We start from the raw sequence: 52,476 nt of genomic DNA, 5'->3' as shown, positions 1-52,476 counted from the left end.
TAAAGCGAACCAATAAACCAGCCACCGTCGGACAGTTGAACGCATACGACCGGAGAATTGTTCACCTGGCATTGAAGGCGGACGGCGAAATCAGGACCCACAGTCTGGGTGATGGATATTATCGCAAACTGAAAATTTTTCCCAAGCAGCGCAATCGGAAGGCGAAAGGCAATTAGACCGGTCACCTTGTTGACATGTTCGCGGCCGGAACCGCATCATTTGTCAATTGCGTGCTTTAAGTTTTCAGAACCGGTTCACGCACAATGAATATGGCGTCATCCACCATAGCTGCCATCGCAACCCCCCTGGGTAGCGGTGGCATAGGCATCGTCCGCGTGACCGGCGAGGCGGCGGCGGACATTCTCGCGACCGTATTCCAGCATAAAGGCAAAAGGTCTGACGAGTCGGCACAGCTTCGAACCGCAGGCTTTGTTTCACACCGGATGTATTTCGGCAACATTATCGATCCACGGGACAGCAGCTTCATTGATGAGGTGCTGGTTGTCCTCATGAAAGCCCCGCATTCCTACACCACTGAAGATGTGGTTGAAATTCAAACCCATGCCGGGTATGTCGTTTTAAAAAGGGTTCTGGCGCTTGTCCTTGCTCAGGGAGCTCGACTGGCCGAGCCGGGAGAGTTTACCAGAAGAGCCTTTTTAAATGGTAGAATCGACCTGACTCAGGCTGAAGCGGTAGCCGATGTCATTAACGCCAAGACTGGCATGTCGCTGGCGATTGCCGGAGGGCAATTAAAGGGCATGCTGGGTAAGGAAATTGGAATCGTCAGAGACCACCTGCTGATGCGGCTGGCTGAGATTGAAGCCGACATAGACTTTGCAGAAGACGTCGACGAGCCGTTGGATCCCGATCGCATGGCGGAAGAGATAAAAATCGGTGCACTGCAGCCGTTGGAGCGGTTGATCATGGGGTATGAGAATCGGCGGTTTTTCAGAGACGGTCTGAAAATGGCGATTGTCGGGAGGCCCAATGTCGGAAAATCGAGCCTTCTAAACCGCATGATCAGGAGGGAGCGGGCCATCGTAACCGAAATTCCCGGGACGACGCGGGATTCCATTGAGGAGATGATCGACATCGATGGGTTGCCGGTTATGATCATCGACACGGCCGGGCTGCATGAAACATCCCAGGCCATCGAGAGATTAGGCATAGAGAGGACATTGGCCGCCCTGGAAGAAGCGGACCTCGTTTTATTTGTGATCGATTTAAGCCAGGGGGTTACCAAAGCGGATAGGGATATATACGGAAAAATTGGCGACAAGAGATGCATTCTCGTGCAGAACAAGAATGATTTAAAGGAAGACACTCCCCTTCCGAATGGATGGCGGGGCATCCATAACGTCAGTGTGTCGGCCCTCGAGGGAACGAACATTGACAAATTGAGACGCGCTATTTATGACATCGGTGTCAGCGATGCCGGAACCTGGAAAGAAGCGTCGCTGGTTCCCAATCTAAGACAGGCCGACGCATTGAAAAAATGTTGTCGCTTTGCAAAGAGCGCACAGAAAACCATCGCTAAGGGGGGGGAAATGGATTTTGCCGCTCTCGACCTGAAGGCGTCCATCGAACGATTGGATGAAATTTTGGGGTTGAACTGCAAAGAAGACATGCTGGATACTATTTTCAGCCGCTTCTGTGTTGGAAAATAATGTTTCACGTGAAACAATTTGAGGGAATAGACCATGAGTATTGATTTTAATCCGTATTTCAAAGAGTATGAAGCGCTGCTGGACCTTGCCGACAAGACATTTGAAAAAATTCGAGAACAGTATCCGGATTTGGTTAAATGCAGGTTGGGATGCGCAGACTGTTGTTACGCCCTGTTTGACTTACCCTTGATAGAAGCCCTGTATGTAAATTATCACTTCAACGATACCTTTAAGGGTGGGGACAAAAACGCCTATCTGGAATCTGTTAACCGGATCGATCGGAAAATCCACCAACTTAAAAGGAAGGTGGTCAAGGATTTAGAGGGGGGTAAAACCGAAGAGGAGATCTTGAACGAATTGTCTGGCGTCAGGGTACGGTGTCCACTGCTGAATGCTCAAGACCGCTGTGATCTCTATGCGTTTCGTCCCATAACCTGCCGCCTTTACGGGATTCCGACATCCATCGGCGGCAAGGGGCGCACCTGCGGACTCAGTGGTTTCAAGGCAGGGGAACCGTATCAAACGGTAAATATCGATGTAATTCAACAAAAGCTGTTGCGGTTGTCGGAGCGCTTGGCCCGTGACATCGGCTCAAAATACGTCCGTTTGGGCGAGTTGTTGGTGCCACTCTCCATGGCGCTGCTGACTGACTACGACGAAACCTATCTTGGGGTTGCCGGTGACGAGCAGGCTGTCCCATCTTCGCAGGCGGAGTAGGGGGCGGCCGTGACGATGCTTTCCAAACAAGATGAAAACCGCAAAAAAGCGATTTTCGATGCCATGTCCCCCCGCAATCAGAAGGCGATTCTGAAAAGGGGGTACGAGAGATGGGATCCCTTTCAGGAACCAAAAGATCCCATCGATATCCGCCGGGATAGGAGTAAACGGACCACCCAGACGCTGGTAAGGGAGTTTTTACAGACCAGAAGTCAGGACGAGTACAGCCCCGCTTACGGTCGGGGGGTTTTAGAGATTTGTCTTGGCATCGTCAACGATGAAGATCGTTTTCGGGGGATGTACGAGTTTTCATGCTGGTACCGCGAGCTGTTGATTCGAGAAGGTCACGAAGAGTAACCGCAGCGCCGTAAGCGCCAGTAACGATTACGGCGCTGCGCTTACGGCGTGCGGCTTCGCCGCTATTTTCATCTATTTCGGGCACCTCTTTAACGCTATATTGTTGTTTAAGTCCTTTTATACTACTATATATTGTATATTCTAAATGGTAGGGGCGAAACCGCGTTTGATAACAATTGCCCGTGCAATTGTTATTCGCAGACCCGTTCCTCGAGCGTCGGGTGTTGCACGGTACAGGTGGATTCCGGATGCCATTGGCACTGGGCGCTGACCTCTATTCCCTCCTGGATAGTGGACACCGGGCGATCCGAAGAAACCACAACGACAATCAGGCTGCGGTGTTCGGCCGTGAACCGAAGGGCGGAGTTGAACCGGGCGCCCCTGGCGCGGTCTTCACTGGGAATGCTGCGCCCATCCAGCAGGCAGGCGAAGGCGTGCAGTTTCATATCCCGGCAGATGTGCAAGGCGCCGTCGACCTTGGCCAACGACTTGGCCAACTCGAGATAGTTCAACTGCCGCAGGTCGATGGGTTCCTTCAGCTTTTGTCCGGAAATGGTCACCGGTTTCTCATTCAAGTCCAGAACGAGGGTGCAGCCGAATTTATCACTTTCGGCATGGTGCGCGAGGGCACAGACGATTTTGAAAAGAAAACTGCTGTCTTCCGGATCCAGGTCGGATTCCAGGAGCATCTCCTCGACCTGGACGAGCTTGGCTCGATGGGTGGTGGAGCGATAACTGCCGTCTGAAAAACTGCACACCGTGTCCCCATTTAGGCGTATAAACCCATGGCGGCCGTTGAACTCGGCGTTGATGCAGAAGTCGTTGATATAGTCTTCCGATATGCCGATAATGGTTTGCCCCTGGGAAACAAGCTTGCGGGTGGAATTTTCAACGGCCAGCAGCAGTTTGCGCACGTGCTTGAAATTACTCAGGTTGGGTTGCTCCATTTCGGGGAAACTGGCGACAAAACGAATGTCGGTCAAGGCCTTTTTTTCGACGAAGGCCAACTCACCCCGTGGCCAGGCACCCTCTTCGCGGGTATTTCCGATGCCCAGGATCGTGTCCAGAATGGGGTAAACCCTTAACTGGGTATCCCATCCAAGACTGACGTTCATTTCATCAACGATGAAATCACGTACGGCATGGGTGGCATATTCACGCAGAAAGCTACCGGAAATGCCCGTGTAAAGCTGCTCATCGTTGGCCACGTCATGGGAAAACCGCCAGGCGGCATGCTCGAGCCACCGTTCGGTCGGGCCGACGGCGCACATGTCGGGGTGGTGTTCGGAGAACCACATCTGATAAAATACCGAACTGGACCGTCCGCCGTAGGAGATTAGACCGGCTAGCTGGATATTTTTTTCCGGTATCATGTGGAAGGAACCGTTTTTTAGGAAAGCCCCGGAGGGGGTTCGCTGCCAGGCACGACTGTCGATGTACAGCTCTTTGAACCGGGGCTCATGTCCCTGAAGCAGGTTTTGGGGATCGTAAATATGCAGTGCTTCCTCCGGTTCTATGGCATAGATCACTGCCGTCCGACTGGGGCCGGAGAAGTGGGAAAGACCCTCCCGCAGACCATCGCTCAGGTCTGCCAGGCAATTGCAGATGAAGATCGACGGGTTCATGTCTGCCACCATACCATCTTTTGCATACACATCAAAAATCCAACGAGCCGACAAAGTCCAGAATGACGTCGGCCGTTGCCACGGGCTTTTCCAGGGGAACAAAATGTCCGTTTTCCCTGAAACAGTGAAAGTGCGCGTGGGGTACCTGCCGTCGCAATCGTTTGACGGCGTTCTTACGAAAGGTGTTCGAGCGTCCTCCGTAAACAACCAGAGTGGGTTGCCGTATTTTTGGAATGAAGTGCCAAAGGTTGTGGGGATAAACGGAAAAACAGCGGGATTCCCATGCCGGAGTACAGCTGAGCCGGAGAGAGCCGTGACCATTTCCCCGGGTTCCGTCTTCAAGATAACCGTCGAAGCATTCAGGGTCCCATGTGCGGAACATGGATTTCTTCCGGTAAACGGAGCGGATCGTCTGCATATCAGGCCACTCCGCCTGGCGCTTGGCGGCGCGGCTGGCGATGGGTATATGCCGGATCAGCCCGGTTTTTTTTAAGAAATAAATATACCATGTGAACGCCAACGGCAGAATGGTGGGGTCGACGAGCACCAAGGCCTTGACGAGGTCGGGCCTCTTGCATGCCAAAAGGAGGCTGGAAACCGCACCGCGGGAGTGCCCCATGGCCACGAAGGGGGCTTTCCAGGATTCTAGAAACGGTTCAAGGTCACCTGCAAAAACGTTCCACCCCTTCAACCGGGCCGGGTCGGCCGGTGCGTCGGTTTTTCCGTGGCCCCGATCGTCCAGGCCGATCATATGCAACTTCCCGGTCAGGCACCGGGCCAAGGGCGTGTAAGCCGCTGCGCAAAGGCCGGTTGCATGTGAAAAATGTGCGTATTGCGAATTTCCCCCCCAGTCGATGAAGTGAAACCTTCCGCTGCGTCCTTCGAACTGACCGTCTTTCTTCACGACGCCTCCAGCCACTTGTTAAACGCCAGAGTGAAGTGTTTGTCCCAGTCGGATGAAACCCTTAACCGGATGAATTTTTGGAAAAGGAAATCGTGGTACTGAAGGAGTTGCTCGAGGAGGTACGCCTGTTCCAGAACAGCCCCTTCGGTATCTTCAAGTGTGTCCACCGGGCCTTTTTGGGGCATTTTCAGGTTGGTGATGGAAAGGCTATCGCCTTTCAGGGTGAAATGCCATTCCAGTTCGTTGAATTTGAAAACCAGATTGATTTCGGTGACGAGTGCGCCGCTTTTCAAAAATAGCAGGGCGGCGTCTAAATCGGGATCGTCGCCTTTAATCGTGATGCTTTGGGGTTTGTCACTGGTAAAATTTTCGAGGACGATGCGGTTGCCGAGATGTACCTCCCCCCCTTCGCCTGACGTTAGCGCTCCTTTCTGCAGATTTCCCGGATCGTTTTCTATGGCGAACCAGAGCCAGGTCAAGTATTCATACCCTAAAAATTTGTAGCGGTTGTAGGCGGTGGCGATGTCCAGCATGCGTTACTCCGTCAGTCGTTTGGGGGTGAGCTTGGTGAATGCGTCATATTCATTTCCGGAAAGCCCCCCGTGGAACTCAACCATGGTATATGGGAAAAGTCGAATCAGCTTCAGGTGAAAAGAGCTCAAAAAAAGGGTTTCCAGTTCTTCGCAGGGATTTTTCAGGTTGGTGAAGAACCAGAGGCTTTTGCCTTCATGGTCCCAGAGCAGGTTGTATATGTTCGGGGTAGCCGGAATCCGCAATGCCAAAAGGTTGATAACGTGTTCCTTGAGCATCTTTTTTTCATTCCTGGACAAAAATTCACGCCCGGTGGCCTTCAGCTTTTTAGACAGTTCGATGGCGAAATATTTCTGAACGACTTTAGCCGGAATCGTTTTTTTGTCGATACGCAGGGAAAAGATGAAATAGGAACCGATGGAGAAATTGGAGCCCTCGAAGCCGGGAACAAACGGGTCGCTGAAAGCGGTCCAGCCAATGATCCTTTCTGCCGCGTCGTCATCGATGTTGGATATGGCGTTTCCGGTGAGCCCTCTGCAGATATTGTCCATCACCGGGTCGTCGAGCTTGCCTTCGACTCGGTAGCGGGTCAGGGATGTCGTCGGTGACAAAAACCCCATAGCTGTATCCTTCCTCAGGTGGAGATAACCATCTGAATTGATTATAATAGAAAAATATTAAAGGAATTACTTATAGCTTTTTAGGACGGTGCTTACAAGGGAAAAGTACGGATTTCATGAAAGGCCGCGGTCTGAATGATGGGCCGCATTACCGGAGCCATCCGCGAAGCGGTGCTTATGGTAATCCGGTGATAAAAGCCTGATCTTAAGCCGGGAAGAGGACGATTGCCTGGGCACTATTGGCTGAATCCGGTGCCCACGACATAGGCCTCGTATTGTGTCGGGCCCTCCTGGTAGATATCGAGCATGGCTTCCAGCCGGGTCCGTTCGGCATTGCCTTTCCATCGGATCCAGTCATCTATGGTCTGCCAGGTCCCGATAACCAGCATGATGTTCGGGTTTTCCGGCAGCATAAGGGTCAGACCGGAAATGTAGCCGGGTTGCCGCATGGCGGCTGAGCGCAGATCGTTTAGAAGGTTGACGATTTCCTGGGTGTGACCGTCCTTGAATTGCCTCTTGATCAATACTTTCGCAAGCATCTTTACCCCCTTCCCTTATAGCGTTTGGTGGAATAACGTTTGGAAATATGAGCTGCCGTGGGTAATCGATATTGATCGACAATATCCGCGGCAGGCGCTTCCAAACGCTATAAAAATAGCGATAAGATTCAAGCCTTATACTTGTTAACAATCAGCTCGATTGGGTGAAGGTATGAAAGGATTATACCATGAAGCTCCACAAAATGCCAGCACAGATGGCCGATCCGATGACGCCCGATGAATTGCAGGCCATGGCGTGCATCAAGAGGTAATTCCCCGGATCCTCATGCTGTCCCACCAGGTGAACCTCCCGTGCCGATCCGGGAACGGCGGACACACCGGCAGCCCCCAAAAGGGGGTTGATCTTGCTTTTGGAAAACAGGTTCAGGATTTTGGCGAAAAGAACCCCGGAAGCGGTCGCAATGCTGAAAGCAATCGCCCCCAAAGCGAAAATTCCCACCGACTTGGGGGTCAGAAACACATCGGCCTGGGTGCTGGCGCCAACGGTGAAACCGAGGAATATGGTGGCGGTGTCTATGATGGCCGAGCTCGCGGTTTTGGCCAGCCGGTCAACCACCCCCGAAACGCGCAAGATGTTGCCGAAAAAGAAAGTCCCCAGCAACGGTATGGAAGCGGGTGCCAGAAAGCAGCACAGGATCACGCCGATAACGGGAAAAATAAGCAGTTCTTTTCTGGAAACCGTGCGTTCATCTTCAGGCATTCGAATGAGGCGTTCCTTTTTGGTGGTCAACAGCCGCATGATCGGTGGTTGAATAATGGGAATGAGGGCCATGTAGGAGTATGCGGCAATGGCGATGGGGCCGATCAGGTGTGGCGCCAGCTTGGCGGTAAGAAATATGGAAGTGGGGCCGTCGGCACCGCCGATGATGGCAATGGATGCGGCCTCCTTGGGCATGAATCCCAGCGCCAGGGCGCTGAGCAGCGTGAAATAAATGCCCATCTGGGCTGCGGCGCCCAGCAGCATCAATTTCGGCCTCAGCAGCAGCGAGGAAAAGTCGGTCATGGCTCCCAGGCCCAGAAAGACGATAGACGGATAGATACCGGTGGTCACACCGAAATAGAGATAGTGAAGCACGGAGTTGGGTTCATAGATGCCCAATCCGAATCCCTTGAAAAAGGGGACATTGCCCACAATGATCCCGAAGCCGATGGGCAAAAGCAGCAACGGCTCATACTCTTTCGCGATGGCCAGGTACAGGAAGACGCAGGCAACGCAGAGCATGATAACATGACGGTAGTCGGCAAGATAGTACCCGGTATTTGAAAGAAATTGAATTAAAAGTTCCATGGCAGATACACTTTCGTTAATTTATCAAATGTTAACGGATGATTCTATCCACGCTTGTTTCTATGTGAACAGCGAAGCGTTCCTTGTTCAGCCCTTCCAGGTGAACAGGCCTTCGCCGGCCGGTATCAAAAGGCCCTTTTCTTTGAGCGAGCGAATGGTCAGGTGCGGATGGGGAAAATCGCACTCTCTGAAAACGGCGAACAGGTCCTGCAGGGTGAAGGTTTTTCCCAGTTTGGCGGTTTCTGTGTAATAACAGGCCACGCTTGACTCCAGATTGGAAAGATCGTGTTCTGCCGTGAGCGCCGGTTTGGACGATGCTGACGGGATGGCAAGGCTCGCGTCAGGAGAGTCCTGTTTCCGTTTTTCCATCAGGTCGACGACGATGTGAAGTTTCGAGATGACAAAAGACAACACCGCCAGTCCGCACATGACAATGAGCGCACCGGCGAGCGCCATGGCCCATCCGTTGTAGGCGTTGATTGCTTCTATACCGTACACGCTGCACCTCCTGAAACACCGGAAATCGATTTTAGTAAACTTAAAGAAGAACATATATAGAGGAGAAAGTCAATAAAAACAATCTTAAAGACGGGGTCAATCCAGATGTTGACTTGATGGACCGGACTGTCGTATTAATTCATTTTACGTCTGCCGGAACAGTGGGTTGCGGCGATACGTGCGTCAAGCAATATATTGAATTGGAGTGCGTTCTTTAGCGTTTGTTTACTTGGGAATGAAAGGGGAGATAAAATATGAGAACATTGTTGAAGGTGTTGGCTGCGTCCCTGTGTGTTCTGATGGTTTCCGGCTTTGCCTCGGCCGAGGAAAAAACGATGAAAGCCGGCTTCATCTATGTCGGGCCGGTGGGTGACTACGGTTTCTCGCATGCGCACGACCTGGGCAGAAAATATGCGGAATCCAAGCTTCCCTGGCTGAAAACGGTTTTCATCGAATCGGTGAGCGAGACCGATTCGGCGCGAATTATCGACCGGCTGATCCAGGAGCAGAAATGCGACGTGGTTTTTACCACCAGCTTCGGCTACATGGACGAAACGATCAAGGCCGGCCTGAAATACCCGGACAAGCACTTCATGCACTGCTCAGGATTCAAGCAGTCAAAGAACGTAGGCACCTATTTCGCCGACCTCTACCAGATGTACTATCTGAACGGAATCATGGCCGGCGCCCTGACCAAGAGCGATAAAATCGGATATGTGGGAGCCTTCCCGATCCCGGAGCTGGTGCGCCACATCGATGCCTTTGCCCTGGGAATCAAAGTGGCCAACCCGAATGCCAAACTGAACGTCCGCTGGATCTATGCCTGGTACGGGCCGGACAAGGCCAAGGAGGCCGCCGAAGCATTGATTGCCGAGGGATGCGATGCCCTGGCGTTTACCGAAGACACGCCGGCGGTCATCGAAGTCGGCCAGGAGCACTCTGAAAAAGGCCAGCAGATTTATACCTTCAGTCATTACAGTCCCATGCAGTCCTACGGCGTCGACTCCGTGGTGTCCGGCCAGTTGGTGGACTGGGGCGTCATGTACGTCAAGATCCTGCAGGACTTGCATGACGGGACCTGGACCAGCGATGACATGTGGTGGCTGGCGGCCGAGGGTGCGGCAATCCTGGGGGGCAGCTTCGACAACAGCATCAATCCGAAGTTTGTCGGCGACCTCAAGGCCGCCAAAATAAAAACCGCGGATTTCGGTGAGATTTCGGCCTACGATCTGGTGATGAAACGCTACGCGCAGATGAAAAAGGGTCCGGATGTTTTCGATCCGTTCAGCGGCCCCATCTATGACAACACCGGGGTGCTGAAGATTAAAAAGGGAACCAGGGCCTCCAAGAGTGATCTGCTGAGCATGATGTACTATGTGGACAACATCGTGGGCAGTATTCCCAAATAATATATTTTCATGTCCGATCATGAAGGATCATGGTGAAATGGAGCGGGGAATCGGCAGGTCTGGTTCCCCGTTCCTGCTGGCAACAGTTAAAATGTATGATTAAAATCGAAAAACTCGAGATGGCGGGCATCTCCAAGTCGTTTCATGGGATTCCCGCCAACCGCGATATCGACCTTACGGTTTCATCCGGGGAAATTCTGGGGCTTCTGGGGGAAAACGGCGCCGGGAAAACCACCCTGATGAATATCCTGTATGGCCTGTATCAGCCGGATTCCGGCGAAATCATCATCAACGGCAGGGCTGTGCGCATATCCTCACCCTTGGAGTCCATCAGCCTGGGCATCGGCATGGTCCACCAGCATTTCATGCTGGTGGACAATCATACGGTGGCGGAAAACATCGCCCTGGGGTATAAAAAAACACCTTTTCTGTTTCCGCAGAAAAAGATCGAGACTGACATCGTCGCTTTCTCCAGAAAGTTCAACCTGGAAATCGATCCCCTCAAAAAGATCTGGCAGCTTTCAGCGGGGGAGCAGCAACGCGTAGAGATTATCAAGGCCCTGTTCAACGGCGCCGATTTGCTGATACTGGATGAACCCACGTCCGTCCTGACGCCCCAGGAAGCCAGGGATTTGTTCCGGGTGCTGAGGGACATGAAAAAGGCCGGACATCTCATTATCCTGATCAGCCACAAGTTGGATGAAATCATGGCTCTCTGCGATCGGGTGACGGTGCTGCAGAAGGGACGCATCGTGGGCCATGCCCATACGGCGGCGATGGACAAAAAAACGCTGGCCAGGATGATGGTGGGCCGGGACGTGATCTTCGATATCCAAAGGGAAAAAATGCCACCCAGCGACCGTGTGTTGCAGGTCACGGGCCTGACCGTAAACAGCGACAAGGGCTATCCGGCGGTAAAGGAAGTCTCTTTTGACATTTATAAAAACGAAATATTCGGCATCGCCGGTGTTTCCGGCAACGGTCAGCGGGAACTGGTGGAAGCGATAACCGGCCTGAGGCAGGTGGCTGCGGGGAAAATAAGCGTCAATGATCGCGACATAACCAACCGGTCCCCCCGTAAGATTTATGACAGCGGTGTTTCCCATGTGCCGGAAGAGCGGATTAAGTTCGGTATCGCACCGGGTCTTTATGTGTATGAAAACGCTATCCTCAAGCAGCACCATTTGAGAAAATATTCGAAGAATTCGCTGCTGGCATACGGGAACATCAAGTCTCATGCTAAAAAACTGGTGGACGCCTTCCAGGTCCTGGCGCCCTCCATCAATGTTCAGACCAAGGATTTGTCGGGCGGCAATATTCAAAAGCTTATTCTGGGTCGTGAGATCAGCCATGACCCGGTTCTCCTGGTGGCCTCCCACCCGACCTACGGCCTGGACGTGGGGGCAACGGAATACCTGCGCAAGCAGCTTTTAAAACAGCGCATGGCCGGCGGGGCGGTGCTGCTGGTTTCGGAAGATCTGGAGGAGATTTTCGAACTGTGCGATCGGATAGCCGTTCTTTTTCAGGGGGAATTTATGGGCATTTTGAAAAGCGATGATCCGCGCACGGCGGATATCGGGTTGATGATGGCCGGATCCCTGCGTTTGCCTGCGGCCGGTGTGGCCGGATGACCGTGGGGTGCCGTGCCTCGTGCCATGGGGAAAAAGTGAATGATACCCTCAATTAACATAACCGACAGAGAAAAAATTACAACGGCCGACAAGGTTTGGGCGCTCGCTTTTTCGATCGTGGCCGGTCTGTTCTTTATTGGGCTTATATTTCTCGCCTTTGGCGTGAACCCTGTTTTTGCCATAGCAAAAATTTTCACCGGTTCCTTCGGCAGCATGTACGGCATCAAGGAAACCGTCACCAAGGCCATTCCGCTGATCCTGATCGGCGTCGGGCTGGCGATCGCCTTCAGAGCCAAGTTCTGGAACATCGGTGCGGAGAGCCAGCTTTTGATGGGGGCCATTTTCGGTACCTGGGTAGGGCTCAACTGGGGCCCGCACCTCCCTGCACCGGTAATCGTTCCCCTGATGTTTTTCGCCGGGTTCGTGGGCGGCGCTTTTTGGGGGTTGATTCCGGCTTTTTTAAAGATAAAGTTTGCCATCAACGAGGTCATTTCGACCCTGATGATGAATTACATCTGCGCCGAGTTTCTGACGTTCTTGATTGTGGGCCCCTGGAAGGGAAAAACCAAGTTCGGCTTTCCCTACACCGACGACCTGCCGGCATCGGCCACCCTGGGGTTGATTCCCGGGTCGCGGATCCACTATGCGACGCTTATTCTGGCACTGCTGACCGTGGCCGTTCTGGGCATGGTCATCTACAAGACCCGTTTCGGATATGAAGTCCGGGTGATCGGCGAAAACCCCGAGGCAGCCCGCTATGCGGGAATCGATTTCTTTAAGACAACACTGATCATCATGGCCATAAGTGGCGGCGTTGCGGGGTTTGCCGGTGTGGGGGAGGTCGCGGGGCTTCACCACTATCTCAGCTATCCGGACTCGATTTCATCCGGCTATGGCTTCACGGCCATCATTGTTGCCTGGCTGGCCAAACTCAATCCCTTTTTCGTCATCATCGCGAGCATATTCTTTGCCGGTATTCTTGTGGGGGGGGATGCCATTCAGATTTCCCTGGGGCTTCCCGCGGCGACGGTGGAAATTTTCAACGGGACCCTCCTCGTGTTTCTGATCATGGGGGATTATTTTTTGAAACATAAAGTCAGGTTCGTTGCTGAACCGCGAACGGGCCATCAGACAACGAAGCCGCTGAAAACAGGTTGAGCGTATGGAAGATATGATCGTTTCAGTTGTCCGGCGGACCTTGATTGCCGGTACGCCCCTCTTGCTGGGCACCATCGGTGAGGTAATCTGCGAACGCTCCGGCATTCTCAATCTCGGTGTTGAAGGGGTGATGTCGACCGGGGCGGTAGCCGCCTTCATGGTGACTTTTTACACGCACAATCCATGGCTCGGACTGATGGCCGCCATTCTGGCGGGCATGGTGATATCGGTCATCCACGCGTTTGCATCCGTGAGCCTGCAGTCAAACCAGGTGGTTTCCGGCCTGGCGCTGACCATGCTGGGCCTGGGCATCTCGGGACTGGCCGGGAAGCCCTTCGTGGGAAAACCCCTCAGCGTAAAAATGCACGACTATGCCATTCCGTATCTGTCCGACATTCCTTATTTGGGAGAGATCTTTTTCGACCAGAGCCCGTTTTTCTACATGGCGCTGGTGCTGGCCCCGGCCGCCTGGTTCATGCTTGACTACACGGACCTGGGCATCAAGATCCGTTCCGCCGGTGAAAACCCGCAGGCCACGGAGGCCCAGGGCGTCAACGTCTCTTTGATCCGCTACGGGAGCATCATAGCCGGCGGTGCTTTTTCCGGCATGGCCGGGGCGAATTTGTCCATATCATACAGCGGGTCGTGGATCGAGGGGATGACGGCCGGAAGGGGGTGGATCGTCATCGCCCTGACGATCTTCGCCCTGTGGAACCCCATGCGCGCCCTGGTGGGCGCGTTTTTGTTCGGGGGCATATTTGTGTTGCAGTATCTGCTGCAGCCGCTGGGCATTTCACCCAACTTTCTGGCCATGCTGCCCTATATCGGCACACTGCTGGTCCTCTTGGTGATTGGTCTTAAGGACAGCCGGAAGCTGAATGCGCCGGCCATGCTGGGTGAACCCTACCGGCGCGGTGAACGCTAGCGCAAAATCCCCATGGGAATGTTGCGCTATATTTTTTTCAGGATGACTTCCATCCGCACATCTTTTGCCGGCAAGAACCAGACTTGCAGCGTTCAGCAGCCCGTCTGTTCCCAAAAACAGACGGCTTTCAGCCTGCCTTCCACAATGACAATTCTTGAAATTTCATTCGGTCGAAGCCGTTGCTTCGACCCGGCAATGGTGTACTCGGGATCGTTGGGCAGCTTAACCACCACACGGTCACCCTCGGTTGTGATTTGGGGTAGTATGGTAGGGATGCTGCGCGAAGCGGCATAGCCAAGCAGGTCGCCCAGGGAGGAAAACACGGACATCTCTTCTATGGTTTTAATGGTTGGCGGCATGAGAAGCACCTCTCCGGCCGTTTGTTTGTTCAGCGCTTCTTTGGGGGTGAGCCACATGGTTTCCGTCATTTCCAGGGCGTCATGCGCGGGTGCCTGTCCATGAGGGATGGGCGCCAGAAAAAACCGGGTGTCGAACCGTTTGGGTTCGGCCTCGGGCGTGACCCAGTGCGCAAACGGCATGAGCCGATCCAGCCAGAAGACCAATTTTTCCTCTTTGGCGAGATCTTCCAGTGACATCTTTTGCTGATGTATCATCGCGCGGTATTCGGCAAATTGTCTGCTGACCGCTGCATCCTTGAAATCGATGTCCCGTCCCGATGTCCGGCCACCCATGAGCACGCCGGACTCTTCAAATGTCTCCCGTATGGCGGCAAAAAAAAGACCGAGGGCTTTTTCGCCGGAAAGATTCTTTTCGCGCAGCCGCCGTTTGGCGATGTCGGCGGTGATCCCGTTGGCGTAAAGGGCCAGAGAGGGGTTGCAGTCCAGTTCATCCAACTGTCCGCCGGGGTAGACAAACGCTTTGCCCATGAAGCGCTGTTTGGCATGGCGGCGCATGAGGAGCAGCTCGAAAGGGGGTGCTGTGGGCCGCATGCGCAGCAAGACCAGGGTTGAGGCGTCCCGGGTCGGTGCCGGGGGGGCACCAGGTTGAGATTCGGCATTCATTGGTTGTCATCCATTCCCGTCATCAATCCTTGAATACCAGTTTGCCGCCGATGAAGCCGGCAATGCCGGCGGCGGTCACGGTTATCAGACCGATGAAAACGAACAGGTTTCTTCCTGTGGATGTGGCGGTGAGAACGTCGGGTGAGGCGATCCGCCACAGGACCAGGATAAGGGTTCCGGCTGCGACAACGGCGGCGCAGGCGATTTTAAGCTTGAACTGACCGGTCATGATGCCCTTGTAGCGGTGCCGCCACTCGACGAAGCCGGAAAAGATGACCACGGGGATGGTGAGTACGACCATGATAAGGTTGCAGAAAGCCGCCGTATCCAACGACTTCGATCCGGTGACCATTGCCAAGAGCAAAAAAAGGAAGGTGATGGGCAGAACGCCGTTGGGAATGTGGGTGGAGATCGGATGGGCATGGTGCTTGAGCATCTGCCCGATCAGAAGCTGGTAGGGCTCTCCGAACCGTCCTACGGGTGGATTTTCCGGGTCTGACTTTGCTGGCTCTTCGGGCGGTGTCTCCGGGGGCGGATCGGGGGTTTCTGCGGCGGCGGCATCAGCCGTTTCCTCCGCCGTCTCCACGACTTCTTCGAACAGGCTTTTGTCCGCACCGCAGACCGGACACTTGTCCGGCGGTTCGTCGCCCTTATGAATATATCCGCAAACCGTGCATCGCCACTTTTTCATACCTCACACCTCCTGTTGAACATCAGCGTTTAACCAAAAATCATAGCAAAAATGAGTTCGCCTACTGTATGCAAAAATGATCAATTTTTCAACTCACTTTATGTGGCGCAAAAACGCCCGCAGGATCTCTTCCCAATGTGCATTCGGTGCCGGCAGTTCGTGCCCCATGCCCTTTATGACGAAGAGTCTGGCGCCCGGTATGGCAGCGGCGGTGTCTTTTCCGCCCTGCAAGGGAACCAGGGGGTCTTCGTCGCCGTGGATGACCAGTGTGGGAACATCGACCGCGGCAAGCTCCCTGGTGCGGTCCTTCTGGGACCAGACCGCCATCAACTGGCGTGCGGTTCCCTGGGGACAAAAGGACCGGTCGTAGGCCCTCGCCGCCATCTTGCTATGAAAGGCTTGGTCAAAGGGCAACCCGGAGCCCGCAAGGGCACGGTAGGTGTTGATGACGTGTTCGATATTGGCATCGCGTCGGGTGGGATTGGGCTTGATCAGAACCTCCATGGCTCTGGGTTCCGGGGGCGGCAGTGCCGGGTCACCGGTGGCGCTGTAGATGGAGGTCAGGCTGAGCAGGCGCGTGGTATACTTTATGGCGAAGGTTTGGGCAATCATCCCCCCCATGGACATGCCGCACACGTGGGCCTTTTCAATGCCGAGGGCGTCCAGCAATCCGGCCGCATCTTCGGCCATCTCCTCGAGGGTGTAGGGAGGGGCTACCGGTTGCCCGATGAAACGTTTTTGAGCCGCTTCAACCAGGTTGGGTACACCGGCAGTATCAAATTTTGTGGAGAGCCCGGCATCCCGGTTGTCAAACCGGATGACGAAGTATCCCCTGTCGGCGATGCTCCGGCAAAACCATTCCTCCCATTCCACTAGCTGACCGCTCAGCCCGTTGATCAAGAGGACGGCTGGATGGTCTGCTTTCCCGAATGTTTCATACTCGATGTCGATATTGTTGGCTTTGACGGTGGTCATGGCATACCCTTTTCAAAAAATGGTTCCAAAGGTTTTGTTAGCAGCATTTGTTCATTTTCAATATCAAGATTAAGTGTTGATTGACAAGCAAAAGGACTTTGGCTTATGGGAGTCCGGTAATTACGACAATCGCCACAACGGGTTTTTATTTTTTCGTGTCAACGTAGAGGAAAGCGAGCGTTGTTTCGTGTAGACCATGAAAGAAAAATCGGTTGAAAACAAGATACCCATGCTGGCTGTGCTGGTCATGGGGGCCGCCATCATCAGCTTCTCCGGAGTGTGGGTCAAATGGAGTCACGTGCCTTCGACGACGTCGGCTTTTTATCGGGTTTTTTTCGGAGGAATCTTTCTTGTGGCGGCCTCAATATATCGCCGCGAATGGTGCCGGCCCGGGCGAAGGCAACTGTTGCTGATGGTGCTGTGCAGTTTCTTTTTTTCCCTGGACCTGTGGCTTTATCATTACAGCATCAACCGCATCGGTCCGGGGCTTGGAACGATTCTTCCAAATTTTCAGGTTTTTATTTTAACGGCGATCGGCATCGTATTTTTAAAAGAAACAATACCTATTCAATTCATCCTGTCCGTTCCCTTAGCCTTTGCGGGACTTCTGATGGTCGTAGGGGTTGATTGGGACAATTTGAATCAAACGTACAGGCTTGGGATCTTGGCGGGACTGGCGGCTGCGGTTTGCTATTCCGGCTTTCTCCTGTCTCTGCGCAGGCTCCAGGCCGAACAGAGCGGCATTTCTTTTTTTTATGTTTTAACGCTGGTTTCGCTCATATCGACCGTGTTTTTAGGCAGTCAGGTGTATGTATCGTCGGAGAGCTTCAGAATACCCGGTTTAATGAGCCTGGCTTCATTGATCGCACTGGGGCTTTTCAGTCAATTCCTGGGTTGGATTTTTATTGCCAATACCCTGCCAAAAATACGGGCATCCCTTTCCGGGCTGGTTCTTCTGCTTCAGCCGGCCCTCGCTTTTGTCTGGGATGTATTGATTTTTAGCCGCCCCATGGGGTGGATAAACTGGTGCGGGGTGGGCATCGTCTTGATGGCCATATACCTGGGAACGGTAAGGTCGGTGGAAAACTAAGCTTATCAGCGAATATTGCCTCCACGAGGTCGTGCATCCCTTTTTCCGTTCGCATGAAATCCTCAACGATGCCGGTTGAAAAGCGCCATTCCGGTAAAAATCAGAAACAAACCGATCAGGTGGTAGGGGTGCAGCGCTTCATCCAGCCAGATGAGAGCCATGATGGAGGTGAACACGGGCATCAGGTTGATAAACAACCCGGCCCGGTTGGCACCGATGAGCTCCACGCCCCTGTTCCAGCAGAAATAGGCTACCAGCGAAGGGAATACGGCAAAGTAGGCGATGCTAAAAAGAAACGCTTTATCGAAGGAAAAGGCGGTGGCTTCAACGCATTCCCACACATAGAGCGGCAATAGTCCTAGAAAACCGATTCCGATAACGAATAAAAGAAAGCTCACGGGATGGACCGGCGGTCTGCTTTTTAAGAATGCGGAATAGAGGGCGTAGACCAGGACCGCCAGCAGCATGAAAAGATCCCCTTCGACAAAAACGAAGTTCACGAGGTTTTCAAGACGGCCGTGCAAAACGACCGTTACGGCCCCGATCATGCTGAAGCAGAGGCCGGTCATTTGCAGGGGCGTTATTTTTTCCTTGAAAGCCGCCAGGGAGATCAGAACGATCATGGCCGGCATGACGGTAAGCATGAGGGCCGCATTGATGGCGGTGGTTGTCTGTACCGCCACATAGAGCAGTGTATTCCACATGCTGATGCCGGTTAATCCGAAAAAGCAAAATATCTTCCAATGGGTTAGAAAGACAGACCAATCCCTGACGACTTGTTTCCAGGCAAAGGGAAGCAGGATGGCAAAGGCGAGGGTCCAGCGCCAGAAGGCCAGGCTCAACGGAGAAACCGTGTCCACAATGTTGCGGGCCACGACCACGTTGCCGGCCCAGCACAGGGGGGCAACGGTCAGAAGAAGGTACGGTGTCCACCGACGCCGTGAACCCGACGATGTATCCATTGGTTGCGCTCGCATAAAACCGGCTACCCCTGGTCCGGAGAGCGGCTGGGTTTCGCCCGCAGCCTGTCGTTGACGATAAAGAGGCCGATGAAAGGCAGGATGTCGGCATAAATCGCTTTTCCCCGAAACGCCAACGAAATTCCCAAAGCAATGGCGGTTGCCGCCGTCAATAGGGCGGAATGCCGTCGAACGGTGCCGCGGTCGCTGAGGGACTCTCCGGTGAAGCCGCTCGGGCTCAAAAACGTGGCGGCCAGCCCGACGCCGAAAATCCAGATGAACATGGGCGCGGGGTTGAAGCGCCAGTAAAGCTTCAGCAGCGGATCCAGCCGCAGAGCGACGGCAATGCCTCCGCTGATGAGAAACAGGTTGACGCCCAGTACGATGCGATTGAGGATGAACCCTTTGTTGCGCATGAGGACGGTAAAAACGACCACGGACGCAATGCCGCCCGTGACAAAGGAGATCTTCCATGGGAGGGCCGCTGCGTCGCCTCCCACCGCCCGAACGAAGGTTATATAAAGGATAAGCGGCACGAATTCCAGGAATTTCAGCTGTTTTTCACCCATAATACCGGTTGCCATGAATTTAAAACGCTTTGTGTCCAAGCGTTGACAGGTACCCTTCCCACTCCATGGGCAGCATCTGTTTTTTTTTATTGTTGCAGTCCTTGCAGCAGGGAACGATATTTCCCTTGGTGCTTCTGCCCCCCCGTGCAATGGGCACGATGTGGTCCATGGTGAGCTCCTTGGGCGGTGTGGCCCTGCCGCAATAGTGGCAGACGCCCTTGTCGCAGCGGCGTTTCCACCACTGGGAAGCCCGCAGTTCTCGCGCCTTGCGGCGTTCCCGGCTGATATCCTTTGCGTCCAGGTCGTAAGCGAATGGTTTCATAGTAATGCAACGAGCGATTGACGGTTTTTTTGTTGCACATGCAGCATATCAGCACCCGGTCCGGATTTCAAACCCCGACCCAAGTTGAGCGCCTGAGATTTATCGGCGGACATGAACATCTATCCAGCGGTCAATTTCTCGTTGCAGGAGTTTGTAGTAAGCGTCAGAGCCGCCCAGGCCTTTGCGCCCGAAGAAATAGTTTATTTCCAGAAACAGGGGTTCAATCAAGCCCCTTGCAAGCGATTTTTCTGAAAAAAGCAGGTCGAATCCGGCCAGATCGATGCCCGTCCTCTGTGAAAAAGCGATGACCGCTTTTTTCCCCGCTTCTTGCAGCAGGGGGGCGCTGTCGGTTTCCAGGACCGCCCCCTTGCTTAAATTGGTGTAAAAGGCGTCGGGATTTCCATGCCTGCGCCAGTAGGTTTTCGTTAGCGTGTCGATCACCACCACTCGCAGGGAGCGTCCTCGTGATGGTATGAATTCCTGCAGGAGAAATCCATACTGGCCTGTTTTTTCATAAGATGCCGCCCTGGACATCATCTGTTGCAGTTCCCGTGCATCTTTTATTAAAAAGACATTGTGCCCCTCTCCACCCCAGTCGAATTTAAATACCAGGGGATACCGTTTTTTTTCGAATTCCCGGTAGCTTGCATAGGTTTCCCTGAAGTCGGCCACAGACCCGAAGGTTTCGGTTTCTGGGTGTATGGCTTCGTATTTTCTGAAAAGAAGGGCCTGACCGATTTTATCCGGATATTCGAACCGTTTGTCATAATTGGGAAAAACGAGAGGGCAGGTGGCCCGGGCCATGCGGTACAACGATTTGCGGCACCCTTGGGGCAGAATAACGGCCCTCGCCGAGCGCATTGCGGTTCGCTCCCTTTCGCCCGGATCCCGCCCGGCACAGAGTATATTTTTATCCCCTTCATATAACGGATGAAAAGAGACAATCATGTTTGTTCCGATCCCGTCTGACGGTTTAACCTGCACGCTGTGCATCTTATACGCGTCAATACACGATAATATCAACCGAATGATTTGGAGAGGTTGTTGACTATTTATATCTAAATATATAGTTTACGTCGAACATTTCAAATTTTAAGAATGATCACAATGAAAATATTTTCAATGGATTCTATTCGTTGGCCGCCTTTACGCGGAACGTTGGCCGAAACGCTGACGTTCTCTGCGTGGTGTGAAGGGTAAGGGAAGATGCGACATAATGAGGAGAACGTCCTGTTTGATCCTTTCAACGACCGTCTATGCCGGGATGTCCGCAATGCGCTCTCCGAGGGGTTTGTGGACGCCCTCAACGCCGGGGATATTCGGCCGGTGAATGATGCCGTCCATCAATTGGCGCCCCAAGAGCTGCCGCCCCACGTGCGGGTATACATCGAAGATCGGGCGGGACGCTATGCCGAGGTTCTTGAGCAGGTTGCCGCAAAAGGGCTTAGCCTGGATGACACGCTGGAGATTGCACGACTGGTATGGAACCGGGCCTTGTTTTTCGAGTTTCACGAATGGCTGGAGCCCGCCTGGAAAACTGCCGTGGGAATGCAGAAAACAATGCTCCAGGCACTCATCCGGTCGGCTGGATTGTTCGTGCTTTTGGAAAGCGGCCGCGAAAGGGGAGCCGCAAGAACACTCCCCAAGGTGGTGGCCAAACTGAACGCATGCCGGAACCATTTGCCCGCTTTCGTGGACGTCGACCGGCTTATCGAAAAAATGACGTCCTTCGACGGGTTGCCGCCGATATTTGATTCGTATGAGCCTGGAGATCCAATCGAAAAAGACGGAGACCAAGCCACTAATGGTGAAAAAAGAGGCAAGGGTTATGCGTGAGGACGGCACCGGCAAAGGGTTGTTCATCACCGATTTCGACGGAACCCTGCTGCGCACGGACGGGACGATTGCCCTGCGGGACCTGAAAGCCCTTGAAGCAATGACCCGTAGCGGCATTAAAACCGCCGTCGCCACCGGGCGTTCCCTGTTTTCCTTTAATTGTTCACCCGGTGCGGATCTGCCGGTGGATTATGTTATTTTTACCACCGGCGCCGGCGTCATTACCCAACCCGCTGGAGATCTGGTGTACAAAATCAACCTTCCGCCGGACGTGGTGGCCCGTGTGCTGGCATTTTTCCGGAAAACCGATTTTGATTTCATGCTGCACCACCCCGTTCCGGACAATCACCGGTTTGGGTATAGGCGCTTCAGCCTGAACAACCGTGATTTCGAAAGCCGCATCGAGCTGTACCGAGCGTTCGGAGAGCCGTTGAATAGCAGCAACGAAAACGGGTTTGGGGAGGCAGCCCAATTTCTTGCCGTTGTGCCTGAACACAAATCGGGGCAAGCCCTAACGAGCGTCAGAAAGGCGTTGCCGGCCTTGAGTGTTGTCCAAACAACATCGCCCCTGGACCATCTTTCCACGTGGATAGAAGTGTTTCATGCGGATGTTTCCAAAAGTAAAACCGCAGCTTGGCTGGCCGGGGAACTGAATGTAGCGCCGGAAAACACCATGGCCGTCGGAAATGATTTCAATGACGGCGATTTGTTGGCGTGGGCGGCCAACAGCTTTGTGGTAAACAATGCACCCGGGGCGCTGAAGGGTCGCTATCAAACCGTGGCCTCCAACAACGACGGCGGGGTCGCGGAGGCGGTCGATAGATGGCTGAACAAATAAAAACCGGTCCATGTTCACCGTAATGGAAGGCCGTATCGAAATTCCCGTGCTGGGAAGCGGCCCCGGAAGGATTTTTGTGGATAAGCCCGCCGGTTTGTCCGTGCACAATGATTCTGGGAAAGATCTTTGCTCCCTGGTAAAGGCGCTGGTCGTCCACGACAGCCGGCTTCGGCGGAGAACCGCATATGAGCCTGATTTCGGCGTTCACCCCGTTCATCGCCTGGACAGGGAAACCAGCGGTGTCGTTTTGTTGTCGGTAACGCGGGACAGGTTCCGATTTTATGCCGAACAGTTCGAAAACCGGGAGGCAAGCAAGGTGTACGCAGCCGTGCTGCACGGGAACCTGGAAGGACCCGGTACGGAAAGTGCATGGAAAACCTGGCGGTGGCCGTTGAGTAAGAGGGCAGGCGGGCGCAGCAACCCTGCCGGCCCTGGAAAACGTCTTCCCTGTGAAACGCGCTACCGGGTTATCGACCGCAGCGAGCACTACACCATGCTGGAAGTGGAGATTCTTTCCGGTCGCACCCATCAGATTAGAAGGCATGCGAAACTTGCCGGCCACCCGGTCGTCGGTGATGCACGCTACGGTTCGACCCGGGCGACACGCTATCTGCAAGAGAACCTGAGATTTGACCGGCTGGCCCTGCACGCGCGTTCCCTGACGCTCCGCATGGAGCCGGGCAAGCAAGCGGAATCCGTCGAGACCAAAAAGGTTCCGGATGTTATGACACGACTGTTTCAAGACGACCGCATCACCGTTGAGCCGGTTGATCCCCGGGCACCTGAAATTGTGCGCATGATCAAGGCGTTGGATGCCTATCAGGCATCGTTGTACCCGCCCGAGAGCAACCACCTCGTGGACGTTGCCAATCTGGCCGGGCCGGACTACCATTTTATCGCCGCTTTTGACCGCAAGCGGCCCTTGGCGATTGCATCGTTTAAAAGGACAGGCCGCGGTTACGTGGAGATCAAACGACTGTATGTTCCCGAAGCGTACCGGGGCCGACACCTGGGCCGGCGGTTGATGCATGTTCTGGAAAAAGCTGCTCTGAGGGAGGGGATTGCCGAAGCCAGGCTTGAAACCGGCATCCACCAGCACGCGGCTATCGCCCTGTATGAGAAGCTGGGTTATGCACGAACCAGCCCCTTTGGTGCCTACAAAGAGGACCCCTTGAGCGTATTCATGAGAAAAAAATTACGGACCTATAATCCAAAATAAGGGGGCTAAAATAAGATTGCTTGATTGCCGGGGCGGCATCATTCCCCGGCAGGGGCTTTCCTTGATATTGGCTATAGGAGCGAATCATTATGACAATCGATCAATTTACCTATGACGTTCGGTGCCGCACCTGCCACAAAAAATTCACGGTAGAGCTTTTCGAAAGCCACGAGAAAAACCTCTTTCTGGTGGACAAAAGGGACTGGTACTGCGACAAGTGCAAAAAGGCGTACTTCAGCAAACAGACGGAAACGCTCTCCAGAACGAACCGGGAAAAGGGTTTTCCCCCGCTGACCGGGACCGAGAAGATGATCTCCTGGGCCGAGAAAATCAGGGCCGAGCTGATCAACAAGGTCGACTACCTGCAGAAGAGCCTGGCCTTTGACAGCGAGGAAGCCAGGGCGATGTCGGACAGGGCGTTTGAAGCCTTCATGGCCGAATGGCAGAAAAAAACAACGGCCAAGTGGTGGATCGACAACCGGCGGATGACGGTGATGGACATCTCCAAACGGGTCAAGGCGCTGAGTGCCCCCCTTGAAGGGCAAGATTGATATGGACATGCAGACCGAAAGAATCAAGGGTATTTTGGGCAACGATTGCAAGCGCAGTAAACGGAACGCGATGCGCTACCTGACGTACTTGAAGAAACAGATCAAGGGGCCCATAACGCTGACCGGTATCGAGGAGTTTGAATGGGAGGTGTCCTACATCTCGTGGGGGTGGGACGACCCGGCGTATCTGGAGATGAAGGAGCTCAAACCCTCTTTTCTAGATCACTTTGAGTTGATTGAGCTGTGCGAGCCGGATTCCGACGGGGATGATATCGTGGCTTTTGTGGAAAGAATGGGCGATGGAAAGCGTTTTCATATATCGCTTTCCAAGCTTGAATGCCTCGAATTTAAAAATGAATGCTACCAGCTGGTGGACGACTATGCCGTTTGGCACCGATATTTTTAACTGTTTTTAAAAAACAACTGTATTTCGCCCGAACATTCCCCGGTGCTTTGCAAATTGCATATGTCGATCGCTGGCGTGAAGCGATCTGTATTCCCAGTTATCGAGCCAGCACTCGATTCGGTAAAGAACACCACACTCATATTTTTCGATGGCCCCCATCCTCTTGAAACCTTTATAAGCAAAGCATTTTCCGGGTTCAAACGTCCAGGCCAGTTTGTCCTTTTCAGCATAGGTAAAGGCGACCCTCATGAATCCCGGGATCATCAACCTGGCCGCTTCACCGGAAAATGATATAAATGCGGTATCATTTTTTCCCGGTTCCTCCCAACCCAGCGCCTTTTTAATGCAACCGTGATGATTGGTTGACGTATTTCATAAGGACCTATATACGGATACCATGAAAAGTTATCAGAAAAAACACCTCAGGGGACTGGCCCACGGCCTGAAGCCTACCGTCTTCGTGGGTCAAAAGGGCGTTGTTCCATCGGTCGTCAAGGCGCTGGATAAAGCCTTGGACCGGCACGAACTGATCAAGGTGAAATTCATCGAGTTCAAGGAGAAAGACCGTAAGGAAGCGATTGTCAAGGTGCTGGAGAGGGAGTCCGGTTCCGAGCTCGTCGGCATGGTCGGACACGTGGCCATTCTTTACCGCATGCAGAAGGATCCCGAGAAAAGGAAAATCGAGGTTCCGGAACGCAAACAGGGAAGAGAGTAGCTGGCCATCGACCCGCGGATTTACGCAACGGACGGCGAAAAAGAGACGCAGCAATCCATATTCACGACGTTCATCCGCCTGTCAAAGGAAGTAGATTTGCCCCTGAACGTCCATTCCCGTTCGGCCGGCAGGAAAGTGGTGGAACTGCTTATGGCCGAGGGGGTCACAAGGGTCCAGCTGCACGCCTTCGACGCCAAGGCGTCTGCTGCCAAGCCGGCGGTGGAAGCTGGTTATTTCTTTTCGATTCCCCCGTCTGTTGTCCGATCCCGCCAGAAGCAGAAACTGGTCAAAGCACTTCCCCTGGAAACATTGTTGTTATGGAAATTAATCGTTTCAATGCATTTGAAGACCAGGTTTCCTACTTTACGGAAAAGACCGGGGTGTACCTACCTAGAATGACCTTTGGGAAAGGGGCTTTTTTCAGGGACCTGGGGACGTGGTCAAACACCTATCGCCGTCAACGTCAAGCGGGCGAGTGTGTACACATACTGCCCGACCCTGTACAGGGGCTTTCTTTTCCCCGGCCCATGGATGTGCTGTCGTCGGCGCTGTCGCTATCCGCAACGAACGTGGAAAAGGGGGCAGTCTATGACCTTCTCGAGCGCTTTGGCCTTCCCGCTGAAAAGGCAACCCAGCCGGTCATCTCCCTGTCCGGCGGGGAGATTTTGCTGCTCAATTTTGCCAAGGCCATGGCCATGCGTCCCTTTGTGAGCGGCCTCGTGGCCTGCAGCCCTATCCACTGGCTGAATGAAGGCCGTTACCACTACTGGCGCAAGCTGGCCGATGCCTTTCATCATGCGGGTCGTTTTGTAAATGTGGCCCTGCTGAAGGGTGAGCCTTTTATCGATGAAAACAACCATCCGGCGGCTGAGGACGAGGGACCGGTACCGGCGATCGATGTGCAACTTGTGCTCGAAGATCCGGTCGTTGTGTTCGAAGAGATCCGTTTCCCTTCCTATCACCCGGCTTCCCGCATAGCCTACAGGCCCGATGTGGGCGGGCAACGCCTCGATCTCGTTTCGCCGGTGCTGATGACCGGTGACAATGGTGTGGGCAAGAGTGTTTTCGGCAAGCTCTTATGCGGCATTATCAAACCGGCGGAGGGTGCCCTGGCGGTTGCCGCTCCCAACAAAAGCGGAGATGCCCGGCTGATTTTTCAGGATGCCATCGACCAGCTGTTCGGCAAGTCCATCGACGGCCACCTCGGCTGGGTCTTCCGGTTCGATGAAAAGGCGCGGCGGCTGGCCCGCGATCTTTACGCGGAAATCGATGGGGCCTTGAGGGCCCATTGGGAGGAAGGACGCGATGGTGCGGCTGCTCCGGCCAGGCGTTGCACGCTGCTCCAGGCGAAGATCAGCCTGATCGCCGAGCGTCTGGCAACGCGGCCGGCCGTGCTGATTCTGGACGAGCCCGGCTGGGGACTTTCGCGTTCGATTGCCCGCCGGTTGGTGGCGGTGGTTTGCCGTGCCGCTGCCAATTTGGACGTCGCGGTGGTGCTGATTTCCCACCATGCCCGCTGGTGGCAGGGAATGGTGCACTCACGCTGTCATCTTTCCCAAGCGGGGAGCGAAACGGTTGTCATGGGTGTGCGGTGATATGAACGGGCAAAAAGAAAATAGCGGCGCGTGGCCATGGTGGCTGAAGCTTGTCTTGCTTCTCCTTCTCGGGCTACCCGGGTTTTCAGGGTGGCCCAACACGCTTTTCATCCGGCAGCTTCAGGCAGCCGGTTGGTTTACCTTTGAGATCGCGCATGTCATGGTCTGGGTTGTTTATGCCTGCTGTGTCTGGCTGGTGGTGCTGGTAAAGGCGGGGCCGCAAAAACTGCTGGCCTACCTGGCGGCAGCCTTTGTCCTGGGCTTGACCGTAGCCATGCTGGGGGCGGTGATGCGCACTATTTTTCCGCTGCTGGCCTCGGGGCAGTCAAAAGAAGCCATCAGCTTCAAATTGATCGGTATTTTTGTCAACGTCATTATTTTTTTGCCGTATTCGGTGCTGCTGATAAACAGTTTTTCCGCAAAAAAACTGATCGACACGGTTGCACTTCGCAGCGGCAGATTCCGGACCGCCGGGCTGCATCTGGCCCTGGCGTTCCGGGTTTTTCAGCACACCGGCGAGGTGGTTTTCAATCTGTTTCAGATTTGGATCGAAGAACATCCCCAAAAGATCCTGCCCAGAAACAGAGGGGCTGAGGATTTCCACTGGTATGCGCCCGGAAAGCTGCTAATATGGGGGTGGAGCTGCATTCATGCCTGGATATTTGCCTGCATCATCCATACCTTCGAGCCGATACCAGCCATGGTGGCGGAGGTGGAGAGAATCGATCGGGCTGGAAATAGCCGCGAAGGCAAAAAGGGCTCAAAGAAGCAAACATCTTAGCAGGGATAACGCCCTGCGACAGCCATGCAGAATATTAATGATATGCCGCCTTGAAAATATCAGGGACGACTTCTATTTCGAATTTCAATCGGAACAGACTTATGACAGTCGGGATAAAGTGTTTTGAGTCTTTGACGCTTCAATTTATTGGTATCAAGGAGGAAGAACGATGAAGGAAAGAACGTGGACCTATGCGACAACCGCAATCGTGGCGGGACTGATAGCGTTAGCGGCCATTGCAACCATGGTTATCCGCATTCCCATTCCGGCGACAACCGGGTATTTCAACATCGGTGACGTGTTTGTCGTCCTGGCCGGTTTGTGGCTGGGGCCGCTGGCCGGTGCGCTGGTCGGTGGGATCGGCCCCACCATCGCCGACGCCATTGGATTCCCCGTATTTATTCCGGCAACCCTGGTGACCAAAGGGTTGGAGGGTTTTCTGGTGGGACTTATCGCGTCCGGGGCCAGGGGCAAAACGCTCACCCTGCGAACGATTGCCGCTTTTGCGGGTGGTTTTACGGTGGTGGTGGGCTATTTTGCGTTCGAAGCCTACATCTATCCCGCCATAGGGAAATCCATGCCGGCATTTGCCGTAACCGATATCGGGGCCGCCATTGTCGAGATCTTTCCCAACGCGGTGCAGGGGGTTATCGGTGCCGTCGGCGGACTGGCTTTGTGGAAGGCGCTCTCAGGCTATAAGCCGGGAAAGAGGTGAGCGTCTGGCGGATGGAAAATAAATTTCTGGAAGCAGCCAGTATATATGCCGCCTTCGATGCGGACACCGCCGCCTGCCGCCGCGAGGCAGCGTGCTCAAAGGGTTGTGCCTTCTGCTGCACGGATGCGGGCAGCATCGACATCACGACCCTGGAAGGGATGATGATCCGCAATGCCGTCAGGAAGATGCCCCGCGCACGGCAGACCCGGGTCAAGAAGGCCCTGGCCCGGGACATGAAGAGACGCGAGGCGGGTAAAACGGGGCCCTGCGCCTTTTTAATGAAAAACAGGGCCTGTATGATATATGCGGACAGGCCGTTCGCCTGCAGACGGGTGTACAGTCTGCACGTCTGCACCCGGGATGCTCCGCCCCGGGTGCACCGCCAGGTCATGGCACGCGGTGCAGAAGCCATTGCCGCTCTGCAGCGGTTGGACGGCAATGGATATTCAGGTCACCTCTCCTACGTCCTGCACATGCTCGAGGCCCCCAAATTTTTCCAGACCTACGCGGCCGGTGACTCGAGGCCCGAAGAGGTCATGGCTTTCGGCAGGTCCCACGGGATCGTCATCAACAAGATGATGTAATTGGGGGAACGTTGGTGCAGAAAGAGCAGCGCCATGAAAACAAACGGTATGACCATTTTTTTTCCAGGCTTTCGACGGCCGAAGCGGTAATGGCGTGATTGAAGCTTTTCGGGTCCGGGTGCGCCAGAACAATCAAAACGGTGAGAGACATAGCGCGGTTTACCTTAATAGCGACGAAGTCGCGTTAGATATAAAATGCGGAGCATTTTTTATCAGCCTTTGAACGTGCTCGGGCCGCAATCGCCGAAAGGGTCGTCGCGTTCACGCACAGCCTGTTTGAAGCCGACCTCGGCGGCGCGCTGCTGAAAGGCGTAGCCCTCCCTGGTGTGACGGGTAATGCCGTCAAACACGGTTCCCAGTATCTGGGTGGTCTGCAGTCCGGCGGCATGCACGGTCTGGTTGACCAACAGCTTCATCATCATAAGCTGGTTGATGGGCATGCGGGCGATGCGTCCGAGCAGGACTTCGAAACGCTCGTCCAGTCTTTCCGGGGGGGCACATTCGATGGCCAGGCCCCATTCGACGGCTTCTTTACCGTTCAGGCAGTCGCCGGTAAACAGCAGGCGCTTGGCCTTTTCGATGCCGATGCGATACGCCCAGATGGACGTGGTGGGCGAGCCCCACACCCGTGCCGGGGGGTAGCCGATCTTGGCATTTTCGGCAATCACCAGAAGATCGCTGCACAGGGCCATGTCGGTTCCGCCGGCGACACAAAACCCCTGGACCTTGCACACCACCGGTTTGTCGGCGTTGAACAGGCTCATGAAACCGCGTACGTTGCGGCTCATCATCTGGTAGTCCGTCATGGGGTCCCAGGTTTCCGACGGGTCATGATTCCGGGACACGATTTCTGGGTCCACGGCCGATCCATGGAGGGCGTTCCCATCGCCGAACTGCGCCTTTCCCATGTCTTCGGCGCTGGCAACCAGGTCGTAGCCGCCGCAGAAACCCTTGCCCTTCCCTGACAGAGCGATCACGTGCACAGAGGGATCCAGGTCGGCCATCTCCACACACCGTTTCAGCTCCACCGGCATATCCAGGGTGATGCCGTTGCCTCTTTCCGGCCGGTTCAGTGTAATCCGGGCGATGGCACCGTCAACTTCATAGGTCATCGTTTTCATTTTATCGTCCCTTAAAGACTGGTTTTCGTTTTTCCATGGCGGCCATGAGGGCTTCCATGCCGTCTTCACAGATCAGGATAGAGGCATTTTTCTGGGCCACGTACTGCAGGCCTGCCGACACGCCATGGTCGCTGGAGAACCGCATGGTGTCCTTGACACCCTGAACGGAGAGGGGGGAGTTGTCGGCGATTTCAGTGGCGATGGCGTCCGCTTTTGCATAAAGGGCGTCGCGGTCTTCACAAAGGTGGGTGACAAAGCCGATGTCGAAGGCCTCCTTCCCGGAGAAGTTTCTGCCGGTAAGAGACAATTCACGCGCCCAGGGGTCTCCCACAATTTTCGGGAGCCGCTGGAGGGTTCCCAGATCGGCCACCAGGGCCAGTTTGGTTTCACGGACGGAAAACAGGGCGTCCTTCGAGGCCAGTCGAATGTCACAGGCGCATGCCAGGTCGACACCTCCGCCGACGCAGTGACTGTGGATGGCGGCAATCACCGGCTTGGTGCAGGTTTCGACGATATTGATGCTGGTTTGACCGTATAGGATCGTTTTTCTGAGCACCTCCCGGTAATCGGCACTTTTTTTCTCGATCAGGCCGGCCAGGTCGGCCAGCTCCATGCCGGCGCAGAAGCTTTTACCCTCTCCCTTGATGACAATGACCCTGACATCGGGATCATCGTCAAATCGATGAAAGGCCTCCATCATTTTCTTCAGCATTTCAAAGCTCATTGCATTGCGCTTTTCGGGACGATTCATGCGTATCCAGGCAACGTGGTTTTTGACTTCGGCAAGCAACGGCTCATTTTTTGTCATGGCATCCTCCTGAGCGTGGGCTGGTGTGATCATGCATTCGGCATGGGGAAAAATCAATGTATACGAATACGGCTATAAAAACAACGCCGCACATTTTTATTTGATTTTCTGCATAAAATCAGGGAAATATTTGGCATGAAAAACATTGTTGTCCGTCCATACCAGAACGAAGATCAGTCTGCGGTGGTCGATTTGTGGAGGCATTGCGGCCTGGTGGTGCCGCACAACGACCCCTTGAGGGACATCGAGAGAAAGAGCCGGGTGAACCCGGAGTGGTTTCTGGTTGGGGTGCTGGACGGGAAAGTGGTGGCGAGCTGTATGGCGGGCTATGAGGGACACCGGGGATGGATCAACTACCTGGCCGTGTCCCCGGCGCATCGGCGCAAAGGCATTGCCACCCGGCTGATGCGACATGTGGAATCGATGTTGGCCGCCGCTGGCTGCCCGAAAATCAATCTTCAGGTCCGTGAGTCCAACCGGGATGTCATCGTTTTTTATAAGCGTCTGGGATATGCAAACGATCGAGTGATTAGTTTGGGAAAAAGGCTGAAGGTCTGAAAGGGGAGAACATGTTAATCGATACAAACGGCATAAAGCTTCATTGCGAACTGACGGGCAAACCGGATGGGCCGGTGGTGGTGTTGGGCCATTCGCTCGCTTCCAGCATGGTGATGTGGGAACCGCAGCTTGCGGTGCTGGAGCCCTTTTTTAGCGTCGTGCGCTACGACATGCGCGGACACGGCGGAAGTGACGTTACAAAAGGGGCCTATTCACTGGAGATGCTTGCCAAGGATGTGGTCGGGCTGTTGGATGCGTTGGACGTGGAAAAGGCCCATTTTGTGGGGCTCTCCATCGGCGGCATGATCGGACAGGCGCTGGGCCTGAATCATGCCGATCGGTTGCTGAGTTTGACCCTGTGCGATACCGCGCCGGTATTGCCGGAAGAAGCCAAGCCGCTGTTTCGCGAGCGTATGGATCTGGCCCGCGAGCAGGGAATGGGCGTGCTGATGGAAGGGACCCTGACGCGCTGGTTTACGGGTCCCTATCTCGAAAAAGCACCCCCGGTGGTGAACCGGATTCGTGAACAGATACAGGCGACACCGGTGGACGGTTTTATCGGCTGCGGTCATGCGATTTTGGATTTGAACTATGTCGATCGCCTTGCAACCATCGATCTTGACACGCTCATCATTGTCGGCGAGGATGATCCCGGTACACCGGTGGCGGCGGCGGAAGCCATCCATGCTGAAATTCGTGGCGCCGAACTGGTGGTTCTGCCTTCCGCGGCCCACCTGTGCAATATCGAACAGGCGGACAGGTTCAACCGGGCCCTGATGGACTTTTTAGACCGCCTGAACCGAGATTAGGGGAAAAATCCTGGCCGAGCCGCGCGGAACCACCTGGTCCGGCCAAGGAAGATCGATAGGGGAACGAAAGCACGATGAAAAATTCCCTGGACAATCAAGCCGCTTATTGGGACGCTGTGGCGAAGGGTAAGACGTTTACCCACCCCCTGTTTGTCGAAAGATTCGACAACCGGCTGGATAAGGCGGCCAGGGTGCTCGACATCGGTTGCGGATATGGCAGAACCTTGAACGCTCTGTACGATTTGGGATACCGGAATCTTCTGGGCCTGGATATTTCCGAAAAGATGGTGCAGCGCGGCAGGAAGGCTTATCCCCATCTGGATCTCAGGGGCTTGACACCCGACGCCTGGTCCACCCTTAAAGGATCCGTGGACATGGTGATTCTGTTTGCGGTTCTGACCTGCATCCCGACCAACAGCGGCCAAATGGCCCTGGTGGACAAAATCGAAGCGGTCCTGAAACCGGGCGGTCTTTTATACGTCAGTGACTACTGGTTGCAATCGGACGCAAGAAATCGCCTTCGATACCGGGCGGCCGCCGACAAATATGGCGTATACGGCGTTTTCGAACTGCCGGAGGGTGCCGTTTTTCGGCATCACGACCGTCCATGGGTCGAATCGCTTTTCGCCCGGTTTGCCGTGCTGGAGAGCGATGACATCGAGGTGACGACGATGAACGGCCATAGCTCCCTGGGATTCCAGTATGTCGGCCGCAAAATGAAAGGAACATGCGATGACAGATAAACCCATCGCCGCCGGTAAAAGCAGTTTTGGCCTGATTGACGCTGAAAAATTGCTCGAGGCGCTTGAGATCGTGCCGGGCATCACTTTTCTGGATGTGGCTTGCGGAGGCGGGGACTACGCGTTATTTTTCGCGAAGCCCATCGGCCCGGACGGCCGTCTGTATGCCTTCGATCTTTGGGAAGAAGGGATAGCGCGTCTCAACAGGGAGATGCGCAACAGGCGGATTGCCACCATCCAGGCCCGGGTAGCCGATGTCAGCCGGCACATGCCGGTCGATGCCGATTCCGTGGACGTGGGCCTCATGGCGACCGTGCTGCATGACCTCGTTGCAGACAACACGGACGACGGTACGCTGAAGGAGGTTGCGCGGGTATTGAAGCCCGGAGGACGGCTGGCCGTCGTCGAATTCAAGAAAATCGATGGGCCGCCGGGGCCGCCCATCGGCATCAGGCTCTCGCCCCGGCAAACGGAGGCCCGCCTGCGGCCCTATGGCTTTACGCTGACGGCTACCCACGATATCGGGGCCTACCATTACGTGACCCTGTTCCGGTTGAACAATTGACAGCGTTGTTTTTCGGTAACATAGTTTTGAAAGCTAAGGGGGCGAATTTTCTTTCTTGAGCTGATGAAGGGCGGGCGGTTGGCATGGGTGGTTCCCACATAGAAAATCGATTCACCATTACGGTGGAAGTCGTTCCACCGGAAGGGCCCGATGCCGGGACGGTTCTCGAGGCCCTGTCCGGCCTTTCCGGGTTGCCCTTCGACGGGTTCAGCGTAGCCACCAACCCGGTGGCAAAACCGCGTATGAGCGCCATGGCATTGTGCGCCCTGATCCAACAGCGCGTTTCGCGACCGGCCATTTTGCACTGCACCACAAGAGACCACAACCGTCTGAGCCTGCAGGGGATGCTCTGGGGCGCCAGGGCTCTGGGGATCGAATCCGTGCTTGCCGCCACGGGAGATTTCGTGGCGCTGGAAGACCGCAGGAACACAAGCACCGTTCGCGATGTGGACGTTTACGGTCTGGTCGAAATGGCCCGGGCCGCGGGGATGAAGACCGGTGTGGTCTTCGACGTCCATCCGGAGGAAAATGGGCTGCAAAGGGCGGTGAGGCATCTGGAGCGCAAGGTTGCGGCCGGTGCTCAGTTTGCCGTGACGCAACCGGTTTACGATCAGGACGGCGCCGATGCTATCGCCACAAGCGTGAAGCACATCGACCTTCCCCTCATCATGGGCATACTGCCTTTGCGCACACCACGCCACGCCCAATTCCTGCACGAGCGTGTTGCCGGTATTGCCGTACCGGAGGAACTGCGCGACCGGATGCAAAAAGCAAAGGATCCGGTTGCCGAGGGCGCGGCCAATGCCAGGCAGATGGTTGCCCTGGCCCGGGAGCGGTTTTCGGGCGTCTGTATCATGCCGCCCTTTGACCATTACGAGGTGCTGTCGGATATCCTGGCAGCGTGAAACCGTCGGAGAATATTTTCAAGGGGGATGGAATCGGGAGGAAATTTCAATGCAAGATCGGATCGAAGCGATAGTAATGGGTTCTTTTGTCGCCGATGCCCTGGCGTTGGGGGCGCACTGGGTTTACAATACCCACGTCATTGACAAAAAGTTCGGCAGGGTCGACGACTATTACGATCCGCTGACATCGCATCACAAGGGAAAAAAGGCCGGCGAGCAGACCCACTATGGCGACCAGATGATGGTGTTGCTGGAATCCGTGGCAGCGGTTTCCGGGTTTGATCTGGCGGATTTTGCCGGGCGCTGGCGCCGCTTGTTCGCATCCTACACCGGGTATGTCGATCGTGCCACCCAGGACACGCTGCAAAACCTGGCCGACGGGAAGGATATCAACAGCTGTGGTTCCGCATCCGACGAGCTGGCCGGCGCCTCCAGAATAGCCCCCCTGTTTCTCTATTATGCGCAGGATATTGAAGCCCTGGTCGGGGCGGCAAAGGCACAGACCGCCTTTACCCACAGCCCTGTCGACGTGATCGCTGCGGCCGAACTCTTCGCCCGCACCACGGCTGCCGTTCTGACAGGAAGGGATCCTCTGCAGGCCGTGGAAACCGTTGTCGAACGTCATTTTAAAGACAGCTCCATCGAAATGCTGGTCAGAAGCGGGCTGGACAGCCGGGAAACAGACACACGCCGGGCGATTGCCGATTTCGGACAGGCCTGCAGCGTCGAGGCGGCCTTGCCGGGTGCCATGCACCTCATCGCCCGTTATGCGAACGACTTTCAAGCGGCTATCGTTGAGAATATCATGGCCGGCGGCGATTCCTCCGCCCGCGGCATGTTGGTGGCCATGGTCCTGGGGGCGTACCAGGGGCTTTCGGCCATTCCCGCTCACTGGCTGAAGGGGTTGGCAGCGAGGCCGCGTGTCGAAGGGATGATGGGAAGCACATGACCTACAATTTCGATCCGGAGCGCTGGTATGACAACGAGCGCGCCTATCTCGACAGCCGTCTAATGTCCGGAGAGATTTCCGAGGATGCCTACGGGGAGGCCCTGGAAAAGCTCGAAAAAAGAATAGAGGAGATGTGGGCGCGTTTGGACGGCAGCTATCGCATCAACCGACATTGAACGCAGGATTAGCGTGGTAATGATATGCCGCTTTGAATGTATCAGGGACGGCCTCTATTACGGAACAGACTTATGGCAATCGGTATAGGTAAGGGCGTAACGTTATGAAACAGAAAAAATTTCGCGCCATGGTCGTGGATGCACCGGATTCACGGAGCTGCAGTCGATCCATTCAGGAAAAGACTGTCGACGAGCTGCCCGAAGGCGATGTGCTTATTCGGGTCCACTATTCATCGCTGAACTACAAAGATGCCTTGTCCGCCACGTGCAACCGGGGGGTCACCCGAAAATATCCGCATACGCCCGGCATCGACGCCGCCGGCGTCGTAGTCGAAAGCGCCGGCGGCACCTTTGCCGCCGGAGAACGGGTGATCGTTACCAGCTATGACCTGGGAATGAATACCCCGGGCGGATTTGGGCAGTACGTGCGCGTTCCCGCGGAATGGGTGGTCCCGCTTCCCGAAGGCCTCAGTCTGCGAAAAAGCATGGCTTATGGGACGGCCGGCTTTACCGCCGGCATGTCCGTGTACGAGGTCACCGGCAGGGTGGGCAGGACGGCGGGCAACATACTGGTTACCGGTGCCAGCGGCGGGGTCGGCAGCCTGGCTGTGGCCATCCTGGCCAAGCTCGGTTATCCCGTGGTTGCCGCCAGCGGAAAACCGGGGAGTGCCGCCTTTCTGACCGCCCTCGGCGCCAGGGAGATCGTTGGGCGCGATGCCGTGTTGGATGCGGGCGGCAAACCCCTGCTGAAAAGTCGGTGGGCAGGGGCCGTCGACACCGTGGGGGGTGACATCCTATCGACCGTGGTGAAATCGATGGATGTCGGCGGGACGGTTGCCTGCTGTGGCAATGTCGCCGGGGCTAATCTTGACCTCACGGTTTTCCCGTTCATTCTGCGGGGGGTGCGCCTGATCGGCATCGATTCACAGAGTTGCCCCATGGCCCACCGGTTGAAGATTTGGGAAAAACTGGCCGGCGAGTGGGGGGTTGACATGGAAGACGACCTTTGCAGGGAGATTTCCCTTGACCAATTGGATGAGAATATTGAACGGATCCTGGCTGGAGAGCAGACAGGACGGGTACTGGTCAATCTCGATCGCTGATGGGCCGGCAAGCGGGAAAATAACATGACGTCAAAAAGAGTTCATTTCACGGGCAGCAGCAACCACAGGCTTGCCGGCTATTTAGACCTGCCGGAAGCATCGGCACCGGTTGCGTACGCGCTCTTTGCCCACTGTTTTACGTGTACGAAAAACCTAAAATCGGCCGCTTATCTTGGCCGGGCGTTAAAACAGGAGGGCGTCGGGGTCATGCGCTTCGATTTTACCGGCCTCGGTGAGAGCGAAGGGGATTTTTCGGAAACCAATTTTTCCTCCAATGTCGAGGACTTGGTGGCCGCCAGCGCATTTATGGCATCCGAATTCCGGGCGCCGGATGTTCTCATCGGACACTCCCTGGGCGGAGCGGCAATGCTGCAGGCGGCCGCCGACATTCCGTCGGCAAAAGTCGTGGCCACCATCGGAACGCCGGCGGATCCGGGGCACGTGATACGGCACTTGAAAGACCGTATGGAAGAGATTCAAGCAAAGGGCGAGGCGGTGGTGGACTTAGGGGGGCGTCCATTCAAGATCAAGAAGCAGTTTCTTGACGATTTGAGCCGCAGCCGCATGGCGGCGGCTATAGAGAACCTGAACCGGGCGCTGATCATTTTTCATGCCCCAATGGATGACACCGTGGGCATCGAGAATGCCGCCATGATTTTTCAGGCGGCCCGCCATCCCAAGACCTTCGTGTCCCTCGACAAGGCCGACCACCTGCTGATGGATGAGCGGGATGTCGGTTATGTGGGAAACGTGATTGCCGCCTGGATTCATCGGTATCTTACCGGAAAGGCAGGCCATGCCGACTAATTCCTGGTCGATGCATACGCTTTCCGCCATGGAAGATGCTGAAGGTGAAAGGGTCCCTGGCGGTGCTCCCGCCATCGTGGATGCCCATGTGCACGTTTTTCCAAAAACCCTTTTCGAAGCCGTGTGGGGATGGTTCGGGGAACATGCCTGGCCCATCCGTTACCAGATGGAGTCCGAGGACCTGATCCAATACCTGTTGTCGCGGGGGGTTGCCCACGTGGTGGCCCTGCAGTATGCGCACAAAGGGGGCATCGCCGTAGAGTTGAACCGCTACATGGCAGGTTTGTGCCGGCGTTTTTCCGGCCAGGTGACCGGGATGGCCACGGTTTTTCCCGGCGAACCGGATAGCGAGGCCGTACTGGTGGAAGCGTTCGACATGGGCTTGTCGGGGGTGAAGCTGCACACGCATGTACAGTGCTTCGACATGGGCAGCAGGGAGCTGTATGCCGTCTGTGATATTTGCGCCCGGGAGGGTAAACCCATGGTGATTCATGCCGGCCGCGAACCGGTAAGCCCGGCCTATAATTGTGACCCCTATCAGTTGTGCAGCGCCGCCAAACTTGAAGCGATATTGAAAACATTTCCGGAGCTGAAAATCTGTGTGCCCCACCTGGGGATGAACGAGTTCGACGCCTATGGCCGGCTGATAGAGACATACGACACGCTGTGGCTGGATACGACCATGGCCCTTGGAGACTTTTTTCCTCTGGACCGGGAGATCCGCCTGGCTGAATTGCGCACGGACCGGATCATGTATGGAACGGATTTTCCCAATATTCCCTATGCCTGGGATCGGGAGTTGAAAAAGCTCATGGCGCATTCACTGGCGCCGGAAGCGCTATCTAAAATCCTGGGGGAAAATGCGTCGGCGTTTTACAATATTGGCTGACCGGCCTTTGTTGACCGCGTGGTTGCCGGCCGTTTCCCTGGCAGTCCCATCGCGCGGTTACGTCGTTTCGTGGGCGTCGTCTACCGTTTTCCATCATTTCAGGCAGGACCCGGAAATAATCCGGGCGGCTCCTGCCCGTAAACCGGAGGTGTTACGTGGACAGGGTAAGAAACATAAAAACGACCTTTAGAAGCAAACCCACCATCGAAGGCGCCGGGGTTCATCTCAAACGGGCCTTTGGTTTCAGCGAAGCGCCGGCGCTGGACCCTTTCCTTTTGTTGGATGATTTCCATTCCGACAACCCTGAGCACTATATCAAGGGGTTTCCCTGGCATCCCCATCGCGGCATCGAGACCATCACCTATGTGCTCCACGGGGATATCGAACATGGTGACAGCATGGGCAACCGGGGTGTTATCGGTTCGGGAGACATCCAGTGGATGACGGCCGGCAGTGGCGTGGTTCATCAGGAAATGCCCCAGGGCAACGCGCGCGGGTTGATGTGGGGGTTTCAGCTATGGGCCAACCTGCCCGCTTCTCAAAAAATGATGGCCCCACGGTACAGGGACATCAAGGCGGCGGACATCCCGGAAGTCAAGCTGGATGGCGGGGTCCGGGTAAAGATCATCTGTGGTGAGGTCAATGACGTCACAGGCCCCGTGCAGGACATCGTCATCGAACCGCAATACCTGGACATTTACATACCGGCCGGGAAGAAATACCGGCATCCGGTCGAACCGGGTCATACGCTGTTTGTGTATGTGATCCAAGGCAGCGCTTTTTTCAGCGGTGACGAAGCGGTGCGCGTTCATGAGGAAACCCTGGTGCTGTTCGACGACGGAGACCATGTGGAGGCGGATGCCGGAGAGGAGGGGCTGCGCTTTATTCTGGTTTCAGGAAAGCCGCTGAAAGAGCCGGTGGCCTGGCGCGGCCCCATTGTCATGAATACCCAGGCGGAACTGGAGACGGCCTTCAGGGAATTCCGGGAAGGCACCTTTATAAAATAAAAATCCCGTAGCGAAGGTATGGCGGGAGGTGCTTGTGTTTATTAAATTTCTGGCAGCCGGTGGGACGATTGACAAGGTGTATTTCGATGCCAAAAGCGATTACCAGGTGGGTCCGCCGAACATTCTCACGGTGTTGGATAGTTTGAACCTGGGCTTCGAGTACGCCGTCCAGTCAGTAATGCGCAAGGACAGTTTGGACCTGACGTCGCAAGACAGAGACATCATCCACGCTGCCGTAGCTCATGAGCCGGCTGATAAGATCGTCATCACCCACGGTACGGACACCATGGTTGCAACCGCACGAAGCCTGGCGGATATAAAAGGCAAGACCGTGGTATTGACGGGCGCCCTGGAGCCGGCCCTGTTTAAAGACAGTGATGCTGTTTTCAATATCGGCTGTGCCATTGCCGCGGTCCAGACCCTTGCACCCGGGATTTACATTGCCATGAACGGCCGGATCTTTCCTCACGACCGGGTCCGCAAAAATGTGCCCCTTTCCCGTTTTGAACCGACTGATCCGGAAAAGGGCGGCGACGGCTGATGCCGCCCCCAACACCGAAAAATTTTCCGCCGCATGGCGACAGTCGCTACGAGCGTGTCTATGAACTGGTAGGCCTGATTCCGGCTGGACAAGTGGCGACCTACGGACAGATTGCCGGCTACATCGATCGCTGTACGCCCAGAATGGTGGGCTTTGCCATGGCCGCCACCCCCGAAGGAAGGGATATCCCCTGGCACAGGGTCATCAACAGCCGGGGCATGATCAGCATCCGCGCCAACGGTGAAAGGGATATGATGCAGCGGCTTCTTCTTGAGGCGGAAGGGGTTCACTTCGATGAACAGGGGCGGGTGGACCTGGATAAGGCCGGGTGGGAGGGCCTATGAACGCGTGTTACGGTGACAATCGGTGGTAGCGACAACGATCGAGAATTTTATCATTCGCGAGGCAGAACCAGACGATGCGGCGCTGATTTTAACCTTTGTCCGTGAGCTGGCGGAATATGAACACCTGTCACACGAAGTGGTGGCCACGGAAGGCTTGCTTAGAGAAAATCTTTTCGGAGAACGGCGCACAGCGGAGGTGCTGATAGGAGAATACGGGGGTGATCCGGTAGCCTTCGCGCTTTTCTTTCATAATTTTTCCACTTTTTTGGGGCGGCCGGGCATCTACCTTGAAGACCTCTTTGTCAAACCCGCCTACCGGGGCAAGGGGCTGGGAAAGTGCCTGCTTGCCTATCTGGGACACCTGGCCATAAAGAGGGGGTGCGGTCGCCTGGAGTGGTGGGTGCTGGACTGGAACACACCGGCCATCGATTTTTACAAGTCGCTGAAGGCGGTACCCATGGACGCGTGGACGGTTTTTCGCATAGCCGGCGAATCCTTGAACGAATTGAGCCGCACGTTCTCATCACCGGAATGATTTCTACCCGCTTCAAGAGACTCGACGGCCCTCGATAATCTGAAAATTGGTTTGCTTTCAGTATACTAGGCCATTTTATCGGCTTTTGTGCTTTCCTGCCTAAACTGCCGCTGGTATTTGAAAACCTTGAAAATATAGGTCTGGGTCTGCCGGAACGGCGGAACACCGCCGTACTTGCGCACATAGCGGCTGCCGGCATTGTAGGCAGCCAGGGCAAGCTTGATGTCGCCATCGAAGCGGTCCAGCAGTTTTCGAAAGTACATAACGCCGCCGTTGATGTTCTCTTCCGGGTCGAAGCTGTCCTCCACGCCCAGCCATTTCGCGGTCACCGGCATCAGCTGCATCAACCCTATCGCGCCGCGTTTCGATACCGCCCTGGGGTTGTATCTGGATTCCGCCATGATAATGGCTTTTATCAGGGCAGGATCCACTTTGTGGGTGGTGGCGGCCTGGTTGATAATCCGTTCAAAGGGCTGCTTCGGTTTGCTTTCCGGCCGCCGGTCGACTGCGACCGTTGGTTTTTTCGATGGGTGCGGAAGGTATGCATCGGCAATCTTGGAACTCATCACCGCGCTGGCCATCGCAAGGCGTCCTTTGTCCAACGGGTAGTTCTGATGAACGGTGACGGCTGCGGGCAGGGCGATGATGCCTGCAACCAGCGCGGGAATAATCACGTGGTGTTGTAAAAAGTTCTTCATATCTTGATCGATCCTTATTTTTGTCACGGTGTCTTTATGAAACCATGCGACACATATCTGCAATTATAATGCCATTGATAGTGGCAACATGAAAAAATCAATTATTATAAAAAGTTGTGGATTTTTCGGTCTGCCGGCACCCTGTTTTATGGGCGTGTAATTGTCGGATAAATTGTTCTTTTTCTGAAAAAAACTACACAATCCCGGCAAATATTGATACATAATAAATAATCAGTGAACATCGGCTGTCAATCAATAGAAGATAGAAGTTAAGGAAAAGCATGCAGGAAAAAAGCTATATCGTGGTAGTTCAATGCGACATCGTCATGGAACGGTGTTCCGGGTTTTTATGTGAACACGCTTTCAATAACCGCACGGGCGGTTTTGCCTCCTACGCGCCGGAAAAGCCGTACCGCACCCTCTACGTGACGTGCGGCGGGTGCTGCGGCCGGGCGGTGCACCGCAAGCTCAGCGATCTTGTTCGAATGTTGAAAAAGGTGGAAAAGGTGTCCAAAAAGGAGATCGTCGTCCACCTGGCTTCATGTATCACCAAGGACAATTACCATGCGTTGCCGTGCCCGCACCTGGACTACCTGAAGTCCCTTATCAGGAACAAGCTGTCTCTCGATCTGGTGGAAGATACCTACATCAGCGAAAATTCGGAAACGTTGCGGCGTAAGGGCACCTACCGGCAATAGGCGGCTTCAGGGCTTTTGGGCAGCCGTGCGTTCGAAGCGGATATTTTTTCGGGTCTATAACCCAAAATAAGGCACGACGATCGCCGAGAAATAATATCGCCCCGGCAGGCAGGCTTTTACCTTGTTATTGGTTATAGGTCCGTATTTTTTTGACAACCAATCTAGTAGCCGAAGCGTCGCAGTGCCTTGGTGTCCCTGCTCCAATTCTTCTGAACCCTGACGAAAAGCTTCAGAAAAACCCTGGTGCCCACCATGCGTTCGATCTCCTTGCGGGCATCTTCTCCGATCTGTTTGAGTTTACTGCCTTTTTTGCCGATCAAAATGCCTTTCTGCGAATTGCGTTCAACGTGGATGGTGGCGTCGATGGCAATCAGGCCCCCCCCTTTTTTTTCGATGAACCGGTCCACGGTCACGGCCACGGCATACGGAATTTCCTGACCGGTCAGGCGGAAGGCTTTTTCCCGAATCAGTTCCGCGGCGATAAACCGTTCCGGCATGTCCGTGAGGGCATCTTCCGGGAACAGCGGCGGGCCGGGAGGCAGTCCCTCTTCCATGGCTGCTGTCAAGGCCTCCACTTGGGTTCCCTGTTTGGCTGATATGGGAATGACCGCTTCGAAAGGGTAGGCTTTCCGCCAGTGGTCTATTTGTGAAAGCAGGGCGCTTTTTTTCAACAGGTCGATTTTGTTGAGGGCCAGTATCACCGTTGTCCGGGTGTTTTTCACAGCCTTGATCAAAATGCCTTCGGACTCGGGATTAGGGGCCGTTGCGTCGGCTACCAGCAGGATCAGGTCCACGTCTTCCAGCACGGACAACGCCACGTCGACGATGCGGACGTTCAGCGGTTGTTTGGCCCGGTGCACACCGGGCGTGTCGAGAAACACGAGCTGGGACTTCTCGCGGTGCAGGATACCCAGAATGCGGTTGCGGGTGGTCTGCGGTTTTTTAGAAGTAATGGAAATTTTTCGACCAAGCAGCCGGTTGAGAAGGGTGGATTTCCCAACGTTGGGTGCGCCCAGTATGGCGACGAATCCTGATTTGAAGTCCTCGTCAGCCATTTTTGTCACCCGCGGCGATTCTTTGAATGGCCTGCCAGACGCTTGCTTTTCCCTGCTTGGTTTTTGCGGAAAACAGGATCAGGTCTTCCGTGCGCCTTCGAACGGTTTGGGCGATCACCCGCCGTTGATTGTTCTGCTGCGCTTTCGAAAGCTTGTCGGCTTTTGTAACAACCAGAAGAGATGCAAGGTGCTCTCTATCCAGCCAGTCGATAAAGTTCAACTCCTCCGTCCCGGGCGTGCGGCGAATATCCATGATCAGAACGACTCCCTTCAGTGAGCTGCGGGTGGACAGATAGGTTTCGATCATGGGCCCCCATTTTTTTTTCACGGCGGCCGGTACCCTGGCATACCCGTATCCCGGCAGATCCACCAAGGAAAGGGCCCCCTCGATCAGAAAAAAATTAATCAACTGCGTGCGGCCCGGCGTGCGGCTGGTTTTTACCAAGTTGCGGCGGTTGACCAGGGCATTGATCAAGGATGATTTTCCCACATTGGACCTTCCGGAGAATGCAATTTCCGGAAATTCCGGCGGCGGGTACTGGGACGGTTTGACGGCGCTGGTGACGAATTCGGCTGATGTGATGTGTGTAAACACGGGTAATATGCGATCTTTCATCACGAAATAACGAACGGTCGAAAACACGAAAAAGAGCATTCATTGCGTGCTTTTTAATTGCACGGCTTCGTGATTCTATTTTTTCTTGTCGATATAGTTTTCCAGACGCCGCATGCCCTCGGCAATGTTTTCCAGAGAATTGGCATAGGAAAAGCGCAGATATCCTTCACCGCAGGATCCAAAATCGATCCCGGGGGCAACGCCGACACGGGCTTTTTCAAGTATCTCGAAAGCGAGGGCGTAGGAGTCGTCGCCTATATGTCGCGCGTTGGCGAAAACATAGAAGGCCCCGGTCGGCTCGACCGTTATGCCGAACCCCAACTCCTTAAGCCGCTGAATCATGAATCGTCGTCGTTTGTCGTAGGTTGCCTGCATGCGCCGGACATCTTGGCCGGCCTCTCTCAAGGCGGCGATACCCGCTTTTTGCACCATGGCGTTGGCGGAAATAAAAAAGTTCTGGTGAATTTTCTGGATCGGGCGAATAAACTCGGGCGGCGCGATCACGTAGCCCAGGCGGAGCCCGGTCATGGCAAAAAGCTTTGAAAACCCATTGAGTACGAACGCCCTGTCGGTATATTCGAGGATGGAATGGGCCTGCCCTTCATATACCAGCCCATGGTAAATTTCGTCGGATACGATATAGGGCCCGAGTGCCGCGATCGCCCGCATGCGTTTTTCCGACAACAAATTGCCCGTTGGGTTGGAAGGCGAATTGATGAATATCGCCTTTGTTCTGGGTGAGATCTTTTTTTCGATCGCTTGCGGCCGATATTGAAAACCGTCCTCTTCGAATACCGGCACCATGACGGGTTCGCCCTGTACGAAGCGAATGAAATTGGGGTAACAGGCGTAGTGCGGATTCGAAAGGATGACCTCGTCGCCGGCTTCCAGCAGGGCGGCGAACAGCATGAAGATCGCCGGTGACGTTCCCGACGTCACCAGAACCTGCTCCGGTTCGACTTTCACCCGGTAGGTCCGGTGGTAATATTCACCGATCGCTTCACGCAGCTCCAGAAGGCCCAGGCTGTGGGTGTAATGGGTAAACCCCTCATCGATGGCGGCGACAGCCGCTTTTTTGACGCAATTCGGGGTGTCGAAATCCGGCTCGCCCACTTCGAGGTGAACGATGTCCTCGCCCCTGCATTCCAGGTCGCAGGCTCTCTCGAGGACATCCATAACAATAAAAGGCTTTATTTGAGCGGCGCGTTTGGCAACCATTTATACGACCTTGTTGAGGGGGTATTCGATGATTCCCTCGGCACCGGCCGTCAGAAGCTCGGGAATGAGGTCCCTGACAACGCTGGTGTTGACCACGGTTTCCACGGAAAACCAGTTGGTTTGATACAATGAGGCGATGGTCGGTGCATTCAAGCTGGGGAGTTGGGAGATCACTTTTTCCAATTTGGCCTCGGGCACATTCATTTTAAGGCCCACCAGTTTCTCCCCCCGCAGCGCCCCCTTGAGCAGCAGGGCGATTTGTTCTATCTTTGCTCTTTTTTCAGGCTGTTTCCAGGCTTCGTGGTTGGCGATAAGCTGGGTGTTGGTCTGCATCAGTTCGTGGATGATGCGCAAGCCGTGAGCCTTGATGGTACTGCCCGTTTCCGTCACTTCGACAATGGCATCGGCGAGACCGGAAACCACCTTGGCCTCCGTAGCCCCCCAGGAAAATTCGACGCTGACGTCAATGCCTTTTTTTTCGAAATACCTGCGAGTATACGCCACCAGTTCCGTGGCGATCTTTTTTCCATGCAGTTCCTCGATGGAATTGATGCCGGACTGATAAGGAACGGCCAGAACCCACCGGGCCGGACGTGCGCTCACTTTTGAGTAAACCAGGTCGCTCACCACATGCACATCGGACCGGTTCTCGGCGATCCAGTCTTTTCCGGTCAGGCCCGCCTCCAGGGTGCCGTTTTCCACGTAGCGGGACATTTCCTGCGCCCGGCATATAGCGCACGAAATGGAGTCGTCGTCGATTTCAGGAAAATAGCTCCGGCCGTTTACGTTGATTTTCCAGCCGGAGCGTTTGAACAGGGCGATGGTCGCACTCTGCAGGCTGCCCTTGGGCACGCCTAGTTTTAACTGGGTTTCCATTACTTGTAGACCTCCTCGGGGTCAAAAAGCGGCCGGCCGACAACGGTAACTGCCCCGTTTTTGACCTGCTTGAAAAAACAACTCTTGTGTCCTGTGTGGCAGGCAGCCCCGCCGACCTGCTCGACCTTCAACAAAACGGTGTCGTCGTCGCAGTCTATACGAATTTCTTTGACGATCTGGACATTCCCGGACGTCAGACCTTTTACCCATAATTCCTGGCGGCTACGGCTGAAAAAGGTAGCCTTGCCCGTTGACAGCGTGGCTTCCCAGGCCTTTCGGTTCATGTATGCCAGCATCAGGACGTCACCGGTTTCGGCTTCCTGGACGATAGCCGGGAGCAATCCACCGGTTTTTTCAAAATTTAATTCGATCATGGTTACAACCTGCCAGTTGAAAAACGATTATAGTCGATTGTCGTTATGTAAACTAGATTCAATAACCGCAGCATGCTCTTAAGTCAATTTATTTTTTAGACTTGTTTAAAAGCTCTTGTTATTGTAGAAATATCACTTACATTTTTCAGAAGCGAAAGCAGGAACCATGTCCGAAAAAAAAAACGAAAAAAATTCCCGAAAAAAAGTGACAAAAAAACCCAGGGGGTTGTTCTTCAGAATGTTCCGCTGGACGCTGGTTTTTTCCCTGGTGATGCTGTTGGGCCTGGCGGCCGTCGGTTACGGCGTTTACCGTTACCTGGGTGACGACCTGCCTAAAATTTCCTCCCTTTCCGCCTATCGTCCGTCGATCATAACGGCGATCTATTCCGACGACAACCGCAAGATCGGTGAATTTTACAAGGAGCGCCGCCTTGTGGTGCCGTTGTCCGATATCCCGCGTATGTTGAAAGAGGCGTTTATAGCGGCGGAAGACGCCCGCTTTTACAAGCACAAGGGGGTCGATATCGTCAGCATTGTCCGGGCGTTTTTAAAAAATCTCGAGGCGGGTACCATTGTGCAGGGCGGCAGCACCATCACCCAACAGGTAACCAAATCTTTCCTCCTGACACCGGAAAGAAGCTACCGGCGTAAAATAAGGGAGGCGATCCTGGCCTACCGCATTGACAAGACCTTCACCAAGGCGGAAATTCTCTATCTGTATCTGAATCAGATTTATCTGGGGCATGGGGCCTACGGGGTGGAGGCGGCTGCGGAGAATTATTTTGGAAAAGCCGTCAAGGATCTGAATCTGGCCGAATGCGCCATATTGGCCGGGTTGCCGCAGGCACCCAGCCGCTACTCGCCCTTCCATTATCCGGAGCGGGCCAAGCAACGGCAAATATATGTTTTAAACCGCATGGTCGCCGAGGGCTTCATTACCAATATGCAGGCAACCGAAGCCATCAATACGGAACTGGATATCAAACCGCGACGGAACTGGTATATTGAAAAGGTCCCCATCTACACGGAGCACGTGCGCCGCTACATCGAGCAAAAGTACGGTCCTGAAATGCTGTACCGGGAAGGGCTTCAAGTTCACACTGCCGTGAACATTGAAATGCAGAAGGCCGCACGCGTCGAAGTGGAAAAAGGGTTGCATGCCCTCGATCAACGTCAGGGGTATCGGGGGCCGCTCAGGCGATTGAAAAAAGAGGAGCTGGAGGCATTTTCCAAGGAACTGGAAGACACGCTGCTGGAGCACCCGCTGGAAGCCGGGACGGTTACCGAAGGGGTCGTCATCAGGGTGGACGACAAGAAAGGTGAAGTGCTTGTCCGCCTGGGCAGGGAGCAGGGGGTGATCAGGGTCGACACCATGAGCTGGGCCAGAAAACCGAACCCCGATGTCGCTTTTTATCGTGTCAAGGTCAGACACCCGAGCCGGGTGTTGGAGGTCAGGGATGTCATTCTCGTCAAGGCGGTTGAAAAGGATGAAGAATCAGGTCTTTGGGAGCTGTTGCTGGAGCAGAAGCCATTGGTGGAAGCCGCTCTCCTTTGCATAGAGGGAGAAACCGGCCACGTAAAAGTGATGATCGGGGGGCGGGATTTTCATGAAAGCCAGTTCAACCGTGCCGTGCAGTCGCGCCGGCAGCCCGGATCGGCTTTCAAACCGGTCATATACGCCGCCGCCCTGGACAAGGGGTATACGCCGGCGACAATGATTATCGATTCGCCCATTGTTTTTAAAGATGAACAGATGGATTTTACCTGGAAACCCAAGAACTACGGTAAAAAATTTTACGGGCCGACCCTGTTTCGCGAGGCGCTTGCCAAATCGAGGAACGTGGTCACCATTAAGATTCTGCAGGACATCGGCATCGACTATTGCCTCGATTATGCCCGGCGCCTGGGGATCACATCCCCGCTGAGCGACAACCTTTCCATTGCATTGGGATCGTCGGGGGTTTCCCTGCTTGAACTGGTCAATGCCTATTCGGTGTTCGCCAACCAGGGATACCTGGTGCAGCCGGTTTTCATAACCAAAATTGTCGACCGCGACGGCAACGTGCTGGAGGAGGCGGCCACGGTACGGGAAAAGGTCCTGGACAAAAGCACGGCCTACATCATGACCAATTTGCTGGAAGGCGTTGTTCAACACGGGACCGGACACCGGGTAAAGGCGCTAAAGCGGCCGGTGGCCGGCAAGACCGGAACGACCAACGACCTTTTCGACGCCTGGTTCATGGGCTATACGCCCCGTTACACGACAGGGGTATGGGTCGGCTTCGACGAGGAGGCTTCCCTGGGCAAGTCCGAGACCGGGTCGCGTGCCGCCAGCCCCATCTGGCTCGGGTTTATGAAGACCATCCTGAAAGATAAGCCGATCAAGGTTTTTCCGGTTCCCGAAGGGGTCGTTTTTGCCAAGATCGATGCCGAAACCGGTCTTTTGCCCATACCCGAATCAAAAAAGACCATATTCGAATGCTTCAAGGAGGGGACCGTTCCCACGGAATACACCCCAAAACCGGACACCGTAACGGAAGCATCGGATTTCTACAAGCTGGACATGTAACGACAACGGGCACCCATTTGTTGTAGAATTGTTTTCTTGACGTTTTGACCCGTCAGATCTCAATACGTTACATCTTCCATATCGATACGAAGGGCATCTTCCGCCATTTTTTCATCCGCTATCACGGCAATGGTCTTCAATTGAAATCCCTGCCGCAATTTTTGGATATTGTGGTTGTGCTGGCCCCTTAGCCTGGATATGTTTTCCGGGCGAACCCTGAACACGGCGCTGCCGCCAGCCGTCTTTTGCCCTGCCAACAATGCCGAGGCCCTGTCCAGCCATATGCTGGAGAGCACCAGATGGCCGAAGGCCGGGTGGTAGGGGCCGGCCAGAACACTCCCGGCATCCAGCACCTCTGAAGCCTGCAGTCCCATGCGCACCACCGCTATCGAAAGACGTTGAAAGAGCCGGTAGATTTTTTTAACGCGTTGGACGGCTTCCTCGGTGGTCAAGGGCGTGAATTTGCCGTCGGCATGCCACTGTGCCAGCCGGCTGTTTTCAAGCACTACCGCAGGGTATATACGTACGAAATCAGGCGCCATGGCGGCAATTTTTCGGGCGGTCGCCCACGTGGACGCGCGGTCGTCGCTAGGGAGACCGACCATCATCTGCAGACCGATTTCGTAAGACGTGTCTTTCAGCATACCCACGGCATGTTCGGTGTCTTTGGCCGAGTGGCCCCGTTCCGACTCGGCAAGCACCCTGTCATCCATGGATTGGACCCCGATTTCAATGGTGCGAACCGGATAGTGGCTGAGCAGTTCCAGCTTTTCCGGTGAAATGGTGTCGGGCCGGGTGGAAAAGCGGATACTCTGGGCCTGGCCCGGAGCGATAAAGCCGCACGCTTCTTCGAGCAGGGAGCGGATGGTTTCACGGGGCAATCCCAGGAAGTTGCCGCCATAAAAAGAAATCTGCACGCGGCGGTGTTTTTTTTTCCGGTAGGTCAGATATTGCCGGATCTGTTTTTGCACCGCCGATATCGAAATGGTTCCAGCGGCATCACCGGCGATCGCTTTCTGGTTGCAAAAGACGCAACGATGGGGGCATCCCGCGTGCGGGATGAACACCGGGATAATGAACGGTTTGGTTTGCTGGCGATCAAGCCTTTTTTTCACGAGCGCCGCGACGTAGAATTTGGAGTGCGATTCTAGCGGCATCCTGCTCGGCCGCTTTTTTGGTTTTGCCGATACCCCTGGTGCGAATGTTGCAGGCTTCAAGGTGAAAGCGGAAAATCTTATCGTGATCCGGACCGCTCGCGTCATACTGGGTATAAACCGGAACCGGGTCGTGACGGGATTGGACAAACTCCTGAAGTTCGCTTTTATAATCCTGCGCGTTGATAGTGTTGACCAGCGGTTGAATCAGGGGCGCGAAATGTTTTTTAACGAATCGAAAAGCAGACGGAAAGCCACCATCCAGATAGATGGAGGCGATGATGGCTTCCAGCGTGTCCGCCAGGATCGAGCTTTTGTTTTTCCCGCCGGTTTTGGATTCGCCTCTGCCAAGCAGAATATGATCGCCGAGAGCAATGGACCTGGCCAAATCGGCCAGTTGCTGCTCGTTTACCATAGCGGCGCGTATGCGGGTGAGGTCGCCCTCCCTCAACGCCGGGTCATGCTGCATCAAAAGGTCGCCCACGATCAGATTCAGTACGGCGTCTCCTAAAAATTCGAATCGTTCATTGTCACGTCGGTCAGGGTCGATATGTTCATTGACGAAGGAACTGTGGCTCAAGGCTTCCAGCAGGAGGTCCGGGTCTTGAAACGTGTATCCCAGGGCCTTCTCCGCCTTGCGTCCGGCGGAAATTTCGGTATGCCGGCGGCACATGGTTTCATAAAGCCTGTAAGGAACAAACAGGGACCCGCCGCCTTTTCCCATGGCGATGTTCGGATGCAGAGCGCCGTGGAAATCCGTGCCGCCGGTGATAAGCAGGCCCAGATCTTCGGCCAGGGCCATGTAGCCGCCTACCTGTTTTTTGGTATGTTGGGGATATAGAACTTCGAGGCCCACCAGGCCCATCTCCTTAAGGGACGCAACCAGGCCATGCAGGTCTTCGTCACGGTTTAACTGCAACAACCCCGGGTGGGCCAGGACAGGAATGCCGCCGGCACCGACGATCGTCTGAATTGCTTCACTGCAATCGATGCGGAACTTGTCCACATATGCCGGTTTTCCCTTGCTCAGATAGGTGTCGAAGGCGTCGTCGATGGATGCGACGTATCCCATGTTCAGCATGGCCTGGGCAATGTGGGGCCTGCCGACTTGGCCGTTTCCGGCAAGCGACCGCACCGCTTTGAGGGTGAGGTCAAACCCCAGGGCCTTCAGTTTTTTTATGATTTTAGGATTTCTTTGGCTGCGGGCACCCTGGAGTTTTTTTAGCAGGTTGTTCAGGGTCGAATCTTCAAGGTCGATGAAATACCCTAAAATGTGGTAGCTGCTGTCTTTGCTCCCCTCTATGAGGGGGGTCGCGCTGATTTCAACACCGGTTACAAATTGAAGGGTATCGGGGATGTCGAGATTCAATGCTTCCCGGGAGCCGGCAATGGTGTCGTGGTCGGTGATGGCAATAGCGCCCAGACCGAGGTCCGCGGCCATCGACACAATTTCCGGCGGCGATAACGTACCATCGGAAGCTGTGGAATGTATGTGAAGGTCTATCCCGGCCTGTTCGCTATAATCCAAGGGCTTTTTCGAAAGCTTCTTCTTTGGTTTTGCAGTCAATACACTGAGTGGTGACCGGACGGGCTTTCAGTCGCTCTTTAGAGATGTCTTCACCACACTTTTCGCAAATGCCGAAGGTGCCGTTTTCGATACGGGCGAGCGCTTTTTTTATTTTTTTAATCAGTTTGCTTTCCCTGTCCCGTATCCGGAGCATGAAATTCCGATCGGATTCGAGTGAGGCGCGATCCGTCGGGTCGGGAAAGTTTTCTTTCGGCGTGGTCATGCCGGAAACGGTATCGTCAGCCTGATTCAACAGGTCTTCCAGGCGGTTGGTCAGCAAGTCCTTGAAGTATTCGGTATCTTTTTTATTCATAATAATATCCTTGACCAGAAGATCTATTTTTAGATCTAAAAAAGAATAATCGCTACCACAACAAATTTGCTTTGTAAAGCAAAAAATAAAACAATGGACCTGTCAGGGAAATGTAGTAATATGTATTGCCAGAATATAGTGGATGACGTATGGAAAGGGATGGGTAATATTGATAATAACCGTGGTGTTTTACAATGCAAAAGGAACGGTAATATGAACGACCAGAACAAGGAATACCAAACAGAGTACCGGTCCATAACCGTAAGAACGATCGACGGGTCGACCTTTAACGGCAAGGTCAACATTTCTCCCGATCAGCGGGTTTCGGATCTCTTTACCCAACGGGACGTCCCCTTTATCATCATGGTGGATGTTGTCCTCAAGGATGTCGTGGGAAAAACCCGTTTCATCAATAAAGAACATATCGTATGGGTCGAACCGGAAGATCTATAACACCTCTTTTATAAACATTTCCAATGATTTCAAATCGTTTACAGCGTACAGCCGGCAGGGGTAGCTTTTGGGTACGGTTTTGCGCAAAAGGCCGCTGAGCACCTTCCCCGGGCCTGCCTCCACGAAGACCTCCACCGCTTCTTTCATCAATCTGTTCATGGTGTCGTACCACCGCACCGGGCTGCACAGCTGTTGAACCATGGTTTCCTTTATCTCTGCAGGATCGTCGATACCATCGGCGGTTACATTGTGGATAAGGGGAATGGCGGG

The 52,476-nt window shown here is 54.6% G+C and carries 62 protein-coding genes (1 of these 62 cut by a window edge); 36 read left to right on the top strand and 26 right to left on the bottom strand.

Going from position 1 to position 52,476, the window contains the following annotated elements; translation table 11 throughout:
* Window positions 1-269: 269 nt before the first annotated feature.
* The 3 genes from mnmE to LJE94_06440 are packed head-to-tail and all read left to right on the top strand — an operon-like array spanning window position 270 to window position 2,741.
* Complete coding sequence (gene mnmE / locus LJE94_06450; GenBank protein MCG6909752.1) at window positions 270-1,667, top strand: tRNA uridine-5-carboxymethylaminomethyl(34) synthesis GTPase MnmE; 1,398 nt, start codon at window positions 270-272, stop codon at window positions 1,665-1,667.
* Window positions 1,668-1,700: 33 nt separating this feature from the next.
* Complete coding sequence (locus tag LJE94_06445) at window positions 1,701-2,384, top strand: YkgJ family cysteine cluster protein (GenBank protein MCG6909751.1); 684 nt, start codon at window positions 1,701-1,703, stop codon at window positions 2,382-2,384.
* Window positions 2,385-2,399: 15 nt separating this feature from the next.
* Complete coding sequence (locus LJE94_06440) at window positions 2,400-2,741, top strand: hypothetical protein (protein MCG6909750.1); 342 nt, start codon at window positions 2,400-2,402, stop codon at window positions 2,739-2,741.
* A 191-nt stretch (window positions 2,742-2,932) separates the two neighbouring features.
* Here LJE94_06440 and LJE94_06435 read toward each other — a convergent pair whose 3' ends face one another.
* The 7 genes from LJE94_06435 to LJE94_06405 all read right to left on the bottom strand — a co-directional run bounded on the left by LJE94_06435 (window position 2,933) and on the right by LJE94_06405 (window position 8,767).
* Entirely contained in the window at window positions 2,933-4,366 is a 1,434-nt protein-coding gene (locus LJE94_06435) for a DNA integrity scanning protein DisA nucleotide-binding domain protein (protein ID MCG6909749.1), read from the bottom strand.
* A gap of 31 nt (window positions 4,367-4,397) precedes the next feature.
* Window positions 4,398-5,270, bottom strand: coding sequence for an alpha/beta hydrolase (locus LJE94_06430; protein ID MCG6909748.1), 873 nt, complete (start codon window positions 5,268-5,270; stop codon window positions 4,398-4,400).
* Window positions 5,267-5,803 carry a hypothetical protein gene (locus LJE94_06425; GenBank protein MCG6909747.1) on the bottom strand — a complete coding sequence of 179 codons (537 nt, stop codon included), beginning with the start codon at window positions 5,801-5,803 and terminating at the stop codon, window positions 5,267-5,269. Before LJE94_06425 ends, LJE94_06430 begins: the two co-directional genes overlap by 4 nt.
* 3 nt (window positions 5,804-5,806) lie before the next feature.
* Window positions 5,807-6,421: a recombination-associated protein RdgC gene (locus tag LJE94_06420; protein MCG6909746.1), complete on the bottom strand. Its 615-nt coding sequence runs from the start codon at window positions 6,419-6,421 to the stop codon at window positions 5,807-5,809.
* A 236-nt stretch (window positions 6,422-6,657) separates the two neighbouring features.
* Window positions 6,658-6,960, bottom strand: coding sequence for an antibiotic biosynthesis monooxygenase (locus LJE94_06415; protein ID MCG6909745.1), 303 nt, complete (start codon window positions 6,958-6,960; stop codon window positions 6,658-6,660).
* 181 nt (window positions 6,961-7,141) lie between these two features.
* Entirely contained in the window at window positions 7,142-8,269 is a 1,128-nt protein-coding gene (locus tag LJE94_06410) for a sodium ion-translocating decarboxylase subunit beta (GenBank protein ID MCG6909744.1), read from the bottom strand.
* 87 nt (window positions 8,270-8,356) lie between these two features.
* Window positions 8,357-8,767, bottom strand: coding sequence for an OadG family protein (locus LJE94_06405; GenBank protein MCG6909743.1), 411 nt, complete (start codon window positions 8,765-8,767; stop codon window positions 8,357-8,359).
* Between the two features lie 254 nt (window positions 8,768-9,021).
* Here LJE94_06405 and LJE94_06400 point away from each other — a divergent pair, with 254 nt between their 5' ends.
* From LJE94_06400 to LJE94_06385, 4 genes are all read left to right on the top strand, one after another.
* The gene (locus LJE94_06400; GenBank protein MCG6909742.1) at window positions 9,022-10,176 is read left to right on the top strand and encodes a BMP family ABC transporter substrate-binding protein; all 1,155 of its coding nucleotides are present in this window, start codon (window positions 9,022-9,024) and stop codon (window positions 10,174-10,176) included.
* Window positions 10,177-10,271: 95 nt separating this feature from the next.
* Entirely contained in the window at window positions 10,272-11,807 is a 1,536-nt protein-coding gene (locus LJE94_06395) for an ABC transporter ATP-binding protein (protein MCG6909741.1), read from the top strand.
* A gap of 39 nt (window positions 11,808-11,846) precedes the next feature.
* Window positions 11,847-12,965, top strand: a complete 1,119-nt coding sequence (locus LJE94_06390; GenBank protein MCG6909740.1) for an ABC transporter permease — start codon at window positions 11,847-11,849, stop codon at window positions 12,963-12,965.
* 4 nt (window positions 12,966-12,969) lie between these two features.
* A complete protein-coding gene (locus tag LJE94_06385; GenBank protein ID MCG6909739.1) occupies window positions 12,970-13,890 on the top strand; it encodes an ABC transporter permease in 921 nt (306 codons plus the stop codon).
* Between the two features lie 92 nt (window positions 13,891-13,982).
* On the opposite strand, the gene LJE94_06380 is transcribed toward LJE94_06385, so the two are convergent.
* The 3 genes from LJE94_06380 to LJE94_06370 form a co-directional block, all read right to left on the bottom strand.
* Window positions 13,983-14,912, bottom strand: coding sequence for a hypothetical protein (locus LJE94_06380; GenBank protein MCG6909738.1), 930 nt, complete (start codon window positions 14,910-14,912; stop codon window positions 13,983-13,985).
* A 22-nt stretch (window positions 14,913-14,934) separates the two neighbouring features.
* Window positions 14,935-15,603 carry a hypothetical protein gene (locus LJE94_06375; GenBank protein MCG6909737.1) on the bottom strand — a complete coding sequence of 223 codons (669 nt, stop codon included), beginning with the start codon at window positions 15,601-15,603 and terminating at the stop codon, window positions 14,935-14,937.
* Window positions 15,604-15,696: 93 nt separating this feature from the next.
* Window positions 15,697-16,578 carry an alpha/beta fold hydrolase gene (locus LJE94_06370; GenBank protein ID MCG6909736.1) on the bottom strand — a complete coding sequence of 294 codons (882 nt, stop codon included), beginning with the start codon at window positions 16,576-16,578 and terminating at the stop codon, window positions 15,697-15,699.
* A 196-nt stretch (window positions 16,579-16,774) separates the two neighbouring features.
* Between LJE94_06370 and LJE94_06365 the strand changes: the two genes are divergently transcribed.
* Window positions 16,775-17,668 (top strand): DMT family transporter, encoded by an 894-nt coding sequence (locus LJE94_06365; GenBank protein MCG6909735.1) that lies wholly within the window; start codon window positions 16,775-16,777, stop codon window positions 17,666-17,668.
* Between the two features lie 62 nt (window positions 17,669-17,730).
* On the opposite strand, the gene LJE94_06360 is transcribed toward LJE94_06365, so the two are convergent.
* The 4 genes from LJE94_06360 to LJE94_06345 all read right to left on the bottom strand — a co-directional run bounded on the left by LJE94_06360 (window position 17,731) and on the right by LJE94_06345 (window position 20,379).
* The gene (locus LJE94_06360) at window positions 17,731-18,630 is read right to left on the bottom strand and encodes a DMT family transporter (GenBank protein MCG6909734.1); all 900 of its coding nucleotides are present in this window, start codon (window positions 18,628-18,630) and stop codon (window positions 17,731-17,733) included.
* A gap of 23 nt (window positions 18,631-18,653) precedes the next feature.
* Complete coding sequence (locus tag LJE94_06355) at window positions 18,654-19,196, bottom strand: heparan-alpha-glucosaminide N-acetyltransferase domain-containing protein (protein MCG6909733.1); 543 nt, start codon at window positions 19,194-19,196, stop codon at window positions 18,654-18,656.
* A gap of 19 nt (window positions 19,197-19,215) precedes the next feature.
* Window positions 19,216-19,518, bottom strand: coding sequence for an HNH endonuclease (locus tag LJE94_06350; GenBank protein MCG6909732.1), 303 nt, complete (start codon window positions 19,516-19,518; stop codon window positions 19,216-19,218).
* Between the two features lie 99 nt (window positions 19,519-19,617).
* A complete protein-coding gene (locus tag LJE94_06345; GenBank protein MCG6909731.1) occupies window positions 19,618-20,379 on the bottom strand; it encodes a glutathione synthase in 762 nt (253 codons plus the stop codon).
* A 345-nt stretch (window positions 20,380-20,724) separates the two neighbouring features.
* Between LJE94_06345 and LJE94_06340 the strand changes: the two genes are divergently transcribed.
* The 11 genes from LJE94_06340 to LJE94_06290 all read left to right on the top strand — a co-directional run bounded on the left by LJE94_06340 (window position 20,725) and on the right by LJE94_06290 (window position 28,758).
* Window positions 20,725-21,354, top strand: a complete 630-nt coding sequence (locus LJE94_06340) for a DUF309 domain-containing protein (protein ID MCG6909730.1) — start codon at window positions 20,725-20,727, stop codon at window positions 21,352-21,354.
* Entirely contained in the window at window positions 21,323-22,192 is an 870-nt protein-coding gene (locus tag LJE94_06335; protein ID MCG6909729.1) for a Cof-type HAD-IIB family hydrolase, read from the top strand. Before LJE94_06340 ends, LJE94_06335 begins: the two co-directional genes overlap by 32 nt.
* A gap of 10 nt (window positions 22,193-22,202) precedes the next feature.
* Entirely contained in the window at window positions 22,203-23,411 is a 1,209-nt protein-coding gene (locus LJE94_06330; protein ID MCG6909728.1) for a GNAT family N-acetyltransferase, read from the top strand.
* An 89-nt stretch (window positions 23,412-23,500) separates the two neighbouring features.
* Window positions 23,501-23,962, top strand: coding sequence for a hypothetical protein (locus LJE94_06325; protein MCG6909727.1), 462 nt, complete (start codon window positions 23,501-23,503; stop codon window positions 23,960-23,962).
* A gap of 7 nt (window positions 23,963-23,969) precedes the next feature.
* The gene (locus LJE94_06320) at window positions 23,970-24,368 is read left to right on the top strand and encodes a hypothetical protein (protein ID MCG6909726.1); all 399 of its coding nucleotides are present in this window, start codon (window positions 23,970-23,972) and stop codon (window positions 24,366-24,368) included.
* A 397-nt stretch (window positions 24,369-24,765) separates the two neighbouring features.
* Window positions 24,766-25,083 (top strand): ribosome assembly RNA-binding protein YhbY, encoded by a 318-nt coding sequence (gene yhbY, locus LJE94_06315; protein MCG6909725.1) that lies wholly within the window; start codon window positions 24,766-24,768, stop codon window positions 25,081-25,083.
* 18 nt (window positions 25,084-25,101) lie between these two features.
* Window positions 25,102-25,482 carry a TatD family hydrolase gene (locus LJE94_06310; GenBank protein ID MCG6909724.1) on the top strand — a complete coding sequence of 127 codons (381 nt, stop codon included), beginning with the start codon at window positions 25,102-25,104 and terminating at the stop codon, window positions 25,480-25,482.
* A complete protein-coding gene (locus tag LJE94_06305; GenBank protein MCG6909723.1) occupies window positions 25,401-26,678 on the top strand; it encodes a hypothetical protein in 1,278 nt (425 codons plus the stop codon). Before LJE94_06310 ends, LJE94_06305 begins: the two co-directional genes overlap by 82 nt.
* 1 nt (window position 26,679) lies before the next feature.
* Entirely contained in the window at window positions 26,680-27,459 is a 780-nt protein-coding gene (locus LJE94_06300; protein ID MCG6909722.1) for a hypothetical protein, read from the top strand.
* A gap of 169 nt (window positions 27,460-27,628) precedes the next feature.
* Window positions 27,629-28,174 carry an ECF transporter S component gene (locus LJE94_06295; protein ID MCG6909721.1) on the top strand — a complete coding sequence of 182 codons (546 nt, stop codon included), beginning with the start codon at window positions 27,629-27,631 and terminating at the stop codon, window positions 28,172-28,174.
* Window positions 28,175-28,185: 11 nt separating this feature from the next.
* Window positions 28,186-28,758, top strand: coding sequence for a YkgJ family cysteine cluster protein (locus LJE94_06290; GenBank protein ID MCG6909720.1), 573 nt, complete (start codon window positions 28,186-28,188; stop codon window positions 28,756-28,758).
* A 212-nt stretch (window positions 28,759-28,970) separates the two neighbouring features.
* Here the strand turns inward: LJE94_06290 and LJE94_06285 are convergent, their stop codons facing one another.
* Both LJE94_06285 and LJE94_06280 read right to left on the bottom strand, forming a co-directional pair.
* A complete protein-coding gene (locus LJE94_06285) occupies window positions 28,971-29,879 on the bottom strand; it encodes a crotonase/enoyl-CoA hydratase family protein (GenBank protein ID MCG6909719.1) in 909 nt (302 codons plus the stop codon).
* 1 nt (window position 29,880) lies between these two features.
* A complete protein-coding gene (locus tag LJE94_06280) occupies window positions 29,881-30,687 on the bottom strand; it encodes a crotonase/enoyl-CoA hydratase family protein (GenBank protein ID MCG6909718.1) in 807 nt (268 codons plus the stop codon).
* A 144-nt stretch (window positions 30,688-30,831) separates the two neighbouring features.
* Here LJE94_06280 and LJE94_06275 point away from each other — a divergent pair, with 144 nt between their 5' ends.
* The 14 genes from LJE94_06275 to LJE94_06210 all read left to right on the top strand — a co-directional run bounded on the left by LJE94_06275 (window position 30,832) and on the right by LJE94_06210 (window position 40,615).
* A complete protein-coding gene (locus LJE94_06275; GenBank protein ID MCG6909717.1) occupies window positions 30,832-31,245 on the top strand; it encodes a GNAT family acetyltransferase in 414 nt (137 codons plus the stop codon).
* A gap of 11 nt (window positions 31,246-31,256) precedes the next feature.
* A complete protein-coding gene (locus LJE94_06270; protein ID MCG6909716.1) occupies window positions 31,257-32,054 on the top strand; it encodes an alpha/beta fold hydrolase in 798 nt (265 codons plus the stop codon).
* 74 nt (window positions 32,055-32,128) lie between these two features.
* Window positions 32,129-32,797 (top strand): methyltransferase domain-containing protein, encoded by a 669-nt coding sequence (locus LJE94_06265; GenBank protein ID MCG6909715.1) that lies wholly within the window; start codon window positions 32,129-32,131, stop codon window positions 32,795-32,797.
* Window positions 32,787-33,359: a methyltransferase domain-containing protein gene (locus LJE94_06260; protein MCG6909714.1), complete on the top strand. Its 573-nt coding sequence runs from the start codon at window positions 32,787-32,789 to the stop codon at window positions 33,357-33,359. The genes LJE94_06265 and LJE94_06260 overlap by 11 nt, the downstream gene beginning before the upstream one ends.
* Window positions 33,360-33,442: 83 nt before the next feature.
* Window positions 33,443-34,264: a methylenetetrahydrofolate reductase gene (locus LJE94_06255; GenBank protein ID MCG6909713.1), complete on the top strand. Its 822-nt coding sequence runs from the start codon at window positions 33,443-33,445 to the stop codon at window positions 34,262-34,264.
* A gap of 49 nt (window positions 34,265-34,313) precedes the next feature.
* Window positions 34,314-35,213 carry an ADP-ribosylglycohydrolase family protein gene (locus LJE94_06250; protein MCG6909712.1) on the top strand — a complete coding sequence of 300 codons (900 nt, stop codon included), beginning with the start codon at window positions 34,314-34,316 and terminating at the stop codon, window positions 35,211-35,213.
* Window positions 35,210-35,389: a hypothetical protein gene (locus LJE94_06245; GenBank protein MCG6909711.1), complete on the top strand. Its 180-nt coding sequence runs from the start codon at window positions 35,210-35,212 to the stop codon at window positions 35,387-35,389. The genes LJE94_06250 and LJE94_06245 overlap by 4 nt, the downstream gene beginning before the upstream one ends.
* Before the next feature lie 104 nt (window positions 35,390-35,493).
* Window positions 35,494-36,492 (top strand): YhdH/YhfP family quinone oxidoreductase, encoded by a 999-nt coding sequence (locus LJE94_06240; protein MCG6909710.1) that lies wholly within the window; start codon window positions 35,494-35,496, stop codon window positions 36,490-36,492.
* Window positions 36,493-36,516: 24 nt separating this feature from the next.
* Window positions 36,517-37,299, top strand: coding sequence for an alpha/beta hydrolase (locus LJE94_06235; protein ID MCG6909709.1), 783 nt, complete (start codon window positions 36,517-36,519; stop codon window positions 37,297-37,299).
* The gene (locus tag LJE94_06230) at window positions 37,289-38,188 is read left to right on the top strand and encodes an amidohydrolase (protein MCG6909708.1); all 900 of its coding nucleotides are present in this window, start codon (window positions 37,289-37,291) and stop codon (window positions 38,186-38,188) included. Before LJE94_06235 ends, LJE94_06230 begins: the two co-directional genes overlap by 11 nt.
* A 155-nt stretch (window positions 38,189-38,343) precedes the next feature.
* Complete coding sequence (locus LJE94_06225; protein ID MCG6909707.1) at window positions 38,344-39,195, top strand: pirin family protein; 852 nt, start codon at window positions 38,344-38,346, stop codon at window positions 39,193-39,195.
* Between the two features lie 34 nt (window positions 39,196-39,229).
* Entirely contained in the window at window positions 39,230-39,736 is a 507-nt protein-coding gene (locus LJE94_06220; protein ID MCG6909706.1) for an asparaginase domain-containing protein, read from the top strand.
* Entirely contained in the window at window positions 39,736-40,080 is a 345-nt protein-coding gene (locus LJE94_06215; protein MCG6909705.1) for an MGMT family protein, read from the top strand. The genes LJE94_06220 and LJE94_06215 overlap by 1 nt, the downstream gene beginning before the upstream one ends.
* Before the next feature lie 22 nt (window positions 40,081-40,102).
* The gene (locus LJE94_06210; GenBank protein MCG6909704.1) at window positions 40,103-40,615 is read left to right on the top strand and encodes a GNAT family N-acetyltransferase; all 513 of its coding nucleotides are present in this window, start codon (window positions 40,103-40,105) and stop codon (window positions 40,613-40,615) included.
* A gap of 65 nt (window positions 40,616-40,680) precedes the next feature.
* On the opposite strand, the gene LJE94_06205 is transcribed toward LJE94_06210, so the two are convergent.
* The gene (locus LJE94_06205) at window positions 40,681-41,313 is read right to left on the bottom strand and encodes a lytic transglycosylase domain-containing protein (protein ID MCG6909703.1); all 633 of its coding nucleotides are present in this window, start codon (window positions 41,311-41,313) and stop codon (window positions 40,681-40,683) included.
* A gap of 281 nt (window positions 41,314-41,594) precedes the next feature.
* On the opposite strand from LJE94_06205, the gene LJE94_06200 reads away from it, so the two are divergent.
* Entirely contained in the window at window positions 41,595-42,011 is a 417-nt protein-coding gene (locus LJE94_06200; GenBank protein MCG6909702.1) for a CGGC domain-containing protein, read from the top strand.
* Window positions 42,012-42,172: 161 nt separating this feature from the next.
* Here the strand turns inward: LJE94_06200 and era are convergent, their stop codons facing one another.
* The 5 genes from era to hisI form a co-directional block, all read right to left on the bottom strand.
* Window positions 42,173-43,066, bottom strand: coding sequence for a GTPase Era (era, locus tag LJE94_06195; GenBank protein ID MCG6909701.1), 894 nt, complete (start codon window positions 43,064-43,066; stop codon window positions 42,173-42,175).
* Window positions 43,059-43,661, bottom strand: coding sequence for a ribosome biogenesis GTP-binding protein YihA/YsxC (gene yihA, locus LJE94_06190; GenBank protein ID MCG6909700.1), 603 nt, complete (start codon window positions 43,659-43,661; stop codon window positions 43,059-43,061). The genes era and yihA overlap by 8 nt, the downstream gene beginning before the upstream one ends.
* A gap of 96 nt (window positions 43,662-43,757) precedes the next feature.
* Entirely contained in the window at window positions 43,758-44,900 is a 1,143-nt protein-coding gene (locus tag LJE94_06185; GenBank protein MCG6909699.1) for a pyridoxal phosphate-dependent aminotransferase, read from the bottom strand.
* Complete coding sequence (gene hisG / locus LJE94_06180; GenBank protein MCG6909698.1) at window positions 44,901-45,776, bottom strand: ATP phosphoribosyltransferase; 876 nt, start codon at window positions 45,774-45,776, stop codon at window positions 44,901-44,903.
* On the bottom strand, window positions 45,776-46,150 hold the full coding sequence (hisI, locus tag LJE94_06175; protein MCG6909697.1) for a phosphoribosyl-AMP cyclohydrolase: 375 nt from the start codon (window positions 46,148-46,150) through the stop codon (window positions 45,776-45,778). The genes hisG and hisI overlap by 1 nt, the downstream gene beginning before the upstream one ends.
* Before the next feature lie 166 nt (window positions 46,151-46,316).
* Between hisI and LJE94_06170 the strand changes: the two genes are divergently transcribed.
* Window positions 46,317-48,719, top strand: coding sequence for a PBP1A family penicillin-binding protein (locus LJE94_06170; protein ID MCG6909696.1), 2,403 nt, complete (start codon window positions 46,317-46,319; stop codon window positions 48,717-48,719).
* 59 nt (window positions 48,720-48,778) lie between these two features.
* On the opposite strand, the gene LJE94_06165 is transcribed toward LJE94_06170, so the two are convergent.
* The 3 genes from LJE94_06165 to dksA are packed head-to-tail and all read right to left on the bottom strand — an operon-like array spanning window position 48,779 to window position 51,753.
* Window positions 48,779-49,834 (bottom strand): radical SAM protein, encoded by a 1,056-nt coding sequence (locus LJE94_06165; protein MCG6909695.1) that lies wholly within the window; start codon window positions 49,832-49,834, stop codon window positions 48,779-48,781.
* Window positions 49,818-51,401, bottom strand: a complete 1,584-nt coding sequence (gene rnc, locus LJE94_06160; GenBank protein MCG6909694.1) for a ribonuclease III — start codon at window positions 51,399-51,401, stop codon at window positions 49,818-49,820. Before rnc ends, LJE94_06165 begins: the two co-directional genes overlap by 17 nt.
* Entirely contained in the window at window positions 51,391-51,753 is a 363-nt protein-coding gene (gene dksA, locus LJE94_06155; GenBank protein MCG6909693.1) for an RNA polymerase-binding protein DksA, read from the bottom strand. Before dksA ends, rnc begins: the two co-directional genes overlap by 11 nt.
* 213 nt (window positions 51,754-51,966) lie before the next feature.
* Between dksA and LJE94_06150 the strand changes: the two genes are divergently transcribed.
* Window positions 51,967-52,206 carry a hypothetical protein gene (locus tag LJE94_06150; GenBank protein MCG6909692.1) on the top strand — a complete coding sequence of 80 codons (240 nt, stop codon included), beginning with the start codon at window positions 51,967-51,969 and terminating at the stop codon, window positions 52,204-52,206.
* Here LJE94_06150 and fabD read toward each other — a convergent pair.
* Window positions 52,201-52,476, bottom strand: partial view of an ACP S-malonyltransferase gene (gene fabD / locus LJE94_06145; protein ID MCG6909691.1) — the end only. It continues 663 nt past the right edge of the window; the window shows 276 of its 939 coding nt (coding positions 664-939); its start codon lies beyond the right edge, outside the window; the stop codon is at window positions 52,201-52,203. The genes LJE94_06150 and fabD overlap by 6 nt on opposite strands.

The sequence above is a fragment of the Deltaproteobacteria bacterium genome (genome assembly GCA_022340465.1).
In the GTDB taxonomy this organism is placed as follows: domain Bacteria; phylum Desulfobacterota; class Desulfobacteria; order Desulfobacterales; family B30-G6; genus JAJDNW01.
The sequence above is the reverse complement of the archived record's forward strand: the minus strand, read 5'-3'. Positions and strand labels throughout refer to the sequence as shown.

Excerpts from the sequence above, each read along its gene's own strand:
- mnmE (MCG6909752.1), top strand. The coding sequence starts at position 270 with ATGGCGTCATCCACCATAGCTGCCATCGCAACCCCCCTGGGTAGCGGT.
- LJE94_06445 (MCG6909751.1), top strand. The coding sequence starts at position 1,701 with ATGAGTATTGATTTTAATCCGTATTTCAAAGAGTATGAAGCGCTGCTG.
- LJE94_06440 (MCG6909750.1), top strand. The coding sequence starts at position 2,400 with ATGCTTTCCAAACAAGATGAAAACCGCAAAAAAGCGATTTTCGATGCC.
- LJE94_06435 (MCG6909749.1), bottom strand. The coding sequence starts at position 4,366 with ATGAACCCGTCGATCTTCATCTGCAATTGCCTGGCAGACCTGAGCGAT.
- LJE94_06425 (MCG6909747.1), bottom strand. The coding sequence starts at position 5,803 with ATGCTGGACATCGCCACCGCCTACAACCGCTACAAATTTTTAGGGTAT.
- LJE94_06420 (MCG6909746.1), bottom strand. The coding sequence starts at position 6,421 with ATGGGGTTTTTGTCACCGACGACATCCCTGACCCGCTACCGAGTCGAA.
- LJE94_06415 (MCG6909745.1), bottom strand. The coding sequence starts at position 6,960 with ATGCTTGCGAAAGTATTGATCAAGAGGCAATTCAAGGACGGTCACACC.
- LJE94_06410 (MCG6909744.1), bottom strand. The coding sequence starts at position 8,269 with ATGGAACTTTTAATTCAATTTCTTTCAAATACCGGGTACTATCTTGCC.
- LJE94_06400 (MCG6909742.1), top strand. The coding sequence starts at position 9,022 with ATGAGAACATTGTTGAAGGTGTTGGCTGCGTCCCTGTGTGTTCTGATG.
- LJE94_06395 (MCG6909741.1), top strand. The coding sequence starts at position 10,272 with ATGATTAAAATCGAAAAACTCGAGATGGCGGGCATCTCCAAGTCGTTT.
- LJE94_06390 (MCG6909740.1), top strand. The coding sequence starts at position 11,847 with ATGATACCCTCAATTAACATAACCGACAGAGAAAAAATTACAACGGCC.
- LJE94_06385 (MCG6909739.1), top strand. The coding sequence starts at position 12,970 with ATGGAAGATATGATCGTTTCAGTTGTCCGGCGGACCTTGATTGCCGGT.
- LJE94_06380 (MCG6909738.1), bottom strand. The coding sequence starts at position 14,912 with ATGAATGCCGAATCTCAACCTGGTGCCCCCCCGGCACCGACCCGGGAC.
- LJE94_06375 (MCG6909737.1), bottom strand. The coding sequence starts at position 15,603 with ATGAAAAAGTGGCGATGCACGGTTTGCGGATATATTCATAAGGGCGAC.
- LJE94_06370 (MCG6909736.1), bottom strand. The coding sequence starts at position 16,578 with ATGACCACCGTCAAAGCCAACAATATCGACATCGAGTATGAAACATTC.
- LJE94_06365 (MCG6909735.1), top strand. The coding sequence starts at position 16,775 with ATGAAAGAAAAATCGGTTGAAAACAAGATACCCATGCTGGCTGTGCTG.
- LJE94_06360 (MCG6909734.1), bottom strand. The coding sequence starts at position 18,630 with ATGGATACATCGTCGGGTTCACGGCGTCGGTGGACACCGTACCTTCTT.
- LJE94_06355 (MCG6909733.1), bottom strand. The coding sequence starts at position 19,196 with ATGGGTGAAAAACAGCTGAAATTCCTGGAATTCGTGCCGCTTATCCTT.
- LJE94_06350 (MCG6909732.1), bottom strand. The coding sequence starts at position 19,518 with ATGAAACCATTCGCTTACGACCTGGACGCAAAGGATATCAGCCGGGAA.
- LJE94_06345 (MCG6909731.1), bottom strand. The coding sequence starts at position 20,379 with ATGCGCTCGGCGAGGGCCGTTATTCTGCCCCAAGGGTGCCGCAAATCG.
- LJE94_06340 (MCG6909730.1), top strand. The coding sequence starts at position 20,725 with ATGCGACATAATGAGGAGAACGTCCTGTTTGATCCTTTCAACGACCGT.
- LJE94_06335 (MCG6909729.1), top strand. The coding sequence starts at position 21,323 with ATGGTGAAAAAAGAGGCAAGGGTTATGCGTGAGGACGGCACCGGCAAA.
- LJE94_06330 (MCG6909728.1), top strand. The coding sequence starts at position 22,203 with ATGTTCACCGTAATGGAAGGCCGTATCGAAATTCCCGTGCTGGGAAGC.
- LJE94_06325 (MCG6909727.1), top strand. The coding sequence starts at position 23,501 with ATGACAATCGATCAATTTACCTATGACGTTCGGTGCCGCACCTGCCAC.
- LJE94_06320 (MCG6909726.1), top strand. The coding sequence starts at position 23,970 with ATGCAGACCGAAAGAATCAAGGGTATTTTGGGCAACGATTGCAAGCGC.
- yhbY (MCG6909725.1), top strand. The coding sequence starts at position 24,766 with ATGAAAAGTTATCAGAAAAAACACCTCAGGGGACTGGCCCACGGCCTG.
- LJE94_06305 (MCG6909723.1), top strand. The coding sequence starts at position 25,401 with ATGGAAATTAATCGTTTCAATGCATTTGAAGACCAGGTTTCCTACTTT.
- LJE94_06300 (MCG6909722.1), top strand. The coding sequence starts at position 26,680 with ATGAACGGGCAAAAAGAAAATAGCGGCGCGTGGCCATGGTGGCTGAAG.
- LJE94_06295 (MCG6909721.1), top strand. The coding sequence starts at position 27,629 with ATGAAGGAAAGAACGTGGACCTATGCGACAACCGCAATCGTGGCGGGA.
- LJE94_06290 (MCG6909720.1), top strand. The coding sequence starts at position 28,186 with ATGGAAAATAAATTTCTGGAAGCAGCCAGTATATATGCCGCCTTCGAT.
- LJE94_06285 (MCG6909719.1), bottom strand. The coding sequence starts at position 29,879 with ATGAAAACGATGACCTATGAAGTTGACGGTGCCATCGCCCGGATTACA.
- LJE94_06280 (MCG6909718.1), bottom strand. The coding sequence starts at position 30,687 with ATGACAAAAAATGAGCCGTTGCTTGCCGAAGTCAAAAACCACGTTGCC.
- LJE94_06270 (MCG6909716.1), top strand. The coding sequence starts at position 31,257 with ATGTTAATCGATACAAACGGCATAAAGCTTCATTGCGAACTGACGGGC.
- LJE94_06265 (MCG6909715.1), top strand. The coding sequence starts at position 32,129 with ATGAAAAATTCCCTGGACAATCAAGCCGCTTATTGGGACGCTGTGGCG.
- LJE94_06260 (MCG6909714.1), top strand. The coding sequence starts at position 32,787 with ATGACAGATAAACCCATCGCCGCCGGTAAAAGCAGTTTTGGCCTGATT.
- LJE94_06255 (MCG6909713.1), top strand. The coding sequence starts at position 33,443 with ATGGGTGGTTCCCACATAGAAAATCGATTCACCATTACGGTGGAAGTC.
- LJE94_06250 (MCG6909712.1), top strand. The coding sequence starts at position 34,314 with ATGCAAGATCGGATCGAAGCGATAGTAATGGGTTCTTTTGTCGCCGAT.
- LJE94_06245 (MCG6909711.1), top strand. The coding sequence starts at position 35,210 with ATGACCTACAATTTCGATCCGGAGCGCTGGTATGACAACGAGCGCGCC.
- LJE94_06240 (MCG6909710.1), top strand. The coding sequence starts at position 35,494 with ATGAAACAGAAAAAATTTCGCGCCATGGTCGTGGATGCACCGGATTCA.
- LJE94_06235 (MCG6909709.1), top strand. The coding sequence starts at position 36,517 with ATGACGTCAAAAAGAGTTCATTTCACGGGCAGCAGCAACCACAGGCTT.
- LJE94_06230 (MCG6909708.1), top strand. The coding sequence starts at position 37,289 with ATGCCGACTAATTCCTGGTCGATGCATACGCTTTCCGCCATGGAAGAT.
- LJE94_06215 (MCG6909705.1), top strand. The coding sequence starts at position 39,736 with ATGCCGCCCCCAACACCGAAAAATTTTCCGCCGCATGGCGACAGTCGC.
- LJE94_06205 (MCG6909703.1), bottom strand. The coding sequence starts at position 41,313 with ATGAAGAACTTTTTACAACACCACGTGATTATTCCCGCGCTGGTTGCA.
- LJE94_06200 (MCG6909702.1), top strand. The coding sequence starts at position 41,595 with ATGCAGGAAAAAAGCTATATCGTGGTAGTTCAATGCGACATCGTCATG.
- era (MCG6909701.1), bottom strand. The coding sequence starts at position 43,066 with ATGGCTGACGAGGACTTCAAATCAGGATTCGTCGCCATACTGGGCGCA.
- LJE94_06185 (MCG6909699.1), bottom strand. The coding sequence starts at position 44,900 with ATGGTTGCCAAACGCGCCGCTCAAATAAAGCCTTTTATTGTTATGGAT.
- hisG (MCG6909698.1), bottom strand. The coding sequence starts at position 45,776 with ATGGAAACCCAGTTAAAACTAGGCGTGCCCAAGGGCAGCCTGCAGAGT.
- hisI (MCG6909697.1), bottom strand. The coding sequence starts at position 46,150 with ATGATCGAATTAAATTTTGAAAAAACCGGTGGATTGCTCCCGGCTATC.
- LJE94_06170 (MCG6909696.1), top strand. The coding sequence starts at position 46,317 with ATGTCCGAAAAAAAAAACGAAAAAAATTCCCGAAAAAAAGTGACAAAA.
- dksA (MCG6909693.1), bottom strand. The coding sequence starts at position 51,753 with ATGAATAAAAAAGATACCGAATACTTCAAGGACTTGCTGACCAACCGC.
- LJE94_06150 (MCG6909692.1), top strand. The coding sequence starts at position 51,967 with ATGAACGACCAGAACAAGGAATACCAAACAGAGTACCGGTCCATAACC.